This window comes from Pseudomonas subflava (genome assembly GCF_023823685.1).
Lineage (GTDB): Bacteria > Pseudomonadota > Gammaproteobacteria > Pseudomonadales > Pseudomonadaceae > Aquipseudomonas > Aquipseudomonas subflava.
This window is the reverse complement of sequence record NZ_JAMXBF010000001.1, coordinates 1-57671: the sequence shown is the minus strand read 5'-3', so window position 1 is coordinate 57671 and position 57671 is coordinate 1. Positions and strand designations below refer to the sequence as shown.

At 66.1% G+C, this 57671-nt stretch carries 44 protein-coding genes (1 of these 44 running past the window's edge); 20 read left to right on the top strand and 24 right to left on the bottom strand.

Annotation, left to right across the window (positions count from 1 at the left end; all coding sequences use genetic code 11):
- On the top strand, positions 1–449 hold the 3' portion of the coding sequence (locus tag NF616_RS00220; protein ID WP_252270800.1) for an alpha/beta hydrolase. 463 nt of this gene lie to the left of the window's left edge; only the last 449 of its 912 coding nucleotides appear in the window; its start codon lies beyond the left edge, outside the window; its stop codon occupies positions 447–449.
- A 35-nt stretch (positions 450–484) separates the two neighbouring features.
- On the opposite strand, the gene NF616_RS00215 is transcribed toward NF616_RS00220, so the two are convergent.
- Together NF616_RS00215 and NF616_RS00210 are read right to left on the bottom strand one after the other, a co-directional pair.
- Positions 485–1360 (bottom strand): fumarylacetoacetate hydrolase family protein, encoded by an 876-nt coding sequence (locus NF616_RS00215; RefSeq protein ID WP_252270799.1) that lies wholly within the window; start codon positions 1358–1360, stop codon positions 485–487.
- A gap of 616 nt (positions 1361–1976) precedes the next feature.
- A complete protein-coding gene (locus NF616_RS00210) occupies positions 1977–2867 on the bottom strand; it encodes an AraC family transcriptional regulator (RefSeq protein ID WP_252270796.1) in 891 nt (296 codons plus the stop codon).
- Positions 2868–3345: 478 nt separating this feature from the next.
- Between NF616_RS00210 and NF616_RS00205 the strand changes: the two genes are divergently transcribed.
- From NF616_RS00205 to NF616_RS00195, 3 genes are all read left to right on the top strand, one after another.
- A complete protein-coding gene (locus tag NF616_RS00205) occupies positions 3346–3762 on the top strand; it encodes a nuclear transport factor 2 family protein (protein ID WP_252270790.1) in 417 nt (138 codons plus the stop codon).
- A gap of 34 nt (positions 3763–3796) precedes the next feature.
- Positions 3797–4321, top strand: coding sequence for a nuclear transport factor 2 family protein (locus NF616_RS00200; RefSeq protein WP_252270782.1), 525 nt, complete (start codon positions 3797–3799; stop codon positions 4319–4321).
- Between the two features lie 206 nt (positions 4322–4527).
- On the top strand, positions 4528–4767 hold the full coding sequence (locus NF616_RS00195; protein ID WP_252271586.1) for an Atu4866 domain-containing protein: 240 nt from the start codon (positions 4528–4530) through the stop codon (positions 4765–4767).
- Positions 4768–4933: 166 nt separating this feature from the next.
- Here the strand turns inward: NF616_RS00195 and NF616_RS00190 are convergent, their stop codons facing one another.
- Together NF616_RS00190 and NF616_RS00185 are read right to left on the bottom strand one after the other, a co-directional pair.
- Complete coding sequence (locus tag NF616_RS00190) at positions 4934–6268, bottom strand: NTP/NDP exchange transporter (RefSeq protein WP_252270779.1); 1335 nt, start codon at positions 6266–6268, stop codon at positions 4934–4936.
- A 19-nt stretch (positions 6269–6287) separates the two neighbouring features.
- Positions 6288–7235 carry an SDR family oxidoreductase gene (locus tag NF616_RS00185; protein WP_252271585.1) on the bottom strand — a complete coding sequence of 316 codons (948 nt, stop codon included), beginning with the start codon at positions 7233–7235 and terminating at the stop codon, positions 6288–6290.
- A gap of 248 nt (positions 7236–7483) precedes the next feature.
- Between NF616_RS00185 and NF616_RS00180 the strand changes: the two genes are divergently transcribed.
- Positions 7484–8377 (top strand): LysR family transcriptional regulator, encoded by an 894-nt coding sequence (locus NF616_RS00180; protein ID WP_252270777.1) that lies wholly within the window; start codon positions 7484–7486, stop codon positions 8375–8377.
- Positions 8378–8514: 137 nt separating this feature from the next.
- Here the strand turns inward: NF616_RS00180 and NF616_RS00175 are convergent, their stop codons facing one another.
- The 6 genes from NF616_RS00175 to NF616_RS00150 all read right to left on the bottom strand — a co-directional run bounded on the left by NF616_RS00175 (position 8515) and on the right by NF616_RS00150 (position 14322).
- Positions 8515–8964, bottom strand: a complete 450-nt coding sequence (locus NF616_RS00175; RefSeq protein ID WP_252270773.1) for a carboxymuconolactone decarboxylase family protein — start codon at positions 8962–8964, stop codon at positions 8515–8517.
- 448 nt (positions 8965–9412) lie between these two features.
- Positions 9413–9811, bottom strand: a complete 399-nt coding sequence (locus tag NF616_RS00170) for a VOC family protein (protein WP_252270771.1) — start codon at positions 9809–9811, stop codon at positions 9413–9415.
- Positions 9812–10085: 274 nt separating this feature from the next.
- Complete coding sequence (locus NF616_RS00165) at positions 10086–11399, bottom strand: NAD(P)/FAD-dependent oxidoreductase (RefSeq protein ID WP_252270769.1); 1314 nt, start codon at positions 11397–11399, stop codon at positions 10086–10088.
- 103 nt (positions 11400–11502) lie between these two features.
- Complete coding sequence (locus NF616_RS00160; protein WP_252270767.1) at positions 11503–12867, bottom strand: glutamine synthetase family protein; 1365 nt, start codon at positions 12865–12867, stop codon at positions 11503–11505.
- Between the two features lie 378 nt (positions 12868–13245).
- Positions 13246–13659 carry an HPF/RaiA family ribosome-associated protein gene (locus NF616_RS00155; RefSeq protein WP_252270765.1) on the bottom strand — a complete coding sequence of 138 codons (414 nt, stop codon included), beginning with the start codon at positions 13657–13659 and terminating at the stop codon, positions 13246–13248.
- A gap of 246 nt (positions 13660–13905) precedes the next feature.
- Positions 13906–14322, bottom strand: a complete 417-nt coding sequence (locus tag NF616_RS00150; RefSeq protein ID WP_252270763.1) for a MerR family transcriptional regulator — start codon at positions 14320–14322, stop codon at positions 13906–13908.
- Positions 14323–14401: 79 nt separating this feature from the next.
- On the opposite strand from NF616_RS00150, the gene NF616_RS00145 reads away from it, so the two are divergent.
- Positions 14402–15637 (top strand): NADH:flavin oxidoreductase/NADH oxidase family protein, encoded by a 1236-nt coding sequence (locus NF616_RS00145; RefSeq protein ID WP_252270759.1) that lies wholly within the window; start codon positions 14402–14404, stop codon positions 15635–15637.
- On the opposite strand, the gene NF616_RS00140 is transcribed toward NF616_RS00145, so the two are convergent.
- Complete coding sequence (locus NF616_RS00140) at positions 15619–16461, bottom strand: type 1 glutamine amidotransferase domain-containing protein (RefSeq protein ID WP_252270758.1); 843 nt, start codon at positions 16459–16461, stop codon at positions 15619–15621. The genes NF616_RS00145 and NF616_RS00140 overlap by 19 nt on opposite strands.
- Positions 16462–16569: 108 nt before the next feature.
- Here NF616_RS00140 and NF616_RS00135 point away from each other — a divergent pair, with 108 nt between their 5' ends.
- Entirely contained in the window at positions 16570–17493 is a 924-nt protein-coding gene (locus NF616_RS00135; protein ID WP_252270753.1) for a LysR family transcriptional regulator, read from the top strand.
- Here the strand turns inward: NF616_RS00135 and NF616_RS00130 are convergent.
- Complete coding sequence (locus NF616_RS00130; RefSeq protein WP_252270749.1) at positions 17483–18397, bottom strand: LysR family transcriptional regulator; 915 nt, start codon at positions 18395–18397, stop codon at positions 17483–17485. The genes NF616_RS00135 and NF616_RS00130 overlap by 11 nt on opposite strands.
- 112 nt (positions 18398–18509) lie before the next feature.
- On the opposite strand from NF616_RS00130, the gene NF616_RS00125 reads away from it, so the two are divergent.
- The gene (locus tag NF616_RS00125; protein WP_252270747.1) at positions 18510–19109 is read left to right on the top strand and encodes a short chain dehydrogenase; all 600 of its coding nucleotides are present in this window, start codon (positions 18510–18512) and stop codon (positions 19107–19109) included.
- 68 nt (positions 19110–19177) lie between these two features.
- Entirely contained in the window at positions 19178–19480 is a 303-nt protein-coding gene (locus NF616_RS00120) for an I78 family peptidase inhibitor (protein WP_252270743.1), read from the top strand.
- Between the two features lie 116 nt (positions 19481–19596).
- Here NF616_RS00120 and NF616_RS00115 read toward each other — a convergent pair whose 3' ends face one another.
- Complete coding sequence (locus NF616_RS00115) at positions 19597–19890, bottom strand: antibiotic biosynthesis monooxygenase (RefSeq protein ID WP_252270742.1); 294 nt, start codon at positions 19888–19890, stop codon at positions 19597–19599.
- Between the two features lie 70 nt (positions 19891–19960).
- The gene (locus NF616_RS00110; RefSeq protein WP_252270740.1) at positions 19961–20698 is read right to left on the bottom strand and encodes an SDR family oxidoreductase; all 738 of its coding nucleotides are present in this window, start codon (positions 20696–20698) and stop codon (positions 19961–19963) included.
- A gap of 227 nt (positions 20699–20925) precedes the next feature.
- On the opposite strand from NF616_RS00110, the gene NF616_RS00105 reads away from it, so the two are divergent.
- On the top strand, positions 20926–21873 hold the full coding sequence (locus NF616_RS00105) for an AraC family transcriptional regulator (RefSeq protein ID WP_434091836.1): 948 nt from the start codon (positions 20926–20928) through the stop codon (positions 21871–21873).
- Here NF616_RS00105 and NF616_RS00100 read toward each other — a convergent pair whose 3' ends face one another.
- Complete coding sequence (locus NF616_RS00100; RefSeq protein ID WP_434091835.1) at positions 21874–22788, bottom strand: pseudouridine synthase; 915 nt, start codon at positions 22786–22788, stop codon at positions 21874–21876.
- A gap of 129 nt (positions 22789–22917) precedes the next feature.
- Between NF616_RS00100 and NF616_RS00095 the strand changes: the two genes are divergently transcribed.
- Positions 22918–23610, top strand: coding sequence for an aspartate/glutamate racemase family protein (locus tag NF616_RS00095; RefSeq protein ID WP_252270738.1), 693 nt, complete (start codon positions 22918–22920; stop codon positions 23608–23610).
- Positions 23611–23692: 82 nt separating this feature from the next.
- On the opposite strand, the gene NF616_RS00090 is transcribed toward NF616_RS00095, so the two are convergent.
- Both NF616_RS00090 and chrA read right to left on the bottom strand, forming a co-directional pair.
- Complete coding sequence (locus tag NF616_RS00090; protein ID WP_252270732.1) at positions 23693–25198, bottom strand: sensor domain-containing diguanylate cyclase; 1506 nt, start codon at positions 25196–25198, stop codon at positions 23693–23695.
- A gap of 144 nt (positions 25199–25342) precedes the next feature.
- Positions 25343–26680, bottom strand: a complete 1338-nt coding sequence (gene chrA, locus NF616_RS00085) for a chromate efflux transporter (protein ID WP_252270731.1) — start codon at positions 26678–26680, stop codon at positions 25343–25345.
- 137 nt (positions 26681–26817) lie between these two features.
- Between chrA and NF616_RS00080 the strand changes: the two genes are divergently transcribed.
- Complete coding sequence (locus NF616_RS00080) at positions 26818–28074, top strand: NAD(P)/FAD-dependent oxidoreductase (RefSeq protein WP_252270730.1); 1257 nt, start codon at positions 26818–26820, stop codon at positions 28072–28074.
- 240 nt (positions 28075–28314) lie between these two features.
- Here NF616_RS00080 and NF616_RS00075 read toward each other — a convergent pair whose 3' ends face one another.
- From NF616_RS00075 to NF616_RS00050, 6 genes are read right to left on the bottom strand one after another with little or no spacing between them, the layout of a single operon-like run.
- Positions 28315–30852, bottom strand: a complete 2538-nt coding sequence (locus tag NF616_RS00075; protein WP_252270729.1) for an HlyD family secretion protein — start codon at positions 30850–30852, stop codon at positions 28315–28317.
- Positions 30849–33431, bottom strand: coding sequence for an alpha/beta fold hydrolase (locus NF616_RS00070; RefSeq protein ID WP_252270728.1), 2583 nt, complete (start codon positions 33429–33431; stop codon positions 30849–30851). The genes NF616_RS00075 and NF616_RS00070 overlap by 4 nt, the downstream gene beginning before the upstream one ends.
- Positions 33432–33437: 6 nt before the next feature.
- Positions 33438–35048: an alkaline phosphatase family protein gene (locus NF616_RS00065; RefSeq protein ID WP_252270727.1), complete on the bottom strand. Its 1611-nt coding sequence runs from the start codon at positions 35046–35048 to the stop codon at positions 33438–33440.
- Complete coding sequence (locus NF616_RS00060) at positions 35045–35341, bottom strand: hypothetical protein (RefSeq protein WP_252270726.1); 297 nt, start codon at positions 35339–35341, stop codon at positions 35045–35047. Before NF616_RS00060 ends, NF616_RS00065 begins: the two co-directional genes overlap by 4 nt.
- Positions 35334–39926, bottom strand: coding sequence for a type I polyketide synthase (locus NF616_RS00055; RefSeq protein ID WP_252270725.1), 4593 nt, complete (start codon positions 39924–39926; stop codon positions 35334–35336). Before NF616_RS00055 ends, NF616_RS00060 begins: the two co-directional genes overlap by 8 nt.
- The gene (locus NF616_RS00050; RefSeq protein ID WP_252270724.1) at positions 39926–48037 is read right to left on the bottom strand and encodes a type I polyketide synthase; all 8112 of its coding nucleotides are present in this window, start codon (positions 48035–48037) and stop codon (positions 39926–39928) included. Before NF616_RS00050 ends, NF616_RS00055 begins: the two co-directional genes overlap by 1 nt.
- A 687-nt stretch (positions 48038–48724) precedes the next feature.
- Here NF616_RS00050 and NF616_RS00045 point away from each other — a divergent pair.
- The 7 genes from NF616_RS00045 to NF616_RS00015 all read left to right on the top strand — a co-directional run bounded on the left by NF616_RS00045 (position 48725) and on the right by NF616_RS00015 (position 55193).
- Positions 48725–49561, top strand: a complete 837-nt coding sequence (locus NF616_RS00045) for a sulfatase-like hydrolase/transferase (protein WP_252270723.1) — start codon at positions 48725–48727, stop codon at positions 49559–49561.
- Complete coding sequence (locus NF616_RS00040; protein ID WP_252270722.1) at positions 49561–50472, top strand: sulfotransferase family protein; 912 nt, start codon at positions 49561–49563, stop codon at positions 50470–50472. The genes NF616_RS00045 and NF616_RS00040 overlap by 1 nt, the downstream gene beginning before the upstream one ends.
- Positions 50473–50484: 12 nt before the next feature.
- Positions 50485–50871 carry a hypothetical protein gene (locus tag NF616_RS00035; protein WP_252270721.1) on the top strand — a complete coding sequence of 129 codons (387 nt, stop codon included), beginning with the start codon at positions 50485–50487 and terminating at the stop codon, positions 50869–50871.
- A gap of 11 nt (positions 50872–50882) precedes the next feature.
- Positions 50883–51779 carry an extracellular catalytic domain type 1 short-chain-length polyhydroxyalkanoate depolymerase gene (locus tag NF616_RS00030; protein WP_252270720.1) on the top strand — a complete coding sequence of 299 codons (897 nt, stop codon included), beginning with the start codon at positions 50883–50885 and terminating at the stop codon, positions 51777–51779.
- A 126-nt stretch (positions 51780–51905) separates the two neighbouring features.
- Entirely contained in the window at positions 51906–52805 is a 900-nt protein-coding gene (gene cysD / locus NF616_RS00025; RefSeq protein ID WP_252270719.1) for a sulfate adenylyltransferase subunit CysD, read from the top strand.
- A complete protein-coding gene (cysN, locus tag NF616_RS00020) occupies positions 52805–54706 on the top strand; it encodes a sulfate adenylyltransferase subunit CysN (RefSeq protein WP_252270718.1) in 1902 nt (633 codons plus the stop codon). Before cysD ends, cysN begins: the two co-directional genes overlap by 1 nt.
- A gap of 292 nt (positions 54707–54998) precedes the next feature.
- Positions 54999–55193: a hypothetical protein gene (locus tag NF616_RS00015; RefSeq protein WP_252270717.1), complete on the top strand. Its 195-nt coding sequence runs from the start codon at positions 54999–55001 to the stop codon at positions 55191–55193.
- A gap of 8 nt (positions 55194–55201) precedes the next feature.
- Here NF616_RS00015 and NF616_RS00010 read toward each other — a convergent pair whose 3' ends face one another.
- Positions 55202–56698 (bottom strand): helicase HerA-like domain-containing protein, encoded by a 1497-nt coding sequence (locus NF616_RS00010; RefSeq protein WP_252270716.1) that lies wholly within the window; start codon positions 56696–56698, stop codon positions 55202–55204.
- A 127-nt stretch (positions 56699–56825) separates the two neighbouring features.
- Between NF616_RS00010 and NF616_RS00005 the strand changes: the two genes are divergently transcribed.
- Positions 56826–57671: cache domain-containing protein (locus NF616_RS00005; protein WP_252270715.1), on the top strand; the 846-nt coding region annotated here is incomplete at its 3' end.

The window sequence follows — 57671 nt, the reverse complement described above, 5'->3', positions numbered from 1 at the left end:
CAGCGCTGCGTATCCGAGATAGCGGTCAGCCTCTTCCCCGAGCCATCGTGGCACTGAGCCCCTGGACCGACCTGACATGCAGTGGTGAGTCGTTCGGAAGACTAAGCCACAAGGATCCCTTCTTCCCGACAGCCGATCGCCTGCAACAGGCAGCACTGACCTATGCACCCCAGACTCCGCCGAACCATCCGGAGGTCTCGCCCCGGTTTGCAGACCCTCGCGGGCTTCCGGACATCTACATTCAAGTCGGATCGGACGAAGTACTACTGAGCGACTCGGTAGATCTCGCCACTCAGGCGAGCGATGCCAGGGTCAGCGTCAGGCTCGACGTGTGGCCGGGCATGTGGCACGTCTGGCAGGCGTTCTGCGACTGGATGCCGGAGTCCCGAGACGCCATAAGCCGGATTGGCGCGTACATAAACGCTGCTCTTAGGCGCGATGCGTCGTAGACAGTAGAGGCATGAGCTGGCGCGCGCCGATCGCATCAAAGGATCGTGTGCGCCAGCTCGCCAACGCCCTCGATGGACAACCGCAAGGTGTCGCCCCTCTCCAGCAAGCGGCCATTCTCGATTCCGCACCCGCCAGGAAGCGTGCCGGTGCCGATCAGCTCCCCAGGATAGAGCGGTTCGGAACTGGACAGGAACGCCAGTAGCTCTCCCAGCGAATAGCGCATGTCTGCGGTGGAGGTTTCCGAGACCAGCTGGCCGTTCAGGTGCACAGTCGCGGTAAGCGAGCCTATGCGTGGAAGCACCTCATCCGCGGTTGTCAGGGTCTGCGAAATGGAGGACAGGAAGTGTTTGCACTTCTGTGGTCCAAAGCCGGACCGCATCTCCGATCGCTGAATATCCCGCGCGGAAAAGTCATTCAGGACAACGAAACCACCAATGGCAGCCAAGGCCTCATCGGGCGTGGCGTTGAACAGCGGCTTTGCCAGTACGATGCCAAGCTCGAGCTCGTAGTCGAATGCCTGAGTGAGGCTCGGGTACTTCACGGGCGTGTCACCGGGAACGATCGTCAGGTGGTTGCTGAAGTAGTAGATCGGCTGCCGCTTCCAGAGCACCGGGGGGCGGAAGGCCGGAAAAGTTGATCGGCTCAGCTGCTCATAGAGCTGAGTGATCCTGAAGGCGGCAGGCATGAAGCGCCTTGCGAATCCACGTGACGCCTGGATCCAGTGCTGCTCGAACAACATGCAGTCACGGAACGAGCGCGGCTGAAAAGGCAGCACGGCCCCTCCTTCACCTGGGGCCGCTGGTGCGAGCTCTTGCAGCCACTCCGGAATCACTGCGCCGGGAGCTCCCACCACAATTTCAAGCCGCGACCCTCGAGGGGCGTCGGCGTCGCAGATGCGTCGAACCTTCATGGACAAGCCTCATTGGTGTTCGTTTTAGTATCCAACTGGCCGCGAGCAAATCGAGGTTGACCACGCATAGAGACGCTCGAGGTCAGGTTCGTCGCTAGCTGGCCTGGAGCGGACCGCCTGTTCTATAAATAATCCGTCCCCTTTAGCTCATGCCCTCAACTGGATTCATCATTCCTATTTCTGGCATTCATTCGAAGAAAACCAGCCCGCGCAGCCTCCGCGCCGGCGAACTCCGCGATAACCAAGACTGCCAATTCCCAATCGGCTACCGGGGCTTCTGAGCTGAGTAGATAAAGTGTCCCGGGTATCGCGACGGCGAGCGCTCCAGCGAGACAGGCTAATACCTCTCTCTTCTTTGAAATCGACTTAGCACGCATCTTGCCCTCCACCAGAATGCCCAGAAGCTGTGATCCGCAATCTTCAAATGACATTAAATTCAATATTGAATAAATTCTCAATACCTATCGAGTCCAATCGGACAGCACCAACCCCATATCTCTATCTACCGCCAACTTAAACGCCTGCGTGTATCGCCGACTTCGCGTGGCACCTTGAGCCACAGGTCTGCCCTGAAAACAGGGTGTAAACCGTACCGGAAGGAAGATTCTGGTTTTGACTACGCACTGGCACCGCTGCGCAGACGGCCAGCGTCCTTCGCCGGCGTGGCGCCGAACAGGCGCAGATAGTTGCGACTGAACTGCGACGGGCTTTCATAGCCCACCCGGTAGCCGGCTTCTGCTGCGTCAAGCGCTTCGGCGACCATGAGCCGGCGCGCTTCCTGTAACCGCAACTGACTGCGAAATTCCAGCGGGGTCATTGAGGTGACTGCCTTGAAGTGGGCATGAAACGTGGAGCGGCTCATTCCGGCGAGTTCGGCGATGTGATCGATTCGGCAAGGTTCGCGATAGTGGCTCCGCAGCCAGGCAATGGCCTTTGCGATCTGCCTCAGGCGACTGTCGGCGCGGGCCATCTGCCTGACGATGCCGTTACCTGGGCCGGTCAGTAACCGGTAGAGAATCTCTCGAATGATCAGCGGTGTAAGCGCTTCAATATCGCTGGGTTTATCCAGCAGTCTGACCAACCGCATCGCCGCATCCAGCAACTCGGGCGTAGTGTCGTTGAGCTCGATGGCTGCCCCCGCCTTGCCGTTCATCCCGGTCGCAGCGGGATACTGCAGGTCAAGGCCGCTCAAATCGGTCATGTCGAGGTCAAGCATCAGCGATAAATAAGGCGACGCCTCGCTCGCCTCGATGACCGCCCCCATGACCGGAATGTCCACGGACGCGACCAGATACTTCGCCGCGTCATAGACGTAAGAGGTGGTGCCGATCGCCACGTGCTTCCGGCCCTGAACAATAAGGCAGAGGGTCGGCTCGTAGACCACAGGCATCGGCATCGTCGGTGTATTGGAACGAGTCAATCGCAGGCCTGAGATCGGCGTTCCATGTATCCCGTCAGTCGTAGCGTGGCGGCCTATGAGATCCACCAGCGTCTCCAGAGCGCCCATATCGTATTCCTTTCAAGGTTGTAAGCGGCAATCGGTCGATACGAGCCGCCCGGACGATCGTGCAATCACTCGGGACCATCCTGTTACACGCGTGCGTACTTCCAAATGCAGACTCGCCCCTACAAATTGAGCATTGCACTATGAGGGCCGCGACATGGCAATTTACCCACCTCCTGACGACTATAACCGCCTCGGACGATCCAGCAAGCGTTCGCTGCTTTGCCCTTTCGGGGCCATGCGTGTTGAAACTGGGCAGCCGGTGACCAGGGCGACTGCCGTTCCCGTGCGCAGCGACTGCTACATAGGCCAGGCTCCCCTCCACAACCGACCCAGCAGGCGTGGAGGCGGGCCGAAACGTTATCTCGCCGGCCTGTTGGTCGTGGGTGCCATAGCGCTCACGGGCACTGCCGTGGGGGCAGGTGCGTCCGTATGCTCGCCCCGCGAGGAACAAGTCACAGAGCTGCACCGAGAGTGGATCATGGTCGGGTGGGAAAAGCTTCCCGGAGAGGGGGCCTTCGATTTTCGCGCCAAGCTCGGCAAGTTCTACGACTTCACGTCGCCGGATGTCGTGCTCTATGACGATTTCGATCCTCAATATCGTGTTGCGCGTAGCGCCGCCGAGTACGGTACGTTCTGGACCGCTCCGTTCTCCGCAATGAAGTCCGCACGACACCGCATCCTGGACGAACCAGACACTGTGATCCGAGAAGATCTAGCTACTTCCACCCTTGAATTCGCCGCACGCCTCGAAGCCGCAGACGGGGCGATTACCGGCATCAGGACTCGCTCTTCCCTCGTTTGGCAGTGCACGGCGCAGGGCTGGAGAATCCTGCGCGAACACAACTCCACACGCCAGATAGAGCGTGACGAAATCGATTCGCTGATACCGGGCTAACCGAGATCCACCTAAGCCAAGAGGAACTTGCCGCATGTCCATTTCGAGTCTTCGTAATACCCGTTCGGCTGTCGTCACCAGCGCCATGTTCCTTGTCGTGCTGCTGTTCCTGAGCCCGGTCAATGCGGCTTCAGGGAGCGACGTCGAGGCCCGCAACAAGCAAATAGTCACCGAGGCGTTTGATCGCTGGGCCGCAGGTGGCACGACCTTTTTCAGCGACGTGCTGTCGCCGGATGTCGTCTGGACAATTAAAGGCTCTGGCCCCAGCGCAGGCACCTTCCACGGCCGCGACGCATTCGTCGAAAAGGCCGTGCGGCCCTTCGTGTCTCGGTTATCCACCCCAATTAAGCCCATCAGCAAACAGGTATGGGCAGATGGCGATCACGTGATCATTCAGTGGGATGGCGAAGGCGTTGCAAGCGATGGGCAAGCCTACAAGAACAGCTATGCCTGGATCTTCCACATGCGCGATGGCAAGGCTGTCGGGGTCATCGCTTACCTTGATCTAACCCCTTACGACGATGTCTTGCAGCGCATTCCCGCCCCTGCGGCCGGTTGATAATCCGGGCGGGCCAGCCTTGGCATTTCTATTACGCACCAGCACCCGCCAGGAACTGACCAAACAATGGAGATCGACCCATGACCTATCGATCAGCACTCGCAGGCGGGCTGTTGCTCAGCACGATGTATGCAGTTATTCCGCACCTGGCACTCAGCGCAAACGCGGCGTCCCATGCCTCCAGCCCCGATACAACGGGGAATAACATGGACCCGCACCCTTACATCGGCATGTGGGTGACCGACGACGGCCATGTGCGCCACGAGCTCCTATCCAATAACCGTTATGACGAGGCCCGCGGCACCCGGCAGAGCGCATACCAGGGCCGCTATGAAATCACCGGAACCCATATCGAATACTGGGACGACACCGGCTTTACCGCTGACGGCGATTTCGTAGACCCGAACACCTTGCACCATGGCGGCATGATCTTCCGTCGCCGGTGAGCCTGGCCCGGCAATACAAGCGACAAAGGTGTGAGGCGGCTCTTGCCGTATCTGCATCGCCTTCATTCGACGAGCGGTGCGCACCGCCCGCCGAGCACCGAACAAAGATGACACCGTGCCAGTGGACATAACGGAGGTTGCCGATGCTCATCCGATGGATAGCAAACTAGATAACAACTGCCATCTTGGCGCCCTCTCTTCTCCTAAGCTCGGTGCGTCGACTTAGTTCGTCCGCCTGTCTGCCTAAATACCAGCCCAGGGCTCCCCAGACCAGTGCACAGAGTGCGCCGGCCAGGGCAACCGGCACTGCGCCATGGCCGAGCATGTCCAGTCCGCTCTTCAGCCAACCACTGAGCGCATCGCCCCCGCGATAGACGACGGTATCGATGAAGTTCTTGGCCTTGTATTTGCTCTCCGCATCCAGCGGCGCAAAAAGCATCTCCCGACCCGGCCTGACGAAAGCGTATTCACCGATGCGACGGACAATCATCAGCGCGGCAAGCAATGCAAAGCTTGGCGCAAGCGCAAGACAGACGAAGCCGATGCAGACCAGTATCGGCACGATTGCCAACAGCATGCGCACGCCCATATTTTTGGCGATACGTCCTGTGATGAACAGCTGTGACAACAGGGCGCCGGCCTGAACGATGACATCAATGATGCCAAAGACTTTTATCTGAGACTCGCGATCAGGAAACCGCTCTGCAACTAGCCTCGCCTGCTCGAAGTAAAGGAAGGTGGTCACCGCAGCCAGCAGCACGACGAAGCCAGCGATAGCGAGCAGATAGGGAGACAGGATCACCCGCGTAAGGCCGCTGAACGGATTGCCGGCTACCGGTCGGTGGGAGCTCTCAGGCTTGACTGCGCCTGGCCTACCCGCCCCATTGATTTCCCGCCAGCGCATGAGTGGGGTTTTGAGTGTCAGGGCGACGCCCAGCAACACGGCAGCCAGCAGAACCAACCCGGCGGGGCCCACCGCGCCGACCAACATCGAGCTCAACGCCGGGCCGACCAAGCCACCGACGCTAGCCCCGGCAGCAATAAACGCGAACAGCCGCTTGGCCTGCTGACCATCGAACACATCGGCCATCAGGCTCCAGGCAACGGAGACCACGAAGAGGTTGTAGACCGAAATCCAGACGTAGAACACGCGTGCTAACCAGACGCTATCGCTGTCGAACTGAAACAGGCCGGCGAATATGAGCAGGTTGCAACAAAAGAAGCCGTAGACCCAATCAACGAAGTGCAGACGCGGCACCCGAGAGCTGAGCCAGGCGAACAGCGGAACGGCAACGAGCATGACGATGAAGGTCGCGGTGAACAGCCACTGGAGATTCTCTACCCCAGCCGTTATACCCATCGACTCGCGAATCGGCCTCAACATGAAGTATCCACAGAAAAGGCAGAAGAACAGAAAGAACCCCTCGACGGCGGGCTTGATCTCATGATGCTCGGCATTAATGGTGGCGCCGAGGCGCCGCACCAGGTTTTCTGAAGGCATAATCGGCGCTCCGATGAGTTCAGCGGAAACTGACGTTGGTCAGTTGCTCGGTGGTCGACCACAAGCGCGCAGCCGCTTCGGCGTCCTTCGCTGCAGCAGGAACCGTGGCCAGCCCAAGCGGCCCGCGCTTTTCATCCTTGCCTACAGGCCCGTAGTAGGCGCCCGCCTGTGCCTCTTGAGCGGTGGCAGCGTATAGCGTCGGCAATGCACCTTGGGCAGCGGAGTGGTATCGCTCACGATCCTTGGCCCAGTTACGGCCGAACTCGCTGTCCAAGCCTGGTCCTCGAGCGATCAACTCGGTGACGGCCACTCCAGGATGTGCGGCGATGCTCTGAATACCCCAGCCGTGCGCGGTGCTGCGACGATGCAGTTCGAAGGCGAACATAAGCCCGGCCAACTTGGACTGGGCATAGGCAGCGTACGGGTCGTAGGCCTGCTCCGACTGCAGATCGTCGAAGTTGATGCGGCCTCGTGCTGCAGCGATGCTGGCCAACGTGACGACGCGCGGTGAGTCGCTTTTGCGCAGCAACGGAAGCACGTGTGCGGTCAGAGCAAAATGCCCGAGATAATTGGTGGCCAATTGCAGCTCGAAACCTCGAGCCGAAGTGCCTCGCTGCGGCGGTGCCATGATCGCCGCGTTATTGATAAGTCCATCCAGGCGCGGTAGGCGCGAGTTGAGGCGCTTACCCAAATCTTGAACCGACCCCAAGTCGGCTAGATCCACAGCCTCGAATTCCACTCGAGCACCGGCGACCTCCTGCTTGATCCGAGCAATCGCCTCCTTGCCACGCTGCGAATTACGCGCAGCGATTACCACCTGGGCGCCAGCCGCAGCCAATGCCTTGGCGTCTTCGAAACCCATCCCACTGGTGCCTCCGGTAACCAGGAAAACACGCCCGCTCTGCGAAGGCATATCGACGAGGCCCCAATCCGGTTTGGGCTGGCCTTGGGCAACCGCGCCGCCCATTTCCAGTACACAGCTCACCGCCAAGCCTATCGTTGCAAGACCTCTGCGCCATGCCGGTTTGACGGTTCCGACAGCGCTCATCTGAAGGGTATTGCTCATGCCTCGATCCTCTGTTCTGACACACCGCTTCGGTGCAGTGCGTTCACAGAAGGCATTGTTCTCTGGAGGACTAGTCAGGATAAGCCGTGTAAACATGGATGCCGCGTACGGCTGATCGTACAATCAGGCCCTTGCTGAGGGAAAAAGCCATGCGCCAGCCTAACTTGACCGATGTCGCGTTGTTCGCAGCAGTTGTGGATGCCGGAGGGTTTCGCGTAGCTGCTCAGAAGCGTGGTATGTCTGCCTCCTCAGTTAGCGATTGCGTGCGCCGCCTCGAGCGCGATCTGGGCGTTCGCCTGCTCAACCGCACTACGCGCAGCGTCTTTCCCACAGAGGTGGGCGCACGACTGCTGGAAAGGCTACGCCCCGCGCTGGAGGAGATAGGCGCAGCTTTGGGCGACCTGGACGACGTGCTCCAACCGGTAGGAACTCTACGCCTCAATGTGCCGGTACCCGTCGCCCGCTTCGTTTTGCCCCGATTGATCCCAACATTCCTGCAGCGCCATCCGGGCATCAATGTTGAGGTAGCCATGGACAACACCTTCATCGACGTCATCGCTGCCGGTTTCGACGCTGGAGTGCGGTACGAGGAAAGCCTGGCCAAAGACATGATCGCCGTGCCAATCGGCCCACGCCGCCAGCGTTTCGTAGCCGCCGCCGCGCCTTCATACCTGCAAAAGCACGGTGAGCCGCGTCACCCGCGCGACCTGCTGACTCACCGGATGATTGGCCATCGGTTCGAGAGCGGAAAACTCGGTGTGTGGGAGTTCGAGAAGGACGGTGCAATAGTTCGCGTACCGCCTCAAGGTCCGTTGCTTACTTCGTCACAGGATCTAGAAGTGGGCTCGGCTGTGGCCGGCGTGGGGATCATCTACACCTTCGAGGAGTACCTCAGGCCACTGCTCGATCAAGGAGTGCTAGCGCCAGTTCTGCAGGAATGGTGGCAAGCCTTTGATGGGCCTTACTTGTACTATAACGACCGCCGACACATGCCATCGCCGCTTCGAGCCTTTGTTGATTTTCTCAAAGAGAACGAAGACTAGAGCTATCGGTTCAACGACGGCTTCTGGCCGGAAGCAGCCCTTCTTGAGGGGCCGTAATCGGCCAGAAGCAGACCTTAGGCAATGCGATTTAGGTGCCGTCGTTGAAGTATTGCTTTTGCATGTCGGATGTCTTGCCATCAAGCTTTAGCGGCAGGCTTTAGACGGAAGCTGACGCCCATACGATTGAAAGCGTTCATCGCGGCGATGGCCGCTGTCAGGTCAACCAGATCCTTTTCCGTAAACATCGCCGATGCTGCTGCGTAGGCTTCGTCGGATACATGTGTCTCGCTTACCCGCGTGACTTCTTCTGCCCAGGCCAATGCAGAGCGCTCCTGATCCGAAAACAGGTATTGCGCTTCATGCCATACCGGTACTAACAGCACCTTGTCCACTGACATACCTTCTTTGATCAGATCACGCGAATGCAGATCGATGCAGTGGGCGCAGCCGTTGATCTGAGACACTCTGAGAAATATTAGGTGGATCAGCGGGGCTGGCAGATTGGTTCCGGTGGTCACGAAACGATGCAGACCTCCAAGGGACTTGGCTGCACCAGGCGAGGCTTCAAACCAATTGAGGCGGTTCATGAGTTGCTTTTCCTTTCTTTGAAACGATGAAGAAAGCGTGACATGCAGCTTCCGGCTACAGAGTCGATTGAGCGCGTACTGAGCTGAATTCCCGAAACTGGCTGTCTTTAGGGCTGAAAGCCCTTGGCGCTACTGATGTGCGACGGACATACACGCTTAGAATCAATATTGGCGCGAAAGCGGACCTTGGTGCTTATCCACTTTATGCCTAGTGCACTGATCCACTTTTGCTCATGCCATCCAATGCGACCCTTTGGCCGTTAGCGGTTGGTAGGAACAATCACAGTTTCGTAACCTGACATCAGCCACGCATCTGACTTTGGTCAGTTCATCAACCAATGTCCGCTATTGCCCGGAAGGCGACGGTGACAGGCAGCCAATACGAAGCGGGGAATCGCCTTTTCCGCGCTTTTTCTTGCGACGAAGCTACGTCCGAATGCTCTGGACTTCAGCCCGCCTCCGCCTCATGGCAACAGACGCATAACTTATTGCCATCGGGATCGCGGAAATAGGCGCCGTAGAAATCCGCGTGGTACTGCGGCCGCAAGCCCGGTGGGCCCTCGTCAGTGCCGCCATGTGCCAGGGCCACGGCATAGGCGTTGCGTACCCCCTCACGGTCATTGGCCAACAACGCCAACATCTGTCCATTTCCCGTTTGACTGGGTTGGCCATCGAACGGGGCGCCGATGACGAGCAGAGGGCGCGGCGCGGTCGGCAACATCCAGGCAGCCCATGGCTTGTTGGGATCGCAGAATTTCAGAGAAAGGCCCAGCTCGGCGGCAAGGGGCGCGTAGAAGGCGTAGGCGCGTTCGAAGTCGCTAATGCCCAGAAACACGTGGGAGATCATGGCGATTACCGAATTGGCTGCACGGGTTTTGATTCTGCTGGGAAAGCCTCCCAGCTGGCTACTCACAGGTTCGGCTGGCCAATCGCGCGCCGCGAGCGGGCGTTCGGCAGCAGCGTGTGGCTCGAGGGAAAATGTCGCTTCTGGCCAAAAGCGAAACTTTCACTGCCGCTGCCGCGCAACGCCAAGCGCACGCTTCATCTGGCCAACGGCGATGTCTGAGAACGCTCGACAAGCGCTCTCAAACGCAACAACATCGTGCCGCTCGGGCTTCACCTCAGCGCAGCTTCTCCAGCATCTGGTAGTACCACATGCCGGCGGCCAGCATCGGGTTGCCGAACACGTCGCCCAGCGGGACCTTGATGTGTTTGCAGGCAGCGAAGGTGTCGTAGTGGCCGAGGGTGCCGGTCAGGGCGTTGGCCATGATCTCGCCCATGATGTGGGTGGTGGCGATGCCGTGGCCGGAGTAGCCCTGGCAGTACCAGACGTTCTGCGACAGCTTGCCCAGCTGCGGGATGCGGTTCATCACGATGCCCATGGCGCAGCTCCACTCGAAGTCGATGCGCACGCTCTTGAGCTGCGGGAAGGTGCGCTCGATGCACGGGCGCAGCTCGCCGGCGATGTCGCGCGAGTCGCGGCCCGAGTAGTTGGCGCCGCCGCCGAACAGCAGGCGCCCGTCGGCGGTCATGCGGTAGTAGTCGAGCACGAAGCGGCAGTCGTACACCGCCAGGTCCTGCGGGTTGATCGTCTTGGCCAGCTCGCCCAGCGGCTCGGTGGTGACGATGCCGCCCATGGCCGGGAAGATCATGCCCTTGAGCTGTTTGCGCGCCAGCTTGTGGTAGACGTCGCCGGCCAGCAGCACCTGCTTGGCGTCGATGCGGCCCTGGGCGGTGATCACCGCCGGGTTGGCGCCCTGGACGATGTCCAGCACCTCGGAATGCTCGAAGATCAGCGCGCCCAGGCTCTCGGCAGCCTTGGCCTCGCCGATGCACAGGTTGAGCGGATGCAGGTGCATGTTGCGGGTGTTCTTGATCGCGCCCAGGTACAGGTCGCTGGCCAGGTGCTCGCGCACGCCGGCGGCGTCGAGCAGGGTCACCTCGTCACCCATGCCGCGGCGCACCGCCTCGGCGTAGGAGGCGCGCAGCTCGTCCATGTGCGCGGGCTTCATCGCCGCGTGCAGGTGGCCGTGCTTGAGGTCGCAGCGGATGCCGTACTTGGCCACGCGGTTTTTGATGATCTCGTGGCCGCGCCAGCGCAGGTGCCAGATGAAGTCGTCGACTTCCTCGCCCAGGCTGTTGCGCATCTGCGTGCGCATGGCCTCGTCGCCGGACAGGCTGCCGGTGACCTGGCCGCCGTTGCGCCCGGTGGCGCCCCAGCCGATCTTGTGGGTCTCGACGATGGCCACCTTGAGGCCGCGCTCGGCCAGCTCGACTGCGGTGGCGACGCCGGTGAAGCCGCCGCCGATGATGGCGACGTCGACGCTGACCTGGCCCTGCAGGGTCGGGTAGTGGGTCTCCTCGTTCAGCGTGGCGCTGTAGTAGGACTTGGCCCGCTCGGCGGCGGCGATCACGGGTTGGGTTGCTGCGTTCATCTGGATTTCCTTGTCGGCCTAGGGTGGAAATCGACGCCTGGTCTTTTCCACCGTGAAAGTTGTGGTGGAAAGCCCTGACGCGGCTTTCCACCCTACGGAGGGTTCACGCGTTGGTCAGGTACCAGCGCCAGTCCTGCTCGCCCACCTCGCCCATGAACTGGCGGTACTCGGCGCGTTTCACCGCCAGGTACACGCGCAGGAAGTCCGCGCCAAAGGCATCGCGGGCCCACGCGGAGCGCTCCAGCGCGCGCAGCGAGGCCAGCCAGTCGGTCGGCAGATGTTCGCGGGCCTGGGCGTAGCCGTTGCCCTCGACCGGCGCGCCGGGGTCGAGGCGCTCGCGGATGCCACGGTGAATGCCGGCGAGAATCGCGGCGGCGGCCAGATAGGGATTGGCGTCGGCGCCGCAGATGCGGTGTTCCACATGGCGGGTGTGCGCCGGGCCGCCGGGCACGCGCAGGCTCACGGTGCGGTTGTCCACGCCCCAGGTGGGTGCCAGCGGCGCGTAGCTGTTGGCCTGGAAGCGCCGGTAGGAGTTGGCGTTGGGGCAGAACAGCAGCAGCGAATCGAGCAGGCTTGCGAGCATGCCGCCGACCGCCTGGCGTAGCAGCGGACTGCCGGCCTTGTCCTCGCTGGCGAACAGGTTGGCGCCCTGCCCGTCCGCCAGGCTCACATGCATGTGCATGCCGGTGCCGGCCAGGTGGTCGAACGGCTTGGCCATGAAGCACGCCTGCATGCCGTGCTTGTGCGCCACGCCCTTGACCAGGCGCTTGTAGCGCACGGCCTGGTCCATGGCGGCGAGCGCATCGCCGTGCTCCAGGGTGATCTCCACTTGGCCCGGCGCGTATTCGGAAATCGCCGTGCGCGCCGGAATGCCCTGGGCCTTGCAGGCGGCGTAGAGGTCGGCGAGGAACGGCTCGATCTGCTCCAGCTCTCGCAGGCCATACACCTGGGTGCTGCGCGGGCGGCCACCGTCGGCGTCCAGGGCCGGTTGCGGACGGCCCTGGGCATCGCGCTGCTGGTCGAGCAGGTAGAACTCCAGCTCGCAGGCCATCACCGGGTGATAGCCGTCGGCCTTGAGCTGGTCGATCACCCGCACCAGCAGGTGGCGCGGGTCGGCCACCGCGGCCGGCAGGCCCTCGCTCGGGTGCATGGAGACCTGCACGGCGGCGGTGGGAATCTGCCGCCACGGCAGGCGCACCAGGCTGCCGGGCAGCGGGTAGGCGCGGCAGTCGATGTCGCCCACCTCCCAGACCAGGCCGGAGTCCTCGACGTCGTCGCCGTGCAGGGTCAGGCCGAGCAGGGTGCTGGGCAGCGGCCGGCCGCTCTGGTACAGCGCCAGCAGCTCCTCGCGGTGCAGCAGCTTGCCGCGCGGCACGCCGTTGGCGTCCAGCACGAACAGCTCGATCAGTTCGATATCGGGGTTGGCGTCGAGAAACGCCCGGGCTTGCTCGACGGGAGCGAATTGCATGATTCCTCGCTTGCGCCAGCGGCGCACGGTGTCTGAAGGGGCAGACAAGATGAAAGGCGAGCCGCGGGCATGGCGCGGCTGGCGTGTTTCAGGCAGCGAGGAAGGCGTCCGGCGGGCGCGCATGGCGGCAATGCCAGAGCGCCCAGAAGGCGAGGATTTCAGGGAGTAGCGCGTCGGCATCGCCGCGCCGTGTCGGGCACGGGCGGGATAGGAGACTGGATCGACGGCTGGGCACACTCATGATCCGAGACTCGCATGCCGGCGAGCCTGGGTTAAATCGGATTTTTTACACACTCAGTTCAGGGCTGGCTAAACAATCCCTCGCACAAACGACAACCGCCCAAAGCGGGCGGTTGTTCGAGCCAGAGGGAGGGAGGTTCAGCCGCGTTCGAGGTCGTCCTGCTTTTCCAGGAATTCCTCTTCCAGCAGCGCGTCGCTGAGCTGGACGTCGCCGGCATCGGCGATGCGGCCGGTGGAAACGGTCTTGGCCTCCAGGCGGCCGGTCAGGTTCTCCAGGGCGTGGCGCATTTTTTCGGCGGCGCCGTCGACGGCCAGGCCCATGGCATCGGCCTTGTGCGTTACGGAGAGGGGCTGATGGCCCTTGAGCCGGGCCTCGATCTGGCAGCGCTTGTCGTCGCTGCCGGACTTGTGTGCGTTCTCGTCGCTGATGTGTACCACCACGCGGGTCAGCATTTCATCGAAGTGATCGAGCCGATCCATCACCTCCGCACTGACCCATTCCTGAAGCCGAGCACTACCTTCGATCTGGTTCGTGTGAACTTGAACTTGCATAGGGCATCCTCGTTTTCCTGGGGTGTTCCGAGGCATGCGGCTGCGGGTCAGGCGGTGAAGCGTCTCCTCTGGTGTTGCCTGCCAAGCGTGGCGTGCCGCCATCGGCACATCACTCCCCTGCTGGGCCACACGACTCGACGGGACGGCGGCCAGGCCGCGGTCCGAATCTCTGGCTCCAGTCTTACTACAGCCGTCCCTGGTCGGCAAATCCAAGATGTCGCAGGGATGTTTCGTCAGATTGCGGCCCTACTCGCTCTGGCGCCGGCTCTGCAGGCTCGCCAGCATGCGCTCGGCGTTCTCGCCACATTGCATGCCCTCGGGCTTGTTCTCGATGTCGGCGATGGTCGCCAGCAGCTGCGCCTTGTTCTGCGCCAGGCGCGCCTGCATCGCCTCGATCTCCCCGACCTTGCGCCTGAGCGCGGCGAGCAGCTCGTCGTGGGGCCAGCTCTTGGCCACCGGGTCCGGCAGCAGGCGGCGGATCTCCTCCAGGCTGAAGCCGGACTGCTGGGCACGGGTGATCACCAGCAGAGTCTGCTCGGCCTGTGGCGGATATTCGCGGTAGCCGTTGGCCTGGCGCTGGGCGGCGATCAGCCCGCTGGCCTCGTAGAAGCGGATGCGCGACGCCGCCAGGCCGGTGCGTTTGGCCAGTTCGCCGATCTTCATGGAATTGCCTCCGAGGGCTATTGACCTTGAAGTTAACTTTAATCTTAGGCTTCACCCATCGTCCACCGGGAGCCCCTATATGACCGCCTTCCAGCCCCTGCAACTGCCCAACGGCGCCACCATTCCCAACCGCATCGCCAAGGCCGCCATGGAAGAGAACATGGCCGACGCCACGCAGGCCCCTTCGGCCGAACTGTTGCGCCTGTACCAGGCCTGGGCCGAAGGCGGCGCCGGCCTGCTGCTGACCGGCAACGTGATGATCGACGGCCGCGCCATGACCGGCCCGGGCGGCGTGGTGCTGGAAGACGACAGCCAGCTGGACAAATTCCGCGCCTGGGCCCGCGCCGGCCGCGCCCGCGGTGCGCAGTTCTGGATGCAGCTCAATCATCCCGGCCGGCAGATGCAGGCCAACCTCGGCCAGCCGACCGTCGCACCCTCGGCGGTGAGCCTGGAGCTGGGCAGCTTCTCGAAGATGTTCCCGCGGCCCAAGGCGCTCGACGACCAGGAGATCGCCGAGCTGATCCGCCGCTTCGTGCGCGCCGCCGAACTGGCCGAGCAGGCCGGCTTCACCGGCGTGCAGATCCACGCCGCCCACGGTTACCTGCTCAGCCAGTTCCTCTCGCCGATCAGCAACCGTCGCAACGACGCCTGGGGCGGCTCGCTGGAGAATCGCGCGCGATTGCTGCTGGAGGTGGTCAAGGCGGTGCGCGCCAGCGTCTCGCCGGGCTTCTGCGTGGCGGTCAAGCTGAACTCGGCGGACTTCCAGCGCGGCGGCTTCGACGCCGCCGACGCCAGGCGCGTGGTGGAGATGCTGGGCGAGCTGGACGTCGACCTGGTCGAGCTGTCCGGCGGCAGCTACGAGGCCCCGGCCATGCAGGGCGACGCCCGTGACGGCCGCACGCTGGCACGCGAGGCCTACTTCCTCGAGTTCGCCGGCGAGATCGCCGCGGTGGCGCGCATGCCGCTGATGGTCACCGGCGGCATCCGGCGCCTGCCGGTAGTGGAGCAGGTGCTGGCGAGCGGCGTGGCCATGGCCGGCATCGCCACCGCCCTGGCCATCGACCCGGCGCTACCCGAGCACTGGCGCCAGGGCCGCGAACGCAGCGCCGAGCTGCCGCCGATCCACTGGAAGCGCAAGGCCCTGGCCTCGCTGGCCTACATGGCCACGGTGAAGTTCCAGCTGCGCCGGCTCAGCCAGGGCGACCGGACGAAACCGGACGTGTCACCGCTGCGTGCGCTGATCGGCGAGCAGCTGCGCACCGCCCGCCGCGCTCGCCAGTACAAGCGCTGGGTCGCTCAGCGCGCCTCCAGCTGATCGATCAGCGCCTCGGCCAGCGCCTTGTCGGAGAACGGGTTCTGCCCGGTGATCAGCTCGCGGTCGACCACCACATGCGGCTGCCAGGCCTTGGCGTATTGCATGTCGCCACCGGCGGCGGCCATGGCGGGCGCCGGGTAGTAACGGATACGCGCGCCGTTCAGCGAGCCCTCGAAGACCGCCTCTTCCGGGTCCGAAAAGATGGTCATGCGGTAGCCCTGGTAGCTCCAGTCCCGTGCCGCCGGCGTCTCGCCGCGCAGCATCGCCGCCTCGTAGCCGCGCGGGTCGGCCTGGGCCGCGAGCAACGCGATGGGGCCATGGCAGATGGCGGCCGTAGGCTTGCCGGCACCGTGAAAGTAGCGCAGCAGCTCGCCGACCTGCGGGTTGTTGGGCAGGTCGATCAGCGGGGCGTGGCCGCCGGGGATGAACAGCGCCTCGTAGCGGTCCAGACCGCCGGCCAGCACCTCGCTCAGCGACAGGCTGTCGTCGATGCCCGGCAGCCCCGCCACCACCTGGCGGATGCGCTCCATCTCCGCCTGGTCGCCGCCGAAGTACTGCGGGTCCAGGGAGGTGCGATCCACGCTCGGTGCATTGCCCTTGGGCGTCACCAGCACCAGCTCGTAGCCGGCCTTGAGCAGGCGGTCGGCCGGCACACCGAACTCGTTCAGGTAGTAGCCGGTCGGGTAGCTGCGGCCGTCTTTCAGGGCCAGCTGGTTCTCGCTGGAAAGCAGCACCAGCACCTGGCCCTTGGGCCCGGCGGCGAAGGCAGACGCAGCGCTCAGAGCGCCGAACAGGGCCAGAGCGAGGGGATGGAAATGCTTCATGGTCGGACTCCGCAGGGTTGGCCGAGCAACGGCGCTCGAATGCCGCGCATCCTAGCGGCGGGGTTATGATTCGATAATTCGAAAGCTCTTATTCCTGGTATCCAAAAAGTGAATATCGCCAAGAAGGACCTGAACCTGCTGCTGGTCTTCCACGTGCTCTATCAGGAACACAACGCCTCGCTGGCCGCCGCGCGCATGGCGCTGAGCCAGCCCGCGCTGAGCCACAAGCTGAACAAGCTACGCCACGAGTTGGGTGATCCCTTGTTCGTCCGTGCGCCACGCGGCCTCGCGCCGACGCCCCGCGCCCATGAGCTGGCGCCGCAGGTGCAGCGGTTGGTCGCCGAACTGGAAGGCTTCTACGACCGCTGCGAGGGGCGCGATTTTCTGCAGCGCGCCGAACGCATCCACCTGTACACCACCGACTACATCGAGCAGACGCTGCTGCCCGCCCTGCTCCCGCACCTGCGCCGCCAGGCGCCCAACCTGCAGCTGATCACCCACAACACCCGCGGTTTGCTGCCGCGCGAGGAATTGGAGAAAGGCACCTGCGACCTGGCCATCGCCGGCTTCTACGCCAACCTGCCGGACACCTTCCACCAGCAGCGCCTGCTGACCGAGGACTTCGTGGTGCTGGCCGCCCGGCACAATCCACAGCTGAAAGACGGGCTCGACCTGCCCGCCTACCTCGCCTGCGACCATCTGCTGACGACCCTGACCGGCGACCTCAACGGCCTGGTCGACCGCGCCCTGCAGGCCCGCGGCCATGCGCGCCGGGTGGCCGCCGGGCTGTCCAGCTTCATCGCACCGAGCCGGCTGATCCACGGCAGCGAGATGCTGCTCACCTGCCTGCGCTCGGTGGCCGAGGAAGCCGTGGCGCGCGATGCCGAGCTGGCGCTGCATCCGCTGCCGCCGGGGCTCGAGTTGCCGCGGGTCGAGGTCATGCAGATCTGGCACGAGCGCACCGACGCCGATCGCCTGCGCCGCTGGCTGCGCCAGCAGATCCAGCAGGTCGCGGGCACCCTCAGCCGCTAAGGTCGTCCAGCGCCAGCCGGCTGCGCTCGAACCAGCCCAGCAGGTAGTCCGCCAGGGCCTGGGTGCGGCGCGGCAGGCTGCCTTGCCAGGGATGGGCGAGAAACACCGGCGTGCTGCGGGTCTGGTAGTCGCGCAGCAACCACAGCAGGCGACCGTCGGCCAGCTCTTCCTGGACCATGTAGGACGGCAGGCGCGCTACCCCGGCGCCGCTCAATGCCGCCTTCTTCAGCAGGCTGTAGTGGTTGCTGGCCAATTGGCCGGACACCCGCACGCGTTCCAGCTGGTGCTGGCGGTGGTACAGCCATTCCTCGAAGCCGCTGTAGTGGGTATTGAGCAGGCAGCTATGGCCTGCCAGTTCGTCCGGTGTACGTGGCGCCGGGTGACGGGACAGGTAGGCCGGCGCCGCGCAGGTGATCTCCTGCAACGCGAACAACGGCCGCGCGACCAAGCGTTCGTCCGGACGTACGCCGGAGCGGATGGCCAGGTCGAAGCCGTCCGCCACCAGATCTCGATAAACATTGGCCAGATCCAGCTCGACCCGCACCTGCGGGTAGCGGCTGGCAAAGTCCAGCAGCAGCGCATCGAAGAAGGTCTCGCCGAGGGACACCGGCACGGTCAGGCGTACCGTGCCGCTGACCTCCTCCTGCAGGCTGAGCACCACCTGGCGGGCGCGCTGAGCCTGGGTCTGCAGTGCCTGGGCCTCGGGCAGCAGGGCGGCACCGGCGGCGGTCAGATGCAGCCGGCGCGTGGTGCGGTGCAGCAACTGGCTGCCGAGGCTGCGCTCCAGACCGCTGATGCGCTTGGACAGCTGCCCCTTGCTGCAGCCCAGGCGCTCGGCGGCGGCGGTGAAGCTGCCGGCCTCCATCAGCAGGGCGAAGGCGGCCAGGTCTTCCAGTTCGCTCATGGCACGGCGCTCATTGTTTCCTGATGAGAACCAAAGGTTTCACATTGCCTGGATTATTGGCAACAACGTGGCGCCTAAGCTGGCCCGTCACTCACCAATACGGAGCCACTCCATGAAAATCATCCTGATCGGCGCCAGCGGCACCATCGGCCGCGCCATCGATAACGAACTCAAGGACCGCCACCAGATCGTCCGCGTCGGCCGCAACAGCGGCGAGCTGCAGGTGGACATCACCGACCTGGCCTCGATCCGCCGCCTGTTCGAGCAGACCGGCCGCTTCGACGCCCTGATCAGCGCCGCCGGCAATGGCCACTTCGGGCCGCTGGAAGAACTCACCGCCAAGGAATTCGCAGTCGGCCTGGACGACAAGCTGATGGGCCAGGTCAACCTGGTGCTGATCGGCCGCGAGTTCGCCAACGACGGCGCCTCCTTCACCCTCACCTCCGGCGTGCTCAGCGAAGACCCGATCCGCTTCGGCAGCGCCCTGAGCATGGTCAACGCGGCGGTCGACGGCTTCGTCCGTGGCGCCGCCATCGAACTGCCGCGAGGCCTGCGCATCAACAGCGTGAGCCCGACCATCCTCGAGGAATCGTTGCCCGGCTACGGCCCCTACTTCCGCGGCTTCAAGGCGGTACCGGCGGCCACGGTGGCGCTGGCGTACGCCAAGAGCGCGGAAGGCCGGCAGACCGGGCAGGTCTATCGCGTACTGTGATCCCGGCGGTTGCCTGAGCGGGCGGAGGGTGGCACGGTGGCGAGGTGTTTCAGACAAGGATGCAAGCCATGACCCGAACCCTGCCCCTCTCCGCCCTGTTCGCTGCCGCCCTGCTGGCCGGCTGCGCCTCCAGCCCGGAAGAAGAGGCCCCCGCCGCCAAGGGCGACGGCCGCTGTGATGCCGAATCCGTGCAGAACCTGGTAGACCAGCGCCTCACCACCGAGCTGGCCGAGAAGGCCCGCGTGAAGTCCGGCGCCGAGTATCTGCGGGTGACCCACCCGAACCAGGCGGTGACCATGGACTACAACCCGCAGCGGCTGAACATCGACATCGATGACGACGACAGCATCATCCGTGTGAGCTGCGGCTGAGGCCCATCCGGCCCGTTCCCGCGGGCCGCGAATGGCGGCGGGCGACTCGGCGGACGGCTGCGCCCACCGCCCGCCCCGGCCCAGCCGGCCCAGCCGAATTTTCTCCGTTACGACGGCTACTCGGCCGAGCCCTCCTCGACGCTCATCTCCATGCGCCGGATCAGACCACTCTCCACCATCTGCCCGAGCAGTTGCAGGTGCGGCAGGCACAGGTGCGCCTCCAGCGCCTGTTCCGAATCCCAGCGGCCTTGCAGTTGCCAGACATCGGCCTGCTCGTGGCGCAGCTCGCAGTCGCGACAGGCCGGATCGCGGCGGGCCCGCAGCAGCAACTCGCACAGGCGCAGGCGCAGCTCTTCGCCGGCGCCCTCGCGGGCCTGGAAGCGGGCCAGGCTGTTGATTGCTTGATTCATGGCAGTGTCTCCTGCAAGAGCCGCCCCCAGCGGGGACGCGGCTGCGATAGACCGTCTCGGACAGGCGCTCTCAATAGGCGCTGGAGGTGGGGCGGATCACCAGCTCGCTGACATCCACCGCGGCCGGCTGGCCGATGGCGTAGGCGATCGCCTCGGCGATGGCGCTGGCCGGAATCGCGTCGCGGCGGAACTCGCGGATCATCTCCAGGGTGGCGCCATCGGAGATGGTCTCGGCCAGGTCCGACTCGGTGACGCCGGGCGAGACCACGGTGACGCGGATATCGGCGCCCACTTCCTGGCGCAGCGCCTCGGACAGCGACACCACCGCCGCCTTGGTCGCGCAGTACACGGCGCCGGTGGCGATCGGCTTGTAGGCACCTATGGAGGCGACGTTGATGATCTGCCCGGCGCGGCGCTGCTGCATGCTCGGCAGCACGGCGGCGATGCCGTGCAGCACGCCGCGGATGTTGACGTCGATCATGCGATTCCATTCGCCGATCTTCAGCGCCGCCATGGGGGACAGCGGCATCACCCCAGCGTTGTTGACCAGCACATCGACCCGGCCGAAACGCTCCAGGGCCAGGTCTACCAGGGCCTGCACATCCTCCTCGCGGACCACGTCGGTGGCGCGGTACTCGGCCGTGCCGCCCTGGTTGCGGATATCCGCGGCCAGTGCCTCCAGACGCTCGCTGCGGCGAGCGCCGAGTACGACGCGGGCGCCCTGGTTGGCCAGCAGGCGGGCGGTGGCTTCGCCGATGCCACTGCTGGCGCCGGTGATGACGATGACTTTCTCTGCGATCTGCGACATGAGCTGTTCCTCGGCAAGCGGCGCGGAAGTGGCGCCGGGACGAGGCAGAGATTGCGCCTGGGGCTGCGTACATCGTTAGACGGAAACTGTCGAGAACTTGCCTGATTCTGCAAAGCACACCCGATCAGACGCTACGCTTGGCGAACTACGACGAGTCGGCTTGCCCAAACCTGCCGTGCTCTTGCCTGATCCTGCCGATAGCAGCCGAGCCGCCACACGCCGCGGGTATGCTTGCGGCAACCGAGGAGATCCGCGCCATGCTCAACGTCGAGAACGCCGAACAGAACCTGGAAGGCCAGCGCTGCGAGCTGGCCGGGCTGATTGCTCGATACTGTGCCGAGGGCGGCATCGTCGAGACGACGATTCCCGGCCTGGCGCTGTACCGCGCCACCGCACCCTCGCCCATCGTCCACACCCTGTACCGGCCGGCCCTGTGCATCATGGCCCAGGGACAGAAGGTGGTGCGCCTGGAGGGCGAGGTCTACTGCTACGACCCGCTGCATTACCTGGTGGCCTCGGTGACCCTGCCGGTCACCGGCGAAGTCACGCTGGCCGCGGAGGAACAGCCGTACCTGAGCCTGCGCCTGGATATCGACCCGGCCGAGCTGGCCAGCCTCATCGCCAGCGCCGGGCCCATCGGTGTGCCCAACCAGGGCAGCGGCCGCGGCCTGCATGTTGACCGCCTCGACGCCCCGCTGCTGGACGCCGTGCTGCGCCTGGTGCGCCTGCTCGACAACCCGCGCGACATCGCCATGCTCGCGCCGCTGGTGCAGCGCGAGATCCTCTACCGCCTGCTGCACAGCCCCCAGGGCCAGCTGCTGCGCGATATCGCCACGGCGGACAGCCAGGCGCACCGGGTCAACCGCGCCATCGAATGGCTGAACCAGCACTACGACGAGCCGCTGCGCATCGACGAACTGGCCAAGGTGGCCAACCTCAGCACTTCCACCCTGCACCACCGCTTCAAGGCGCTGACCGCCATGAGCCCGCTGCAGTACCAGAAGCAGCTGCGCCTGCAGGAGGCGCGGCGGTTGATGCTGTGCGAGAACCTGGACGTGTCGAGCGCCGGCTACCGGGTCGGCTACGAGAGCCCCTCGCAGTTCAGCCGCGAGTACAGCCGGCTGTTCGGCGAACCGCCGATGCGCGACCTGGCGCGGCTGCGCAGCGCGGGCTGACTACCAGCTCAGCTCGAGGCGGCTCTCGAAGCGGCGCATCTCGCCGCTCAGCGGGTCGACGAACTCCAGGCTGTGGGCCAGCAGCTTGAGCGGGCGGCTGAAATCGTCCACGCCCTTCTCGTCGACGAGTTCGGGATAGAAGGTGTCGTTGAGGATCGGCGCGCCCAACGCCGCCATGTGCACGCGCAGCTGGTGCTGCTTGCCGCTGACCGGGAACAGCCGGTACCGCCACAGGGCATCGCGCTTCTCCAGCACTTCCAGCAGGGTTTCGCTGTTCGCCTCGCCCGCCACCTCGCGCATGCGGAAGAACGGCTCGCCCTTCTCCAGGCGCGAGCGGTGGCGTAGCGGGAATTTGTGCTGCGGCAGCGCCGGGGCGATGGCCTGGTAGCGCTTGTCGATGCGCTTTTCGCGGAACAGCGCCTGGTAGGCACCACGGCTGGCAGGTGTGGTGGAGAACAGCACCAGCCCGGCGGTGTGCCGGTCGATGCGGTGCAGCGGCGCCAGGTGCGGATTGCCGGTCTCGCGCACCAGGCGGGTGAGCAGGGTTTCCTCGGCGTAGTCGCCCGCCGGCATCACCGGCAGGAAGTGCGGCTTGTCCGCCACCAGCAGGTGCGCGTCGAGGTGCAGCACCTGGGCCTGGAAGGGAATCTTGCGCTCGTTCTCGATCTCGCGGAAATACTGCACCCGCAGCGCCTCGCGGTAGGGCGCCTCGGGGCCCAGGGGGCGGTCCTGGTCGTCCAGCACCAGGCCGCGGGCCATGCGCGCCAGCCAGGTATCGCGGGAAATCTGCGGGAAGCGCGCACACAGGCAGTCGAGCACGGTGGGCCAGCTGCCGGCCGGCAGGTGCAGATAACTGGGGCGAACGTTGAGCGGGCGCGAGGACATGGCGGCGGGCGTGGCGGCAGGGCCGGGCATTATTCCTCAGCGCGGCGAAAAACGCCGCCCCGCTCGTCCCCGCATCTGTAGGGGTCGATCCGCATGCCGCTGTAACTGCCGGCGGGCAAGGCGCCGGAGCAGGATAGGCTGCCAACCCGAGGAGCACTCATGAAGACCATAGGCCTGATCGGCGGCATGAGCTGGGAATCCACTCTGCCCTACTACCGTCACGTCAACGAAGCGATCAAGGCGCGCCTGGGCGGCCTGCATTCGGCGCAGCTGGTGCTGTACAGCGTGGATTTCCACGAGATCGAACAGCTGCAGCGCAGCGGGGACTGGCAGCGCGCCGGCGAGCGCCTGGGCGAGGTGGCGGTGGCGCTGCAGCGCGCCGGCGCGGACTTCCTGGTGCTCTGCACCAACACCATGCACAAGGTGGCGGCGGCCATCGAGGAGGCCTCCGGCCTGCCGCTGCTGCACATCGCCGACCCGACCGCCGCGGCCATCCGCGCCGCCGGGCTGCAGCGCGTCGGCCTGCTCGGCACCCGCTTCACCATGGAGCAGCCGTTCTACCGCGAGCGCCTGGAACAACAGCACGGCATCGACGTGCTGGTGCCGGACGAGGCCGACCGCGACCTGGTGCACCGGGTGATCTACGAGGAGCTGTGCCTGGGCGTCGTGCGCGAGGAGTCGCGCCAGGCCTATCGGCAGATCATCGAGCGGCTGGTGGCGCGCGGCGCCCAGGCGGTGATCCTCGGCTGCACCGAGATCGGTCTGCTGGTCGGCGAGGCGGACGCCGCGGTGCCGCTGTTCGACACCACCCTGCTGCATGCGCGGGCGGCGGCCGACGAGGCGCTGAAGTAAACGACGGCTGCCGTTGGCTGTTGGGAGGCTCGGAGGCTCGATTCCCGGCATGGCCGATGTTCCGCGGCACATCGGCCAGCCGCTAGCCGATCAACTGATCGATTCGCTCGTCGTACAGCATCACCCGGTCGCGGCCGGCGGCCTTGGCGGCGTAGAGCGCCTTGTCGGCGCCCTGCACCAGGCCCTCCGGGCCGTTCACCGCCACGCCGAGCGGCTGCGGCAGGCAAACATTGACCCCGGCACTCACACTCAGGCGCCGCCAGGGCGAGCCGGCATGCGTCAGCCCCAGGTTCTCCAGGGCCAGACGGATCTGCTCGGCCACCTGCAGGGCGCCTTGGGCATCGGTTTCCGGCAACAGCAGGCAGAACTCCTCGCCGCCGTAGCGCACGGCCAGGTCGGCGGGGCGCCGCTGACCGGCACGCAACAGCTCTGCCACGGCGCGCAGGCACTCGTCTCCGGCGGAATGGCCGTAGATGTCGTTGTACTGTTTGAAGTAGTCGACGTCGAACATGACCAATGCCAGCGGCCGCTGGGTACGCATGGCACGGGCATATTCGTCGTTGAGCGCATGCACGAAGCGGCGACGGTTGGCCAGGCGGGTCAGCTCGTCTTCCAGCGCCTGCTGCTCCAGGCGCCGGTTGAACGAACGCAGGGCGTCGCGGGTCGCGGTCAGCTCCACTTCGGTCTTCTGCCCCTGCTTGATCAGGTGCAGCAGGTAGAAGCCGAACAGCGCCAGCAGCACGGCCAACGCTCCGACGACCGTCAATTGGCGAATAGTGTCTTCACGCCAGTCGGCGAGGATGTCCTCCTTGGCCAACGCGGTGATCACCACCAGCGGATAGTTCTGTACCTGGCGATAGCTGAACATTCGCTCTACGCCATCGACCACCGACGGCATGATCGTCGTGCCGGCCGGCCCCTCGGGCAGCAGGTCGGTGAAGATATGGCCGCGGGCCAGGCTGGTGCCGATCAGGTCCTCGCGAAACGGGTTGCGAACCAGGATGGTGCCGTTGTTGAGCGACAGGTTGATGCTGCCGTTCCGGCGCACGTCGAAGGTGGCGTAGAACTGGCGGAAGAAGTCGATGGACAGAGTCGCCAGGGCCACACCGGCGAAGTTGCCCTCGGCATCCTCCAGGCGTCGTGACAGGGGAATGATCCAGTCGCCAGAAATGCGACTGCGCACCGGCAGGCCGATGTGGGCGCCGTGGTCGTAGGGATGCTCGCGGTGATAGATGAAATACTCGCGGTCGGCATTGTTCGCGCCCAGCGGCACCTCGCCGAACGAGTTGACCACCCAGTTGCCGTCACGGTCATAGGCGAACAGCCCGTGCAGCTCGGCCTGCTCGTAAACGTGCTGGCGCATCAGCGCCTGCAGGCGCTGCCGCTGGCGCGGCTCGACGCCATCCACCTCCAGCCGCTCGACCAGGTCGAGCAGCACCGTGTCGGCTTTTTTCATCGAGTCGCTGGCCTGGCGCGCCAGGGCCGAGGCCAGGTTGGAGGTCTCGATCTCGGCCTTGCGCAGTTGTACCTCGCGGGCCTTCCAGATCAGCCAGCCGTCGGTCGCCACCAGCGTCAAGCACACCAACACCACGAAAATCCGGGCCAGCGGCACGATCGCCGGCCGCTGCCACCAGCGCGCAAAGCCCTTCCCTGCTTCGGTGCCTTCACTCATCGATTTGCCGCTGTCCGCATTCGGCTGCTTTGCCTCAACTATAGGAAAGCCTGACGCCAATCAGAAGGCGCCACGCAACAGATACACGACCAGACCGACGACGGCACTGGCGAGCAGCACCGGAATGACCCCGCGACGCAGCACGAACAGCGCCACGGCCGCCCCGACGGCGATCAGCGCCGAGGGCCAGTCGAACGCACCCGCGAAGCCTTCAGGCCAGAGCACATGGTAGGCGAAGAACAGTGCCAGGTTGAGAATCACCCCGACCACCGCCGCGGTGATGGCGGTCAGCGGCGCGGTGAATTTCAGCTCGCCGTGGGTCGACTCCACCAGAGGCCCGCCGATGAGGATGAACAGGAATGACGGCAGGAAGGTGAACCAGGTGACCAGGCACGCCGCAAGGGCGCCGCTGACGAAGGCCGAATCGGTGCCGAACACGGGTTGGGCCCAGGCACCGAGGAAGGCGACGAAGGCCACCACCATGATCAGCGGACCCGGCGTGGTTTCGCCCAAAGCCAGGCCGTCGATCATCTGCCGCGGAGTCAGCCAGCCGTAATGGTCCACGGCGCCCTGATAGACATAGGGCAGCACGGCGTAGGCACCGCCGAAGGTGAGCAGCGCGGCCTTGGTGAAGAACCAGCCCATTTGGGTCAGGCTACCCTCCCAGCCGAACGCCAGGATGAGCATGCCCATCGGCAGCAGCCAGAGCGCGGCACCGATCGTCAGCAGAAGCAGTAGGCGCGGCAGGCGGAAGCGGGTGTGCGCCGGCGGCGGTGTGTGATCGTCGATCAGCGCCGGCCCGTAGGAACTGGATACCGCGCCCTGCCCGCCGAGGGCGAAGTGCTGCGGCGCCAGGCGCCCACCGACCACGCCGATCAGCGCGGCGCCGAGCACGATCAGCGGGAACGGCAACTGCAGAACGAAGATCGAGAAGAACGCGGCGACCGCGATGCCCCACAGCCAGCGGTTCTTCAGCGCGCGGGCGCCGATGCGCTGGGCGGCCTGTAGCACGATGGCGGTCACCGCCGGTTTGATGCCGTAGAAGATGCCGGCCACCAGCGCCACGTCGCCGAAGGCGATGTACAGCCACGACAGCAGGATAAGGATCAGCAGCGAGGGCAGCACGAACAGCACGCCGGCGATCACCCCGCCCCAGGTGCGGTGCAGCAGCCAGCCGATGTAGGTGGCCAGCTGCTGGGCCTCGGGCCCGGGCAGCAACATGCAGTAGTTGAGCGCGTGCAGGAAGCGCCGCTCGGAGATCCAGCGGCGTCGCTCCACCAGCTCCTGGTGCATGATGGCGATCTGCCCGGCCGGCCCGCCGAAGCTGATGAAGCCCAGTTTCAGCCAGAACAGCAGCGCCTCGCGCCAGCCCAACGGTTGCGGTCCTTCGGTCTGCATATGGTCCTCCCCCCTGAATTGCCGGCCATGCTGCCACAGGCATGCGACAACGGCATGGCGTTTGGCATCTTCGGCCGGGACTTGGTCGGCGCGGATGCATACACTAGCCGGCAGTTTTCCTGATGCCCGAGGCCACCATGACAGACGCAGCTTCCTCCACCGCCATCATCATCGGCGCCGGCCATGCCGGCGGCGAACTGGCCATCGCCCTGCGCAACGAGGGCTGGGAGGGGCGCATCCTGCTGCTCGGCGAAGAAGCGCACCTGCCCTACCACCGCCCGCCGCTGTCCAAGGCCTATCTGGCCGGCAGCGTGGAAAAGAGCAGCCTGTCGATCCGCCCGCAGGCCGCGTATGACAAGGCCAACGTCGAGTTCCGCGGCGGCGTGCGCGTCACCGCCATCGACCGCCAAAATAAGACGCTGCAGCTCGCCGACGGCCAGCATCTGGCCTACGACAAGCTGGCCATCGCCACCGGCGGTCGGGCTCGCCCCCTGGCCGTGCCCCGCGCGGCGGATGCCGAGCTGTGCGCCAACTTCCACTACCTGCGCACCCTGGACGACGTCGAGCGCATCCGCGAGCAAATGAGCGCGGGCAAGCGCCTGACCATCGTCGGCGGCGGCTACATCGGCTTGGAAGTGGCCGCCTCGGCCATCGCCCAGGGCCTGCAGGTCACCGTGCTGGAAGCCTTGCCGCGGGTGCTGCAGCGCGTCACCGCCGCGGAGCTCTCAGCCTATTACGAGCGCAAGCACCGCGAGGCGGGCGTGGACATCCGCACCCATGTGCAGGTCGCGGACCTGGAGGTGACAGGCGCCGCGGTGAGCGCCGTGCTGTGTGCCGACGGCACGCGTCTGGAAACCGATCTGGTGGTGGTCGGCATCGGCCTGCTCGCCAACACCGAGCTGGCCGCCGAGGCCGGGCTGGACATCGACAACGGCATCCTGGTCGACGAGCATGCCCGCACCAGCGATCCGCATATCTTCGCCGCCGGCGACTGCACCAACCACCCCAACGCCCTGCTCGGCCGCCGCCTGCGCCTGGAGTCGGTACCCAACGCCCTGGAGCAGTCGCGCGTCGCCGCCGCCGGCATGGCCGGCAAGGACAAGCGCTATGCCTCGGTGCCCTGGTTCTGGTCCGACCAGTACGAGCTGAAGCTGAAGATGGTCGGCCTGGCCGAAGGCTTCGAGCGCCTGGTGCTGCGCGGCGACCCGCAGAGCGACAGCTTCAGCGCCTTCTACCTCAAGGACGGCAAGGTGCTCGCCGCCGACACGGTGAACCGCCCGCAGGACTTCATCGCCGCCAAGCGCCTGGTGGCCGAGGGCATCGTGGTGACCGTCGAGCAACTGGCCGACGACAGCAAGCCGCTCAAGGAGCTGCTGCCAGCTCCAACGGCCTGAAGCCAGCCAGGGCGATGGCGGGTGTTTTTGTAGCCCGGATGCAATCCGGGGACGGAGCCGCCTGTTCCCGGATTGCATCCGGGCTACGGCTGAAAGAGCTGCTGCCCATGCCGGCGGTCTGATCGCAGAAATGAAAACACCGGCCGAGGCCGGTGTTTTTCTGTAGCCCGGATGCAATCCGGGAACGGTGTTCACCGGCCTTCCCGGATTGCATCCGGGCTACATCAGCCTTGGCTCAGCTCAGGGAATCCACGACCACAGCTCCACGTCGATGAAGCGGAAGATCGCCCGGGTGAAGGCCTTCCATACCGGCAGGGTTTCGCCGGCGGACTTGGCGTAGCCGGTCATGCCCGATTTCAACTCGCCCGCCGGGTTGTCGATGATGGTCAGCACCTTGACGTACTTGCCGGCGCTCTTCTCCACCACGTTGGCGTCGATCTGCGTCACGGTACCGTCGAACAGCCGGTCGGAATAGGCCAGCGGCTTGACCTTGAGCACCGCGCCCGGCTGCACGTAGCCGATCTCGGTTTCCGGCACCTCGATCTCGGCGAACACCCGCTCGGCCTTCTCCACCACGGCGAAGGGCTCGCCCGGCGGCTGGAACTTGCCGACCTTCTGCTTGAGTAGCAAGGTGATCAACTTGCCGTCCATCGGTGCGCGCAGCTGCGAGCGCTCGATCTTCGCCAGGTACAGGTCGCGCTCGCCGCGCCAGCGCTGCACCTGCGCCTCGGCGGCGGCGATGGAGTCCGGCGTGGCGCCGACCTTGGCCAGCGTCAGGTTGGCCTCGGCGACCTGGACCGCCATCAGGTCCACCTCGTACTGGCGGCGGGCCTGGTCGGCCTGCTGGGCGGAGACACCGCCCTTGGCCAGCAGGGTGAGGTGGCGCTGGTGGTTGGTCTGGCTGAACTGGGTCTGGGTGCGCGCCATGTCCAGGCTGCGCTGGGCCACCTCGACCTCTTCGATCCGCGGCCGCGCCTTCAGCTCGGCGACGATGGCCTGTTCTTCGGCGATGCGCGCCTCCGCGATCTTCACCTGCGCGGCGTAGTCGCCGGTGGCCAGGCGGGCCAGCACCTGACCGGCCTTGACCTGTTCGCCACCTTCCACCAGCACTTCGGTGACGATGCCGCCGATGTCACTGGCGACCTGCTGCTGCTCGGTCGGCAGGATGACGAAAGTGCCGCCCGGCTCATAGGGATAGGGCAGGAACAGGCAGATCAGCAGCGACAGGGCGAAAACCCGCCCGCTATAGCGCGCCAGCTTGTTGGCCGGGCGGGCGCCAACCTTCTGCTCGACGTTGTCCGGCAGGCGGCGGCGCTTCCAGCGCTCGTACTGCACGGCGCGCTCGTACATCTCGTTGGCCGACCTGAACTTGCGGTAGGTCAGCAGGCTCAGGTAGCCGATCAGCACCACCGCGGCCAGCACGCCGGTGCCGCCGAAGTTGAATTTCAACCAGCTGCCAACCAGCAGCAGGGCAATGACGAACAGCAGCACCGAATAAAGGATGGAGGCCAGCCCGTAGGCCATCAGCGCGGTGTCGTTGGCCTCGCGATAGGCATTGCAACGGATCCGCCCGAGCAGCGCCTTGAAGGCCTTGCCACGCAGCTGCGGCTCATCGACCAGCACGGCGATCAGGTGGTAGCCGCTGCTCTTCGACAGCGGGTTGAGGGTCAGCAGCAGCGCCACCGCACTGGTGATCGCCAGGGCCAGGCCGGCGACCGGCAGCAGGCCATTGGAGGCACGGGTCAGGTACCAGGTGAACACACCCAGGCTGAACAGCGCCAGGCGCATCAGCACCGGCCCGCCGTGCAGCCACAGGCGCTCGCGGCGGCTCAGGCCGATCAAGTGGCGGATGCGCGGCGAAAAGCGCGGCAGGAAGCCGAGCATGAAGGCCACGGACAGGCTGTACACCGTGCCGCGGTACTTCTGCGCGGTCAGCGCCAGGGTCAGGGTGCACAGCAGGTTGACGGTGAACAGGCTGAAGAACACATGGCCGAGAGCGCCCATGCCGACCAGCCGGGTGCTGGCGTCCAGGTGCGCCTGGTCGAAGTTGTTGAGCACGATGCCCAGGGCCAGGCCGAACAGCAGCGGCAGCAGGAACACGCCGTACTTCAGCGGCTCGGTCCAGCCCTGCATGGCCTTGAGCAGACGGTGCGGGTTGAACAGGTGCAGCACCGGGATCTGCAGCGTGTCATCCATGCCCGCCGAGTCGCGCACGCCGGCCTGCAGCGGCTCGCCGTCACCGCGCGCCGCCTCATTGGCGGCTCCGCTCGGACGGCTCGGCGCGATGGGCGCGGCCTGTATCGGCGCGGCACCGATCGTTGTCGGTGCCGGCTCCTGACGACGCGCCGGCGGCGTGGCCTTATCGCGGAAGCGCGCGACCTTCTCCTCCAGCAGGCGCTGCAGATCCTCCTGCAGCTGCTCGCGGTACTGCGCCACCAGTGGATGGGCGGCGGCGGCCATGCCGAGCAGGCGCTGGTCGATCAGGCTGACCAGCAGCGCGTCGAGGTCGCCACGGCTGAGCATCTGCGAGAAACGGCGCTCGTAGCTGGCGGCGACGGCGACGAACTCTTCGTCGACCTGCAGCATCTCGAGAATGAAGAACTGCGGCGTCTCCAGCTCCCACTGCAGCTGGCTGGCCGGATCGATGACCACGTACAGCGGCTCCTGCCGGCCGTTGCGCAGGAACACCTGCAGGCCCTTGCGCAGCAGCAGCGGCGTGGCGATCTTGCGGGCGTCGCCGAGGTCGGACTCTTTCTTCGCGGAAATATTGCCGTTCATAGCACGGGGCTTCCTGTGGACCGGTCACGGATACCGGCGCTGGGTGCAGCCGAGGTCATCTGTTTGCGCGGCGCGAAGAACACCTCGCAGCCGCCGCGCGGGTTGTCGATATAGCGATCCCCGCCCAGCGGCCAGACCTTGGGGCCGAAGGGGTTGGCGGCGCCGAGGAACAGGCCGTAGGGCGAGGAAACGATGGTGCGCATGCCGATGTTGTAGGGGTTGCCCATGCCGTCGGTGGTCACCGGCACCCAGTTCTCGCCGTCGTAACTGCGGTACAGGTCGAAGCCCGACTGGCGCTCGAAGATGAATTGCTCGCCCACGCTGTTGATGATGTTAAGGAAGGGCTCCGGCCAACTGTCGCGCCGGGCATAGCCGAGCAGGCCACTCCAGTCGAACGTCGACAGGTAGAGCCAGCCCTCGTGCTCGGCCATGCGCCAGAAGTAGCCGTTGAAGAAGTTGTCGAAGCCGGCCATGTAGCCGGACAGCGGCTCCTTCCATCCCTGCTCGGTCATGCGGGCGTCGCCCACCAGCAGGTCCCAGCTGTTGTCCGGGCGGATGCGGATCAGCTCGGGTGGCGCCGGGCCCACGCCATTCTGCCGGTCGATGCCACCTCCCTGGATGGCACTGCCGACATACAGCGCGCCCTTGAACGGGTACATGCTCAGCACCGACTGGTTGAGCGGGCCGCGGCCGGCACCGTCGGCGATCACCTGCTCCCAGTGGTAGGGCTTGGTCTCGCAGGTACTGCGCCAGACCTGGTAGCCCTTGAGATTGAAGGTACCGATATAGAGATGGTCGCCGAACGGGCACATCTCGAAGATGGTCTTGTTGCCGTCGTCACCGAAGCCAAAGTCGCTGACCGCCTCCCAGCCGCCCTCCTCCGGCGCCGCGCTCTCGTAGACGATGGAGTGCGAGGAGACATTGGGGTTGCCGCCGCGCGAACCGGCCGGGGTGGTGTACATGCGCCCCTTGAAGCTGACCATGGTGCGGATGGTGGTCACCGGCAGGCCCATCAGGCCGGGCTCGCAGGTGGGGGTGAAGTTCAGCCCGTCCTCGCTGCGCAGCAGCAGCGGCCCCGGGCCCTTGGCCGGCGACCAGGTGCTGACGAACAGCGATGGCTTGCGCCCGGCGCTGCCGGGGTACACGCACATGCCGCGGAAGCCCAGCTCGCGGGGAATCTTCGAGCCGTCGCTGCCGATGATGGTCGGCGCCTTGAACACCCGCTTCCATTCGTCCTTGCGCGGGTTGTAGCGCCAGATCTCGGCGTGCAGGTCCAGGTCGAACGGGTTGGCCGGGCACTCCACCGGCCAAGGGTCCATGCTGATCGGCAGGCGCGCCTTCATCAGCGGGAAGTTGCCGCGGGTGGTGCCGACGTACAGGTGATCGTTGAACCACGCCATGGCATGGGCATAGGCGTTGATGCCGTCGCCGAAGCCGTTGCGGGCGATCAACTGGAAGTCGTCCTCGCTGAGCCCGGCCGGTACCCGCACCTTGCTTGGCAGGTTGAACATCGAGCCGGCGCGGGTCTTGCGCGCCAGCACCTCGGCGATGAAGGCGTTGAGGTGGTCGAGGGCATCGTCGAAGGCGCCGAACGGCCCCTGCTCCCTGCCCTCGCGGGTGGCGTAGAACCACTGCTCGGCGCGGCTGTAGATGCGGTCGCTGCGGAAGAACGGCTTGGCCTCGGTATCGTCGGCACGGCCCTGGCGCTGGGTGCTGGCACGACGCAGGAAGAACTCGAAGGAGCGGATCAGCTTCTGCGGCCGCGAGGCCGGGAAGAAATGCCCGGCGCCGCGCACCAGGCGGAAGTCCGCCCGTGGCCAGACGGTGAGCAGCAGCTCGCCGGTGGTCACCGCCTGGGAGCGTTCGCCGTAGATCGCCAGCAGCGGGAAGTGCAGCTGGCGCAGGCGCTCCACCACCAGACCGTCGTCGCCCATCAACTCTTCCTGGGCGGCGGTGGTCTCCAGCAGTTTCACCCACTGGTCGGCGGTGCGTTTGCCGGAGCTGCCCATCAGCGGGTTGATCAGCTCGCGCAACGCATCCGGCAGCTCGCGCTGGTTGAGTTGCAGGGTCGCCGCCTCCTTGAGCAGGCGGTAACCGAAATAGGGTTCGCGGGTGTTCAGCGGAATGCCGTTGTCATCCAGGATGCGCTGGATATGGTCGGCATAGCGCCAGTCGGCACCCACGTTGCGAATGGCGGCGATGTGCGTGTCGGCAAGGGTCAGGCTGCGAAAGCGCTGCGGCTGCTCGCAGGCCAGGTTCAGCGCGATGGTGCCGCCGAAGCTGTGGGCGATGAAATGCGCACGGCCGATACCCAGCCAGTCGAGCAGCTGGCGCAGGTCCTCGGCCTGTTCGGCCGGGGTATAGCCCTGCAGCGGCATGCTCGAGCGACCATGGCCGCGCAGGTCGTACATGGTCACCCGATAATGCTTGGCCAGGGCATGGCCGATCTGCATGTACCAGAACGCCAGGTTGGCGGCGAGGCCGTGGATCAGTACCACGTCCTCGATCTCGCTTTCCGTGCGCTCGCAGGACAGCTGTTGATAGTGCAGCCGGACTCCGTTGACCTCGGCCATCGCCATCGCGCGTTACTCCATGTAGCCGAGCATCTGCAGCTGGGCCATCAGCTTGTCCTTCTCGTCGTCGGCCATGCCCTCGGCATTGGCGTCCTTGTTCACCCCGCGGGTGGCTTCGCCGATGCGGATCGGGTTTTGGATCAGCCACGGCTTGATGAACATGTCGCCAGCCACCTTGCCCTCGAAGTCGCCGGGCACTTCCAGGCCCTGGCTGTAAAGCAGGGTCGCGCCGACATCGCAGATGTGCCGGCGCTCGATCTGCACGCCCTTGCGCACGCCCGGGCCGCAGGCGATGAAGATGCCGTCCGGGTGGTGGGTACCAGCCGGCTCCTCGCGCGGCTCGACGATCGGCAGCTTGTTCTTGATCGAGACGAAGCCGAAGTCGCGCAGCACCAGCAGCAGGTCCGGCGCGTCCATCATCGCCGGGCCGGCGAAGACTTCCTCGCGCAGGTGGATCTCGCTGACGATGCTCTCGCCGGTCACCGGGTCCTTCAGCGCCTTGATGTCGAGGATCAGTTGCTCGCGGAAGGCCTCGTAGTCTTCCGGCTTGATCCCGGTCTCGCCCGGATTGCGCGCGACGCGGATGTTGATGCCGTTGCTCGACGGGGTGCGGCAGTATGCGGTGGTCTTGGTCCAGTCGAGGTTGGCGAACATGCTTTCCTCGCGGCGCTTGGCGGCCTCGGAGCCCGGATCGAGCACCTCCTTCCAGTGCAGGTAACCCTTCTCGTGCAGCCAGGCGTTGATCCGTACCACCTCGGTGGTGGCGGTGAAGCCGTGGTCGGATGCCATGAACACCTGGCAGTCCGGACCGGCCATGGTCACCAGCTCCTCGATGAAGCCGTCGAGCTGGCGGAAGTAATCCAGGCACAGCGTGCGCATGCGCTTGTGGTAGTCGCTGACGCCGTCGTGCTGCAGGGCCGGGTCGAGGAACAGCCAGGCCTGGTGCTGCAGCTTGTCGACGCCGTCGAACATCACCGCCATCAGCTCCGGCGCCTCTTCCTTGAGCAGGTATTTGGCGATCTCGAACCACTGCTTCTCGCGCGGCAGGTGGTAGCGCACCCAGTTCTCGCGGTCCTCGTCGGTGAGGTCGTCGACCGCCTGCTTCTCCTGCTCGAAGTCCCAGGCCAGTTCTTTCGGATCGAACCCCGGCAGGTCCTGCTTGAGGCGGTCGTAGAAATCGCCCGGCACGGTGTTGCGGCGCAGATGCCGCCAAGGGATGAAGCCCGGCACCATGAAACCGTTGAGGTCCTTGGGCGGCGGCGCGGTGAACGGCAGGTTGAGTACGGCGACGCGGCGCTCCTGGCGGCTGGCAATGGACCAGATGGTCTCGGCCAGGTTGTCGCGCGAGTCGTAGAGGGTGAAGAACACGTCCTCGCCACGCTCCTCGGCGCGGATGAAATCGAGCAGGCCGTGGTTGCCCGGGGTGCGCCCGGTCATCAGCGAGACCCAGGCCGGCGGGGTCAGCGGATTGGGCGTCGAGCGCAGCTTGGCGCGGGTGCCGCGGGCCATGATGCTGCCGAGGAAGGGCATCACGGCCGGCTGGCCGTCCTTCTCCACGCAGAGGTCGTCGAGGATGGTGAAGGTGCAGCCATCCATGCCGATGAAGAGGGTACGAGTGGTCATGCCGGCACTCCTGTGAGTTTCTCGTGAACGAAGTCGATCAGCTGCCCGATGGAGAGATCGTCGACGTAACTGCCGTCGTTCATCAGCAGATCCTGGAAGCCCATTTTCGGGCGGTTGTAGTGCTCTTCGATGGCGACGATCAGCTGGATGATGTCGACAGAGGCGAACTCCATGTCCGCCACCAGCCGGGTCTCGGCGCTCAGCGGCTGGTCCAGCTCGATGCCCCAGTCCTGGGTCAGGTCGGCAGCGATGTGGATCAGGGTTTGCTCGATTGCGCTCTTGCTCTCAGCCATTGGCCACTCCGTATTCCGTTACTTCCCATTCGGCCCCGGCCAGCGCGATCAGCCGATCGCCCTGCACCTCGAAGGCCACGTTCACGCAGGCCGGCGCCAGGCTGGCGTCGCCGGCGAAAATCACTTCGGCCAGGTCGCCGGTTTCGAGGAAACGCACCTCGAAATCCTGTGGCGCACCGCGCAGGCCGCAGCCCAGGTACTTGGCGGCGGCCTCCTTGGCGCACCAGGTGCGCAGGGTCAGCTCGCCCTGCCAGACCGGATCGACCGCGGCCAGCACATGCTGCTCATGGGCGGTGAACGAACCGGCCACCAGCTCCGGACGTTGCAGACGATCCAGGCGCTCGGCATCCACACCCACGGCGCCGGCGGGCACCAGGGCGGCCACGCAGCCATCGCGGTCGTGGCTCAGCGACACGGCCGGCGCGGCCAGCCAATGGCCGTTCCACCAGCCGTCGACGAAGGGCGCGCCCAGCGCATCGTGCTGCACGCTCACATCTGCCGGGCAGAGCAGCTCGCCGGTCTGCTGGTAGATGAAGTAGCGGGTCGCTTCCTTCAGGCACAGGCGGCCATGCAGCCACTCGCGGGCACGGCGGGTCTGGCGAACGGCCTCCCATTCCTCGCGCTCGTCCGCGGCCAGTACGGCGTGGGCGAGAATGCGCAGGAAGATCGCCGCCGACTGCTTGCAGAAGTCCTCGGGCAACTGCTCCAACTGCCACAGCAACACCTCCGGCAAGGCCGTGGCCAACGGCGCTCCGAGCCAGCCGTTCAGCGGTTCGCGGCGCAGCTGGTAGAAGGCGTTGGGCACCGGGAAGAACAGGTTGGCGAAGCCGCTGGCGTGCAGCAGCAGGCGGCCCTCATGCAGGCAGTCGAAGGTCCAGGTGCGTGGTGCATCCAGGCCGGAGTTGGCCGCATCGACCGGGCGCTGGCGGCCACGCAGCCAGGCGCCGGACAGATCGGCCGGGGCCGGCGCATGCAGCTCGATGCGGGCGATATGCGAGGGGAAGCTATTGAAATCGGTGCCGACCTGCTGCGCCAGCCAATAAGCGGCCAGCTGGCCGAGAGCGTCCAGCAGCACCGGGTTGAGCACCAGGGCGTAGGACTCGCCGTCATGCACGAATCCATCCAGCGAGCAGCTGGCGAGCTGGGCATCGATGCCCTCCTCCGCCCAGGTTTGGATGCTGGCGATGCTCTGGAACAGCGGGCCGTGGAACATGCCGGTGCTGTACAGCTCGTGGTCCGGCCAGCGGTAACCGATGCCGCCCTGCAGCTCGGCCAGCGGCGCGCCGGCAAGCTGCGCGGCGAAGCGGAATTCGGCGCTCATCACCAGGCTGCCGGCGTTGTGCAGCTCGGCCCGGTAGTGGTTGTCGGCGACGCGCTCGGCCTGCACCCGCAAGGTCAGCTCGCCGCGATCCAGGGCAACCCAGTCGAAGGCGCGGACGTTCTCGATCAGGTTGATCGCCACGCTTCCGGCCAGCAGCGCGCAGGCCTCGGCCATGATTTCCAGGCTGGCCATCATCGCCACGCAGGCCAGGCCTTGCAGCTCGGGCTGATGGTAGGAGCTGGGGCCGGACAACACGTGATCGGCGAGGAAGCGGTCGGTGGACCACAGCGGGCACTGGGCGCTGAGCCGCTCGCCCTGGCGCTGGATATCCACCAGCAGCGGCGCCGTCGGGCTCGCTGCCAGCGGCTGCGCGGCTACGGCCGCGACCGGCTGGAACAGTTCGCGCAGCAGCTCGCCGAGCGATTCGTTCACATGCACCACCGGCATGGTGTTCTTCACCAGCATGCCGCGCTTGGGCTGTGGCAACGGCTGATCGAGGTCGAGCACGCGGCAGGCGATGCCGCGGTAGAGCTTGCCGAGGTCCACCGTCTTGCCGTTGGCGAACAGGCTGCCGAGCAGGTTGAACAACTGCTCCACGCCGCTGCGCTTGCGCGCGTTGGAGGCGATGGCCAGGTACTCCTCGCCACCGAGGATGTCGTTGACGAAGCCGGTCAGGTTGCCGGAAGGGCCGACCTCGACGAAGTAGCGCACGCCATCGCGGTGCATGTGGGCGATGGTTTCGCGAAAGCGCACGGTGCTCGACCACTGCGCCGCGGCCAGCTCGCACGCCGCCTCAGGCTCGGTCGGGAACAGGTCGGCACTGGCGCAGGAATACAGCGGCGTCTTCGGCGCCTGCAGGCCGACATCGCGGTAGTACTGGTGGAAGGCGCCGGTGACCGCGGCGAACAGCGGCGTGTGGTAGGCACGGTCGAATGGTAGGATCGAACAGATGCCGCCCTCTTCGCCGAGCAGCCGCAGCAGGGCCTCGATGGTGGCGCGGTCGGAGAACAGCACCAGCTGGTTCTGACAGTTGTCCATGGCCACCACCACCGGCTCGGTGCGGGCGGCGATATGGCGATCCACCACCTCGCGCTTGAGCGCGCCAACGGTGAGCAGTGCGCCGGTGGCGATGCCACCGCCGTCCAGCACGCCGCGGTAGACCTTGTTCAGCTCGCGGATAAAGTCGGCCAGCTGGTCGCGGTCGCCGAAGGCCATCGCGCCGCTGGCTGCCAGGGCTGAGGACTCGCCGGTGCTGTGGCCGAGCATGGCATCCGGCTCCACACCCAAGGCGCCCAGCAGGCTGAACAGGGCCTGGCTGGCGACGAACACCGCCTCGGAGCCCACGTCCATGTCGAACAGGCGCGCTTCCAGGCGCTGGCGCTGCTCGTCATCCAGCTCGCTGGCCGGAGGGAACAGGATATCGGTGCGGGTCGAGCCAGGCTGTTCGTCGTACAGGCCCTGCCAGAAGTCGAACCACTCGCGCACTTCGGGGAACTGCTGGGCTAGGTCGACCAGCATGTTCAAGTATTGCGAGCCTTCGCCGGGGAACAGGAAGGCCAGCTTGCCCTGCAGTGGCTGGCTGCTGAATACCAGCCCGGTGCGGGTCATCCAGCGCGGGCTCTTGGCCTCGCCGATCTTCTTCGCCGCCTGCTGCAGCTTCTTCGCCAGTTCGGCCACATCGCCGGCCAGCACGGCCAGGCGCGCCGGTTTGTCGGCACTGTCGTGGGTGGCCAGGGTGGCGGCCAGGTCCAGCAGCGCCACGCCGGGGTTGCTCTCTATATAAGCCTGTACCTGCTGCAGCTGCGCCAGCAGTGCAGCCTCGTCGGCTGCGGCGAACACGCACAGTTCGCACTCGCGGCGGGCGAAGCTCAACGGCCGCTGGGCGGCGGCCGGCGCCTCCTCCAGCACCGCATGGGTATTGATGCCGCCAAAGCCGAACGAGTTGATACCGGCGCGGCGCGGGTTCTGCGGCTTGGCGATCCAGGGCTTGCTGGCGGTGTTGACGTACAGCGGCGTGGCGCCGATACCCAGTGCCGGGTTGACCGTGCCGCACAGGGTCGGCGGCAACACCTTGTGGTGCAGGGCCAGACTGGTCTTGATCAGGCCGGCGATGCCGGCGGCAGGGATGCAGTGACTAATCATCGACTTCACCGAGCCGATGGCCACGCTGCCGAGCAGGCCCTGGCGCTCGCCGAGCACGCTGCGCAGGGCGGCAATCTCGGTCTTGTCGCCGAGCGGAATGCCGGTGCCGTGGGCCTCGACCAGGGAGATGCTGGCCGGATCGACGCCGCTGCTCTCATAGGCGCGGCGGATCGACAGGGCCTCGCCCTCCTCGCTCGGCGCCAGCAGGCCGGTGCCGCGGCCATCGCTGGCCTGGCCGATACCACGCAGCACGGCATAGATGCGGTCGCCGTCGGCCAGGGCGTCGTCCAGGCGCTTGAGCACCACCATGCCCAGGCCTTCGCCGAGCAGGGTGCCATCGCTGCCCTGCTCGAACGGGCGAACCTTGCCGCGCCCGCTGAGGGCGCCGAGCTGAGTGAAGATCACCGAGACCTCGGCCGGCAACGAGGCATTGACCCCACCGGCGATCATCAGGCGGCTACGCCCGCTGCGCAGCTCGTCCATGGCGGCGTTGACCGCCAGCAGCGAGGACGAACAGGCGGCGTCGACTATGTAGTTGGGGCCTCTGAGGTTGAGGCGATTGGCGATGCGCCCGGTCATCACGTTGGGCACCAGGCCCGGGGCGATGTCGGTGTTGGACGGCGGCAGCTGCTTCTGCAGCGCCGTGCGCAGGCGCGCCAGGTCGTCCTCGCTCAGGCTCGGCTGGGCGGCCTTGAGCAGCTCCAGGGTCTGGTCGAGGACGATGTGGTTCTGGATATGGCTGACCTGGCCGCGGTGCAGGTAGGTGCTGTGGCCGAGGATGATGCCGGTGTCGCGATGGTCGACGCCGTCGCCCGCGTAGCCGGCATCCTGCAGGGCATCGAAGGCCACCTTGAGGGCGAGGAACTGGTCCGGCTCACCGCCATCCACCGAGCTGGGCATGATGCCGAACTCGCGCGGATCGAAGCGGTACAGGTCGTTCAGGTAGCCGCCGTGCTGGGTGTTGATGCGCCCGGAGTTCAGATAGCGCTGCGCCTCCCACTCGTCCTGTGGCTCGCCGACGGCGTCGGTGCCGGCCAGGATGTTGCGCCAGAAGGCCGCCAGGTCCGGGGCCTGCGGGAAGATGCAGGCCATGCCGATGATGGCGATAGGCGCGTTGCTCATCACTCGGTTTCCTTGCGCAGGTGGGTGCCGCCCAGGCGATTGAGGCGCGCATCGACGATGCACTGCAGGTCTTCGATCAGCAGCAGCAGGCGGCCTTCGTCGTCGCTGAAGAACACGTTCGCGCGCACCTGCTGGGCCTCGCCGGGCAGGCACTGGAAGTCCATGTGGAAGCGCTCGGGCAGTTGCTCGACGTAACGGATCACCCGGCCGAACTGGGCCGGCAACGCCGAGCCGTCGTGGAAGGTGCGCGCCCAGAGCAGGGCCATCTGCGGCGCGGCATCGAGCACCGCCGGGTCGATGATCCACTGTTGTTCGACACGTCCGCCGGCCAGCCACTGTTGCGGCGAGCTCGGGCACATCAGCGCCGCGGCGCCCTGGCTGGACAGGCCGCGGATGCCACGAATCACCTGGAAGCGCGGGCCGTGGAACAGCCACTCCTGATAGGCCTTGGCCACCGGCAGCTCACGACCGTGGTACTCGCTGGGCACATGGCGCGGCGCCTCGGGGAGCTGCTGGGCCATTTTCACCGCGGCGCGGTAGTGCATACGTTGCTGCTTGCCACTGCCGGAACGGATGCTGATGCTGGCGTCGAAGCCTTCGCTGCTGGCATAGGTCGGCGGATTGGTCAGCAACGACAGGGCCTGGGTCGGCTCGCTCAGCTGCACGCCCTTGAGCAGGCGCAGATCGGCCACCTCGGCGACGATCCAGCCCGGCCACATCAGGGTGGCGGCCTCGGCGATGATCTCCAGGGCCACGGCCGCCGGCAGCACCGGGACGCCGTCGATGCAGTGTTCCTGCAGGTAGCCGTGGCTGGCGTCGAGAATGAAGTGCAGGATCTGGGTACCCTTTTCGCCGTCCTCGATGCGGCACTGGGTCAGCAGTGGCTGGCGGGCGGTCGGCGGCGCGGCGCCGGTCTCTTCCTGCCAGCGACCTACCTGCTCCTCGTGACGTTCCCAGGGGCCGTCGCCGGCCACCACTTCGACCGCGTGGCCAGCCTTCAGGCGCAGGGCCTCGTCGAACAGGCGGCGGCCCTGAGCGGCACCGACCAGGGCCACGCCCTTGTCGGCGAATTTCTTCTCGGTCTCGGCGGTGACCATGCCGGCGCCGAACAGGGTCGGCCCCCAGGGGCCCCAGTTCAGCGACAGCAGCTTGGTCTTGTCGCCCCACAGCCGCTGCAACTGGCAGCACAGGCGGCTCATCAGCTCGTTGGCGGTGGCGTAGTCGAGCTGGCCGCTGTTGCCGTAGCGCCCGGCCACCGAGCTGAACACGGCGAAGAACTCCAGCTCCTCGACGCGCACCAGCTTGTGCAACAACAGCATGCCCAGCACCTTGGTGCCGACCACGCGCATCCAGCTGTCCGGTGTCTTGTCTTCCAGCAGCTTGTCCTCGATCACCCCGGCGCCGTGCACCACGCCGCTGAGCTTGCCGTGGCGCTGGCGGATGCCGTCGATGGCGGCAGCCAGGGCCGCCTCGTCGGTGGTATCCACCGCCAGGTATTCGACCGTCGCGCCGCGGGCGCGCAGGTCGGCGATGTTGCCGTGCATTTCGCGCAGGCCGATCAGCGCGGCGGTGCGCTTCTGCATTTCGGCCGGGGTCATGGCGAGACGGCCGGCGCGCACCTCGCCGATGAAGTGCTGGCGCAGCTGCCGCTCGTCCCGCAGGCCGGCTGTAGCGACGTCCTCATCGGCCAGCGGGCTGCGCCCGGTCAGCACCAGCACATTGCCGGGTCGGGCGATCTCGCGCAGCACCTCGGCGGTGATGCCGCGGGCGCCGCCGGTGGCCAGCACCACGGCGTTATCCACCGGCGGCAGCAGGTCTTCGGCGACGACCTCGTCGGCCTGGGTGCGGAACACCGTGCGACGCCCGGCCGGGTAGCCGACCTCCTGGCGCCCGCCGACCACCTGCAGCTCGGTGGTGATGATGGCCAGTTGCTCGGCGTCGCTCAGCGCCGGGTCCAGATCGATGGCGCGGGTACGCAGGGCCGGTCGTTCCTCGCGGATCGACTTGATCAGGCCGCTGCTGCCGCCCTGCAGGCTCAGGGCATGGCGTTGCTCGTCGACGCCGCGGGCGAACAAACCACCGAGGCCGCTGAGCGCGACCACATGGGCATCGCCGCGCAGCTGCGCGGCCAGCGCATGGAGAATCAGGTACAGCGATTTTTCGTTGACCAGCAGCTCGCGTTGCCAGGCCTCCAGCGCCGCATCCGCCGACAGCGCCTGGGCGCCCAGCGCGGCCAGGTGGATGACGCCGGCGACCTGTTTGCCCGGGTTGGCTGCCGTCTCGCGGCACCAGGCATCGAGCGCCGTCTCGTCGGCCAGCAGCCCACGGCTCAGCAGCGACACGCTGCAGCCGCGCTGCTCCAGCCACTCCTGCAGGCGCAGCGCCAGACCGTGGTCGTCGGCGGTGAGGATGAAGTAGCCCGGCTCGAACCGGCGCGCGGCCTGCTCGGGAATGGCCTCCTCCTCGGGCACCACGATATGCCGGGGCGAGTGGCTGGCCGCGACCGGCACAGTCTTCGGGCTCGCCCCGGCGGACTCAAAAGGGACGGCTACCTCGCCGACTTCCAGCCCTTCGAGCATCTTCAGCATGTCCGCCAGGGTCGCGCGGGTATTGAGCTGGCTGCGCGCCTCGCCCAGGGCGCTGCCGTAGGCCGGCGGCAGGGTCTGCAGCAGAGCACCGACGATTTCCACGCGCTTGATCGAGTCGATGCCGAGGTCGGCCTCCAGGTTCTGCTCGAGGCCGACCATGTCGCTCGGGTAGCCGGTGCGCTCTTCTACGATGGACAGCAGCAGGTCCTTGATCTTCGGCTTCCCGGCTTTGGCTTCCGGCGCGACGGCAGGAGCCGGCGTGGCCACGGGCGCAGCGGCGACCGGAGCCGCCACGGTTGCAGGTACCGGTGCGGGAGCTGCCACCGGCACGGCGGCCGGAGCCACACGTGCGACCGGCGCGGCAGCCACGGGACGGCGCGGCGCCGGTGCGGCGGGCAGACTGCGTGGCATGGCCGCCGGCTGGGCGCCGCCGGCCATGAAGGCGTTGAGCACACGCTCCTGGGTCTCCAGGAACTGGCGCATGGTGGCGAAGTATTCCGCCATCACCGATGACATCTCGTCACCGTGGATTGCCGTGGGTTCGGACATGACCAGCCTCTCCTTGTGTCGCACTGCGCTGTGGGTCGGGGTTGCGGGATTGCGATTCAGCGGCACCACCACCGGGTGTGCGGCGATTGCGGGCTCTACGGCGGACAGCACCTCGCCCTGTCGCACGCCGATCTGTCGCGGCGCCTCGCTGGCACGGCGGGCGCCGCTACCATTGAGCAGCCAGGCCTGCTTGGGCAGGCTGGCGTCGCGCCACAGGCCGTCGAGACGGCCGTTGGTACTGGCTTGGCAGGCGCGCCCGGCGAACAGGCGTTGCGGCTGGAAGGCCACGCCCAGAACATGCAGGCGCGCCAGCGCCAGCAGCAGGCTGACGAGACCGCCGCCGCGCTCATCCAGCGCCACCGCCTGGTGCGGCTTGCCGTCGAGAATGCGGCCAACCAGGCGACTGAGCACCGCTTTGGGTCCGACCTCGATGAAGACCCGGGCGCCGGCGGCGTACATGGCCTCGATCTGGGCGACGAACTCCACCGGCTTGACCAGATGCTCGGCCATCGCCTGCTGGACCGCGGCCGGCTCGCCGGCATGCAGGGCCGCACTGGCGTTGGAGTACACCGGCAGGTGCCCGGCCTGCCAGGGGGTGGCGGCGATGGCGGCGGCCAGCAAACCTTGGGCGGGCGCGACGAAGGGCGAATGGAAGGCGGCGGCTACCGGAATCGGGCTGGCGTTGATGCCGGCCTGCTGCAGTACGTCCAGCGCCTGGGCGATGCCGGCGCTGGAGCCGCTGATGATGCTCTGCTCCGGGGCATTGTGGTTGGCCACCAGCAGCTGCGGAATGGCGGCGATGGCCTGCTCCACCCGGGCGCGCGGCGCCTGCACCATGGCCATGCTGCCCAGTTCGCTGCCGGCGCTGGCGGCGGCCTCGACGATGAAGCGACCGCGGGCCTCCGACAGGCCCATCAGGCCGGCGAAGTCGATCTGCCCGGCGGCGAACAGCGCGACGAACTCGCCGTAGCTGTGGCCGGCGAGCATATCGCCGTCGATGCCCAGCTCGCGCAGCAGGCGCAGCAGGCCGGCCTCCACCGCACCGAGGGCAGGCTGGGCCACGTCGGTGCTGGTCAGAGCCGCGCTCGCCGCTTGACGGGAAGCTTCGTCATAGCAGGCGCGCGGGTGGATGAACTGGCTCAGCGGCTTGCTGGCGAAACGCTCGGTGCCGCCGGCCAGCAGTGCATCGGCCTCGGCCAGGGTGTCGGCGACGGAGGGGAACAGCACCGCCAGTTCACGCAACATATAAATGTTCTGCGAGCCCTGGCCGGGGAACAGCAGGGCGACCTGGCCGGGCTCGACGCGGCTGTCGCCGAGAACGATGGACGGATCGATCATCTCGTCGCCGGCTAGGCGCCGCTGGGCCTTGGCCAGCTTGTCGGCCAGCTCGTCCAGGCTGCCGACCACCAACGCCAGGCTGTGCTCGCCCTGGCCTAGGTTGTCGCTCAGGTAACAGGCGATATCGCGCAACGCCACCTTGCCCGGCGCCGCCAGCTGCGCCTGCAGCTGGGACAGCTGGTCCTGCAACTGTTCGCGGGTGCCGGCGCGCCACAGCAGCAGCTCGGCGCTCCAGGCATCGCTGACGCTCTGTTCGAGCCAGGGCCGGTACTCGCCGGCATATTCCTCGAGCACCGCGTGGAAATTGGTGCCGCCGAAACCGAAGGCACTGACGGCGGCGCGGCGCGGTTGCTGCGCTGCAGCCAGCCAGGGCTGCGCCTCATCGAGCACGCAGAGCGGGCTGTCGTCCTTCTTCAATACGGGGTTGGGCGACTGCACGCCCAGATGCGGCGGCAGCACTTTGTGGTGCAGGGCCAGGGCCGCCTTGATCATGCCGGCCACGCCGGCGGTGGCCTTGGTGTGACCGATCATGGTCTTCACCGAGCCGACCACCGCCTGGGCCGGACGGCTGCCCACCTCGCGCAGCAGCGAGGTGGTGCTGTCCAGCTCGGCGGTGTCGCCGGCCACGGTGCCGGTGCCGTGGGCCTCGAACAGGCCGACGCTGTCCGGACCGAAGCCGGCCTGTTGGTAGGCGCGGCGCATGGCGCGCAGCTGACCGGCGGGCAGCGGCGCGGTGAGGCCCTTGGCCTTGCCGTCGCTGCTGCCGGCCATGCCCTTGATCACCGCGTAGACGCGGTCGCCATCACGCTCGGCATCGCTGAGGCGCTTCAGCGCGACCATGGCGATGCCCTCGGAAATCACGATGCCGTCGGCCGATGCGTCGAAGGTGCGGCAGCGGCCGCGTGGCGACAGGGCCTGGGTCTTGCTGAAGCAGAGGTAGCCGAACGGACCCTGCACGGTGTCCACGCCACCGGCGATGACCAGGTCGCTGCGCCCGGAGAGCAGTTCGTTGATGCCCTGGTAGACGGCCGCCAGGGACGAGGCGCAGGCCGCGTCGGTGGCGAAATTGACGCCGCCGAAGTCCAGGCGGTTGGCGATGCGCCCGGCCATCACGTTGATCAGGATGCCGGCGAAGGTGTCCTCGGTCCATTGCGGCAGGCGCCCGGCGATCTCGCCCGGCAGATCACCCTTGAAGCGCGGCAGCTCGGAACGCAGGCCGTACTGCATGCCGACGTCGCCGGCGCCGCCGCTGGCGCCGATGATCACCGAGGCCTTCTCGCGGTTGAAGCCACGCTGCTCGTAGCCGGCATCGGCCAGGGTCTGGCGGGCGATATCCAGGGCCATCAGCTGCATCGGGTCGACCGACTCGATGGACTTGGGCGGCATGCCGTAGCGCGTCGGGTCGAACACCAGGTCGTCGAGGAAACCACCCCAGCGCGAGTAGATCTTGTCCGGCGTGGTGCGATCTTCGTCGAAGTACAGGCGCCAGTCCCAGCGGTGCGCGGGGATCTCGGTGATGGCGTCGACCTTGGCCAGGATGTTCTGCCAGTATTCGCGGGTGGTGTTGGAACCGGGCAGGATCGAGCCCATGCCGATGATCGCGATGTCGGCGGGCTGGCCCGGCTCGACAGCTGTCTCGAGCTGCGTCTGCTGGTATTCCTCCAGCAGAACTAGCGAATCCTCGGTCACCGCCCGGTGCAGGCCGGCGATATCGGTGACGGCGTCGCGCAGGGTGGCGACCTGGCCGATCATGTACATGCCGTCGGCCACCTGCTCGGAGGCGCCGAATTCCCTGATCGCGCCCTCCTCGCCCACCCGCATACTGCCCTTGGAGGCCAGACGCAGGCGACCGAGGATCAGGTCGTCGAGCTGCTCGCGGGCCTCGTCGGCCGGCACCGCCTGCTGCCTGAGTTCGTTGCGGCGGGCGAAGAAGGCAGCGGCGAACGGCGTGTAGGCGCAGCGACTGGCATGACCGGTGCCGGACTCCAGGTTGACCGTGCGCGCGCAATCGATGGCTTGCTGCTGGAAGGTCTCGACGATGGCGCCGGCCTCGACGATTTCGCGGGTGAACAGATAGGCGCTGCCCATCAGCAGGCCGACCTTGACGCCCTTGGCCAGCAGCGGCGCGGCCATGGCCTGGACCATGGCCGAGGAGCGGGCATCGTGAATGCCGCCAGCGAACAGCACCTGGATCTCGTCTGCCGGCACGCCCAGGGCGATCTCCTCCAGCAGGCGATCGATCATGCTGCTCCACAGCACGAAGCTGCTCAGCGGACCGACGTGGCCACCACACTCGCGCCCCTCGAAGATGAAGCGTCGCGCGCCTTCCTTCAGGAACATCGGAATCAGGTTGGACGACGGCACGTGGAGGAAGGACGGGATGCCCGACTGCTCAAGGCGCACCGCCTGGTCCGGGCGGCCGCCGGCAATGATCGCGTAGCTGGGCCGGTGCGGCTTGGCCGCGGCGATCTGCTCGTCCAGCAGCGTCTGCGGGGCGAAGCCGAGCAGGCCGATCCCCCAGGGGCGACCGGCCAGCAGCTCGGCGGTCTTCGCCAGCAGGGCGGCCAGCGGCTTGCCCTTGAGCAGCGCCAGGGCCAGCATCGGCAGCGCACCGCCTTCTGCCACGGCGGCAGCGAATTCGGCCTTGTCCGAGACCCGGCTCATCGGCCCCTGCACCAGCGGCAGGTTCAGGCCCAAGGCCTCGGCGAACGGCGCCCTTTCGCCGCGCAGGGCACGGGCGCTCAGGGCGATCTGCGGATTGTGCTGCACCGCCGCGTCGATCGCCTGGAACAGCTGGGCAACGCTGCCGAACTGCTTCTGCCAGGTGGCAGCGAAAGCTACGTCCTGGCCCAGCGGCAGCAGGCCGGCGGGCGGGTTGCGCCACTCCACCTCGGCCAGCAGGCGCTCGCGCATCTGCGTCGGGGTCAGTGCTTCGGCATCGGCGACAAAGGTCCGGGCGCGGGCGAAACCCGGGCGCACCAGGATGCGGCAATAGCGGCCGTGCTCGCCGTTGCCCGCGGCCAGTGTCTCGCTGCCAGACAAACTACGCAGATGCGGCTGCAGCTCCGCCACCACCGGCGATTCCTGCAGCAGCAGCACCTGGCTGTCCAGCGCCACCCCGGCGCAGCCGGCCAGAGCGGCGGCCGCGGCGGTGTGCGGAGTGATGCCGCCGCGAAGATACAGCGGCAGTTCACAGGTCGCGCGCCAATGCTGGGCGAGGATGAAGCTGCTGCTCTCGCCGACAAAGCCGGCGGCCTCATGCCCCTTGAGCAGCAGGCCGTCCAGGCGCCCGGCGATGGCGGAATCGAGAGGCTCATTGTCGCTGAGCTCGAGCAGCAGGGTCGCCGCGTCCATGCGAGTGTCGGCCAGCCAGTGCTGCCATTCGGGCCATTGCTCGCGGCCGAGGATCAGCAGGTTCAGACCCGCATCGAGGAGCTCGCCGAGTCGGTCGGCCAGTTCGGCATCGAAGGCGCCGAGACGTACGCCGAAGCCCTGCTCGCCAGCATGGCGGGCCAGCAGTTGCAACTGAGTGAAGGCCGGAGCGGCACTCAATTCCAGGTCCAGCACCCCAATGCCGCCGGCACGGGAGGCGGCGATCGCCAGTGCGGGATGACCGAGACCAAGGGGCGAAAGCAACAGCGTGCGAAGACCGGGTCGATCAGGAGTGCCTAGCATGGTTCGTAGCTCTTTCCGGGCCAAACAAACCCCGTGCGGCGGTTGCTCCGCTCACGCTCGGGGGCCAGTTAGCTAGCAGCGACTACGGTTGAGCGCAGATGCGAAAGCGGGCGAACCCTGAAAACGCAGTACGACTCGATCGTCCCCACCACAAAAACCTCGTGTGCGCCGCTTTGCGAGGCGCCGCTCAAGCGGCGATCCGCGTCAAAAGGCAAACATCAGAGGCAGAGTACAAATTTCTAATTATTTGATTTTCAAGCCATCTGAACCGGCACAGCAGATCAAATACCGACTCAAATCAAAAACTATCCTGATGGCTATTTACTATTTACCACCAAATACTGTCAAAATTACATCCGAAAGCGCAACGGCAAAATGAATTCGTCAAAAATCCATCACAAAATGAAATCAGTACCGACGCGCTTTCGCCCCCACCGCAAGGAGGGGGTGCTGCGAAATGCCAGCGAGGACACTCGGCCGCCGAGTCAGTGATCGCCGGACAGCGAGTTTTCGATCAGAAGGAGCCAAGGAATGGACACCCAGCCGAACCGCAGCAGCCTGCAGGCCCGCCAGATAGCGGGGCTTGGCCGATGCCTTCCCAGCGCCCTTCGCTGAGCCGACCCGCCCCTATCCCCAGAGAGGACAACCATGAGCGCGCCCATCAACCACATCGTTTTCATCATCATGGACAGCTGCCGCTACGACTCCTGCGTGGCAGCCAGGACGCCGAACATCGAGCGCGTCGGCCAGGTGGAGAAGCGCTATTCCTACGCCTCCTGGACGGCGCCTTCGCACTACGCCTTCACCATGGGCATGCTGCCGCACAGCACGCCGCGCGAGGTGTACGCCTCCGAGGTGTACAAGGAAGAATTCGTCCAGTGGGTAGAGCGCACCGGCATTGCCGACGTGTCGTTCCGCGACTTCATCCCCGAGCTGTCGCTGCCCAAGGTGCTTGGCCAGCTCGGCTACCGCACGGTGGCGCGGGTGTCGATGCCGGTGCTGAACCAGCAGACCGCGATCAATCAGCACTTCGATGACTACAAGCTGATGGGCAACCACAACGACTTCGCCGGCATGGTCGAGGAAATGACCTTCCCCGAGGACGAGCCGCACTACTACTTCCTCAACCTCGGCGAAACCCACTACCCCTACATGCTCAAGGACGAGAACCTGCCGCGCATTTCCGGCGTGCACGGGGTGTTCAAGAGCCTGGGCGGCGAGGCCCAGCACAATGCTGCGGACAGCGAGGCGTTCTTCGATCAGGAGCAGATGGAGATGCTGCGCCAGCAGCAGGTTCGCTGCGTGGAATACGTCGACGGGCTGATTGGCAAGCTGATGGAGAAGGCGCCGGCGAACACCTGGTTCATCATCACCGCCGATCACGGCGAGCTGTTCGGCGAGGACGGCTACTTCGGCCACGGCCCGATCATGCACGAGAAGTGCTTCGAGGTGCCCTTCGTCGAAGGCTTCGCGGGCAAGGTCTGATGCGCCAGCCGCTGTTCATCCTGGCCCTGCCGCGGTCGTACACCTCGCTGATCGCCGGCATGCTCGGCCAGCATCCGCAGGCCTACGGGCTGCCGGAGCTGAACCTGTTCACCGTCGATCGGCTGATCGAGATGTGGCAGGACGGCCCGGACAAGACCGGCATGTCGCGCTTTCAGCGCCACGGCATCCTGCGCGCGGTGGCGCAAATCTATGCCGGCGAACAGAGCAGCGCCGCCGTGGTGATGGCCAACCACTGGGTGGCGGCGCGGCAGAGCCGCAGCGGCATGCAGGTGTTCCGCGAGATCGCCGACGCGGTATCGCCGCTGATGGCCATCGACAAGAGTCCGGCCCACGTGGTCAGCCCGGTGTTCCTGCAGCGCATCTACGACGCCTATCCGGACGCCTTCTACCTGCATCTGACGCGGCATCCGACCAACCAGGGCCACTCGGTGATGAAGATCCAGGACGGCGGCTACGCCCTGTCGGTGAACTCCATCGACTACTGCGAAGGCGAGGCCGTCATCGATCCGCAGATCGCCTGGCACGACATCAACCTGAACATCCTGGAACTCCTGGAGAAGGTCCCGCCCCGGCAGAAGATGCACGTGCGCGGCGAGGACGTGATGGCCGAGCCGCTGCAGTGCCTGCCGCGCATCTGCCGCTGGCTGGGCCTGCGCGACGACCTCGAGGCGCTGGAGGACATGCTGCATCCCGAGCTGTCGCCCTTCGCCACGGTTGGGCCGATCAATGCGCTGTTCGGCAACGACCCGAACTACATGCGCGACCCGGTGTTCGAGTCGCACCTGCCGAAACATCCGCCGCTGCGCGCACCGTTGCCCTGGCGCATGGACGGCGCTTGCCTGAAACCCGAGGTCCAGCGCATGGCGCTGGAGTTCGGCTACTCCCACTGAGCGAGACGAGACATGCCGACACGCAACCGCCTGGGCAACATCAGCGCACCGAGCGACATGCTCCCGGAACTACCGCCGCATCTGCAGGTGCTGCGCGACGACCTGCAGAAGCGCGTGCAGGCCAGCCGCGTGCGCCATTACCTGGACCGCGAACTGTCACACCTCAGCGGCAACCGCGAGATCGCCGCCAGCGTGCGCCTGCTGTTCGACGGCCAGGGGCGCCCCTCGGAAAACCTCAGCCTCAAGGAAATCGTCAGGTTCCGGCAGAAGATCGAGACCGACATCCAGTGGCTGGAGGCAGTGCTGACCGAGCTGCGCAGCGACCTGGCCGTGATCCGCGAGCTGGAAGACGCGGCCCTGGACGTGGCGGACATCCAGCGAACCGAAGAGAACTGCTAGGGAGACGCACCATGCGCCTGATCACTCTGCTCGCCCCCTGCCTCGCGCTGATCGCGGCCCATGCACTCGCCGCAGAAGGCCGCTTACATCAGCTCGAGGCCGGCGGCGAGGAGCGCAGCTACAAGCTGTATGTCCCCGAGGGCGCGCCCAAGGGCCCGCTGCCGCTGATGATCGTCATGCACGGAGGCCTGGGCAACGCCGACGAGACCGAGCGCACCACCGGCATGAACCGCGTCGCCCAGGCCAACGGTTTTCTGGTGGCCTACCCCAATGGCACCGGCGCGCGGATGATGCCTAACCGGCGTACCTGGAATGCCGGCAAGTGCTGCGGCAGAGCGGCGGAACTCAACGTAAACGACGTAAGCTTCATCCACGCCATGCTGGCCGACATCGGCAGCCATCATCCCGTAGACCGTTCGCGGGTCTACGCCACCGGCATCTCCAACGGCGCCATGATGGCCTATCGTCTGGCCTGCGAGCTGCCCGACGACATCGCCGCCATCGTGCCGGTTTCTGGCACCCTGGCGGTGAACAGCTGTCCCGGGGCGAGAAACATCCCGGTACTGCACATCCACGGCGGCAAGGACAGCAACGTCCCCTACCAGGGCGGCATGGGCGAGAACGCGATTTCCGGCGTGGCCCACCGCTCGGTGCCCGAGACCCTGAAGATGATTGCCAGCGCCCACGGCTGCGGCGCCGGTCCGAACGAAAAGGATCTGGCCGATGGCTCGGAGCTCACCAGCTGGAACTGCCAGGGCAAGGCGCCGCTGCAGCTGCGCCTGATCCCCAACGGCGAGCACGTCTGGCCGGGCGGCGACAGCCCACGCAACCGTAAGCTGTTCGGCGGCGACTTCTCCGCCAGCCAGGCCGCCTGGGACTTCGTCAAGCAGTTCAAGAAGAACAACTGAACCTGCCAGGGCGGCGAAGACCGCCCACTCAACTGCCCACACGCCGCAAGCCCTGTCGCCCCCACGGGACGGCCGGTAAACTGCACTCATCAGCCAGCAGCACCCGTCATCACGAGGCGAACCGAAATGCCCCTCACCCATCTAGAGCGCCTGGAAGCGGAGAGCATCGATATTTTCCGCGAAGCGGTTTCCGAGGCGGAAAACCCGGTGATGCTCTACTCCATCGGCAAGGACAGCGCGGTGATGCTGCATCTGGCGCGCAAGGCCTTCTTCCCCTCGCGTCCGCCCTTCCCGCTGCTGCACGTGGACACCACCTGGAAATTCCGCGCCATGTACGAGATGCGCGAGCGCATGGCGCGCGAGTCCGGCATGGAGCTGCTGATCCACCGCAACCAGGATGCGCTGGAGCGCGGCATCAATCCCTTCACCCACGGCTCGGCACTGCACACCGACCTGTGGAAGACCGTCGGCCTGAAGCAGGCCCTGGACCAGCGCGGCTTCGACCTGGCCTTCGGCGGCGCGCGCCGCGACGAGGAAAAATCGCGCGCCAAGGAGCGCGTGTTCTCCTTCCGCAGCGCCCAGCACCGCTGGGAACCCAAGGCTCAGCGCCCGGAGCTGTGGCGCCTGTACAACGCACGCAAGCTGCCCGGCGAGAGCATCCGCGCCTTCCCCCTGTCGAACTGGACCGAGCTGGACATCTGGCAGTACATCCACCTCGAGAACATCCCCATCGTGCCGCTGTACCTCGCCGAGAAGCGCCCGGTGGTGGAGCGCGACGGCGTGCTGATCATGGTCGACGACGAACGCATGCCGCTGCGCCCCGGCGAGCAGCCGCAGCTGAAGAGCGTGCGCTTCCGCACCCTGGGCTGCTATCCGCTGACCGGCGCGGTGGAGTCCGAGGCCGACAGCCTGCCGGCGATCATCCGCGAGATGCTGCTGGCCACCACCAGCGAACGCCAGGGCCGAATCATCGACCACGACAGCGCCGGCTCCATGGAAAAGAAGAAAGTCGAGGGGTACTTCTGATGAACGCCCACACCCATCTCATCGAAGACGATATCGAACAGTACCTCGAGGTGCACCGGCACAAGACGCTGCTGCGTTTCATCACCTGTGGCAGCGTCGACGACGGCAAGAGCACGCTGATCGGCCGCCTGCTCTATGAGTCCAAGGCACTGCTGGAAGATCAGCTCAGCGCTCTGGAGAGCGACTCGAAGAAGCACGGCACCCAGGGCGGCGAGCTGGACTTCGCCCTCCTGGTGGACGGTCTGTCCGCCGAGCGCGAACAGGGCATCACCATCGATGTGGCCTACCGCTTCTTCGCCACCGAGAAACGCAAGTTCATCGTCGCCGACACTCCCGGCCACGAGCAGTACACACGCAACATGATCACCGGTGCCTCGACCGCCGACGTCGCGGTGATTCTGATCGACGCGCGCAAGGGCGTACTGACCCAGACCCGCCGGCACAGCTACCTGGTGTCGCTGATCGGCATTCGTCGTGTGGTACTGGCCATCAACAAGCTGGACATGGTCGGCTACTCGCAGGAGGTGTTCGAGCAAATCGACGCCGACTACCGCGCCTTCGCCGGCCGGCTGGGCATCGAGCACATCCAGAGCATTCCTCTGTCGGCCCTGCGCGGCGACAACATCACCGAGCCCAGCCCGAACACGCCCTGGTACCAGGGCCCGAGCCTGATGCAGTTCCTCGAGACGGTGGAGCTGGAGCAAGCTCGCGAGGACGCGCCGCTGCGCATGCCGATACAGTGGGTGAATCGCCCCAACCTGGATTTCCGCGGTTTCTCCGGACGCATTCTCGGTGGCAGCGTGCGGCCGGGCGACGCCATCCGCGTGCTGCCCTCTGGCAAGACCAGCAAGGTCGAGCGCATCGTCACAATGGCTGGAGACTTGCCGCAGGCGGTCACCGGCCAGTCAGTGACCCTGACCCTCAGCGACGAGATCGACATCAGCCGCGGCGACGTGATCGCCGCCGCCGACGCTCCGCCGGCGGTGGCCGACCAGTTCGAGGCCACCGTGGTATGGATGAGTGAGGAGGCGATGCTGCCGGGCCGCCCCTACCTGATCAAGCTCGGCGCCAGCAGCATCGGCGGTGCCCTCGGTCAACCCAAGTACCAGGTCGACGTCAACAGCCTCGACCAGCTGCCGGCCAAAACCCTAGGGCTCAACGAGATCGGCGTCTGCACCCTGAGCCTGGATCGCGCCGCCCCCTTCGATCCCTACGCGGAAAACCGCGACATGGGCAGCTTCATCGTCATCGACCGCTACACCCACCAGACGGTCGGCGCCGGCATGCTGCACTTCGCCCTGCGCCGCTCGCAGAACATCCACTGGCAGGCCGTGGAGGTCGACAAGGCGTCACGCACCCGGTTGAACGGCCACAAGCCCTGCGTGATCTGGCTGACCGGCCTATCCGGCGCCGGCAAATCGACCATCGCCAACCTGCTGGAACGCCGCCTGCACGCGCTCGGCGTGCACACCTATCTGCTCGACGGCGACAACGTGCGCCACGGCCTGAACAAGGACCTGGGTTTCACCGCCGCCGACCGGGTGGAGAACATCCGCCGCATCGGCGAAGTGGCCAGGCTGATGGTGGACGCCGGGATGATGGTGGTCACCGCCTTCATCTCGCCTTTCCGCTCGGAACGCCAGCTGGCCCGTGATTTGGTGGCCGAGGGCGAGTTCATCGAGGTATTCGTCGACACACCCCTGGCAGAAGTGGAGAAGCGCGACCCCAAAGGCCTGTACAAGAAGGCGCGGCGCGGCGAACTGAAGAACTTCACCGGCATCGACTCACCCTACGAGGCGCCCGAGCAACCGGAGATCCGCATCGAGACGCTCAAGCACAGCGCCGAAGACGCCGCCGATCTGATCGTGCGGCAACTGCGGGAGCTGGGTCTGCTGGTCTGAAGATCGGGGACCCGCGCCCCCAGGCTGGCGGTCACATGAAATCCCTCGAGCGCGCGAGCGCTCGTTGTTTGCAGCGCCGCCGCGCTTTCTTCTTCCCCCCCCTTGCCTACGAAGCGGCCGAAATGGGCTGAACTCGGCGTGCGACGCGGATTCCAATACTCGACGTGAGTACTTCCAGGCGATGGAAACTCCAAAGAACCAATCGCTATAATCGTGCCACCCCTCATACGATCAGCCGAAGCTGATGTCCGCGGTGGCCGCTGGCGGCCCACCCACTCAATCTGGTGAATATGTGACGAAAGACGAACTGCGCGCCGAACTGGAGCGTCAGGCGCAACGTTACAAGGATGTATACGGCGGCGAAGTGATCACCTACGCCGCTCAGCCCGACCCCGAGCGCAAACCCTGGCGCAAGAAGCCCAGCCTGCTGGACCAGGCGTTCCAGCAGGAACTGAACAAGATCGAACAGGCCCGCGAGGCGGAGTGACCGGCGCCTCAGCGGCGCCGACCACCTCCCAGCAGCGACCCCATCAGCCCACGCACCAGCTGTCGACCGATCTGGTTGGCGGCCTGGCGTACGGCCGTCTTCATGACCTGACTGGCCAGGCTGCCGAGCAGCTCGCCGGCCATGCCGCCAAGACCACCCTGCTCCGCCGGTGCGCTCGCCCCCTTGCCGGCCGGCGCCGCTTCTACAGGTGCCTGAGCGGCGCGGGCCATGAGCATTTCGTAGGCGGATTCGCGATCCACAGGCCTGTCGTAGCGACCGGCCTGGGGCGATGTGCGCAGCAGTGCTGCTCGCTCCGCCTCGCTCAGCGGGCCGATACGCGACTGCGGCGGAGCGATGGCGACGCGCTGGACCATCGCCGGCGTGCCCTTCTCTTCCAGGGTGCCGACCAGCGCCTCGCCGATGCCCAGCTCGGTGAGCACACTCAGGCTGTCGAACGCCGGGTTCGGGCGGAAGCCATCGGCCACCGCACGCAGCGACTTCTGCTCCTTGGCGGTGAAGGCACGCAGGCCGTGCTGGATGCGCAGGCCGAGTTGTGCCAGCACCTCATCCGGCAGGTCACCCGGCGACTGGGTGACGAAGTAGACGCCGACTCCCTTGGAGCGGATCAGCCGTACCACCTGCTCCAGACGCTCCTGCAGCGCCTTGGGAGTGTCGGCGAAAAGCAGGTGCGCCTCGTCGAAGAACAGCGCCAGCACGGGCTTGTCGGCATCGCCACGCTCGGGCAGCTGCTCGAACAGCTCGGCCAGCAGCCACAGCAGGAAGGTCGCATAGACCTTGGGCGCCTCGTGGATCAGGCGACTGGCATCCATCAGATGAATGCGTCCGCGGCCGTCACGATCGGGGTGAAGAATGTCCTCCAGCTGCAGGGCCGGCTCGCCGAACAGCATCTCGGCGCCCTGCTGCTCCAGGGTCGCCAGACGCCGCAACAGCGCCTGGGCCGAGGCGCCGGCGAACAGCGCGCGGTCCTCGCCGAGCAACTCGGGGTGATCCTTGAGGTGGTTGAGCAGCGCCTTGAGGTCCTTCAGGTCGAGCAGCAGCAAACTTTCGCGGTCGGCCACCTGGAAGGCGGCATAGAGCGCGGCCTGCTGACTGTCGGTGAGCTCAAGCAGGTTGCCCAGCAGCAGTGGGCCCATCTCGCTGAGCGTGGTGCGCAACGGATGCCCGCTTTTGCCGGCCACGTCCCACAGCGTCACGGGGTAGCCCTGGGGCGTGTGATGCAACCAGGGCATGCTGGCGATCCGCTCGGCGACCTTGCCTTGGGGATTACCGACCGCGCCCAGACCGCAGAAGTCGCCCTTGATGTCGGCGGCGAACACCGCCACACCGGCATCGCTGAACGCCTCGGCCAGGCGTTGCAGCGTCACCGTCTTGCCGGTGCCGGTGGCGCCGGCCACCAGGCCGTGGCGGTTGGCCAGGCGCAGGGCCTGGGCGACGGGCTGACCCTGGGTGTCGGCACCCAGAATTAGAGAATCGGCTACGGGCATCTTGCCATCCCTCTGGCTAAAGCTTTACTGCAGTTATGTCGCTATAGAGGTGTCACTCGAAAGATCCGCGCGTCACCGCTCCGTTGATAACAAGACTGCTGCCAGACACTACCGGACGCAAGTAGCCATGACTCAGAACCTGAAGTTCAGCCACAAGATCCTGCTCGCGGCCTCGCTGGTAGTGATCGCCGCTTTCACTCTGTTCACCCTGTACAACGATTACTTGCAACGGAATGCGATCCGCGCGGACCTGGAAAGCGAACTGCGCAGCCTCGGGGACGTCACCGCGAGCAATATCCAGAACTGGCTCTCGGGGCGCATCCTGCTGGTGGAGAACATCGCGCAGAGCGTGCAGGACGACACGCCCGATACCCTGGCCCGCACGTTGGAGAGCAAGGCGCCGGCGTCGACCTTCGACTTCACCTATCTCGGCTCGGCGGACGGCAGCTTCACCATGCGCCCCGAGAGCCCCATGCCCGACGGTTACGACCCGCGAACCCGCCCCTGGTACAAGGACGCCATGGCCGCGGGCGGCTCGACGCTGACCGAGCCGTATGTGGATGCCGCCACCAGCAAGCTGATCATGACCATCGCCACTCCGGCCGGCAGCACCGGCGTGGTCGGTGGCGACCTCAGCCTGGATACCCTGGTGCAGATCATCAACTCGCTGGATTTCGACGGCCTGGGCTACGCCTTCCTGGTCAGCGCCGACGGCAGAATTCTGGTCCACCCGAAGCAGGACCTGGTGATGAAAACACTCAAGGAGGTCTATCCGCAGAACACGCCGCAGATCAGCACCGAGCTCTCGGAGGCAGAGCTGGACGGCACCGATCGTCTGCTGACCTTCACCCAGGTCAAGGGGCTGCCATCGGTCACCTGGTACGTCGGCCTGTCCATCGACAAGGACAAGGCCTACGCCACGCTGCATGAGTTCCGCGCCTCCGCCGTGGTCGCCACCCTCGTCGCGGTGATC

Coding starts and splice junctions, on each gene's coding strand:
- cysD (WP_252270719.1), top strand. CDS start 51,906: ATGCCCCTCACCCATCTAGAGCGCCTGGAAGCGGAGAGCATCGATATT.
- cysN (WP_252270718.1), top strand. CDS start 52,805: ATGAACGCCCACACCCATCTCATCGAAGACGATATCGAACAGTACCTC.
- NF616_RS00110 (WP_252270740.1), bottom strand. CDS start 20,698: ATGTCGCAGATCGCAGAGAAAGTCATCGTCATCACCGGCGCCAGCAGT.
- NF616_RS00175 (WP_252270773.1), bottom strand. CDS start 8,964: ATGAACCGCCTCAATTGGTTTGAAGCCTCGCCTGGTGCAGCCAAGTCC.
- NF616_RS00045 (WP_252270723.1), top strand. CDS start 48,725: ATGAGCGCGCCCATCAACCACATCGTTTTCATCATCATGGACAGCTGC.
- NF616_RS00065 (WP_252270727.1), bottom strand. CDS start 35,048: ATGACCACTCGTACCCTCTTCATCGGCATGGATGGCTGCACCTTCACC.
- NF616_RS00180 (WP_252270777.1), top strand. CDS start 7,484: ATGCGCCAGCCTAACTTGACCGATGTCGCGTTGTTCGCAGCAGTTGTG.
- NF616_RS00080 (WP_252270730.1), top strand. CDS start 26,818: ATGACAGACGCAGCTTCCTCCACCGCCATCATCATCGGCGCCGGCCAT.
- NF616_RS00100 (WP_434091835.1), bottom strand. CDS start 22,788: ATGCCCGGCCCTGCCGCCACGCCCGCCGCCATGTCCTCGCGCCCGCTC.
- NF616_RS00185 (WP_252271585.1), bottom strand. CDS start 7,235: ATGGGCGGCGCGGTTGCCCAAGGCCAGCCCAAACCGGATTGGGGCCTC.
- NF616_RS00170 (WP_252270771.1), bottom strand. CDS start 9,811: ATGATCTCCCACGTGTTTCTGGGCATTAGCGACTTCGAACGCGCCTAC.
- NF616_RS00140 (WP_252270758.1), bottom strand. CDS start 16,461: ATGAAGCATTTCCATCCCCTCGCTCTGGCCCTGTTCGGCGCTCTGAGC.
- chrA (WP_252270731.1), bottom strand. CDS start 26,680: ATGCAGACCGAAGGACCGCAACCGTTGGGCTGGCGCGAGGCGCTGCTG.
- NF616_RS00205 (WP_252270790.1), top strand. CDS start 3,346: ATGGTCGGGTGGGAAAAGCTTCCCGGAGAGGGGGCCTTCGATTTTCGC.
- NF616_RS00035 (WP_252270721.1), top strand. CDS start 50,485: ATGCCGACACGCAACCGCCTGGGCAACATCAGCGCACCGAGCGACATG.
- NF616_RS00125 (WP_252270747.1), top strand. CDS start 18,510: ATGAAAATCATCCTGATCGGCGCCAGCGGCACCATCGGCCGCGCCATC.
- NF616_RS00030 (WP_252270720.1), top strand. CDS start 50,883: ATGCGCCTGATCACTCTGCTCGCCCCCTGCCTCGCGCTGATCGCGGCC.
- NF616_RS00150 (WP_252270763.1), bottom strand. CDS start 14,322: ATGAAGATCGGCGAACTGGCCAAACGCACCGGCCTGGCGGCGTCGCGC.
- NF616_RS00115 (WP_252270742.1), bottom strand. CDS start 19,890: ATGAATCAAGCAATCAACAGCCTGGCCCGCTTCCAGGCCCGCGAGGGC.
- NF616_RS00010 (WP_252270716.1), bottom strand. CDS start 56,698: ATGCCCGTAGCCGATTCTCTAATTCTGGGTGCCGACACCCAGGGTCAG.
- NF616_RS00160 (WP_252270767.1), bottom strand. CDS start 12,867: ATGCAATTCGCTCCCGTCGAGCAAGCCCGGGCGTTTCTCGACGCCAAC.
- NF616_RS00210 (WP_252270796.1), bottom strand. CDS start 2,867: ATGGGCGCTCTGGAGACGCTGGTGGATCTCATAGGCCGCCACGCTACG.
- NF616_RS00130 (WP_252270749.1), bottom strand. CDS start 18,397: ATGAGCGAACTGGAAGACCTGGCCGCCTTCGCCCTGCTGATGGAGGCC.
- NF616_RS00155 (WP_252270765.1), bottom strand. CDS start 13,659: ATGCAAGTTCAAGTTCACACGAACCAGATCGAAGGTAGTGCTCGGCTT.
- NF616_RS00195 (WP_252271586.1), top strand. CDS start 4,528: ATGGACCCGCACCCTTACATCGGCATGTGGGTGACCGACGACGGCCAT.
- NF616_RS00105 (WP_434091836.1), top strand. CDS start 20,926: ATGCTTGCGGCAACCGAGGAGATCCGCGCCATGCTCAACGTCGAGAAC.
- NF616_RS00165 (WP_252270769.1), bottom strand. CDS start 11,399: ATGAACGCAGCAACCCAACCCGTGATCGCCGCCGCCGAGCGGGCCAAG.
- NF616_RS00060 (WP_252270726.1), bottom strand. CDS start 35,341: ATGGCTGAGAGCAAGAGCGCAATCGAGCAAACCCTGATCCACATCGCT.
- NF616_RS00215 (WP_252270799.1), bottom strand. CDS start 1,360: ATGAAGGTTCGACGCATCTGCGACGCCGACGCCCCTCGAGGGTCGCGG.
- NF616_RS00200 (WP_252270782.1), top strand. CDS start 3,797: ATGTCCATTTCGAGTCTTCGTAATACCCGTTCGGCTGTCGTCACCAGC.
- NF616_RS00070 (WP_252270728.1), bottom strand. CDS start 33,431: ATGGCGATGGCCGAGGTCAACGGAGTCCGGCTGCACTATCAACAGCTG.
- NF616_RS00190 (WP_252270779.1), bottom strand. CDS start 6,268: ATGCCTTCAGAAAACCTGGTGCGGCGCCTCGGCGCCACCATTAATGCC.
- NF616_RS00075 (WP_252270729.1), bottom strand. CDS start 30,852: ATGAACGGCAATATTTCCGCGAAGAAAGAGTCCGACCTCGGCGACGCC.
- NF616_RS00145 (WP_252270759.1), top strand. CDS start 14,402: ATGACCGCCTTCCAGCCCCTGCAACTGCCCAACGGCGCCACCATTCCC.
- NF616_RS00120 (WP_252270743.1), top strand. CDS start 19,178: ATGACCCGAACCCTGCCCCTCTCCGCCCTGTTCGCTGCCGCCCTGCTG.
- NF616_RS00055 (WP_252270725.1), bottom strand. CDS start 39,926: ATGAGCAACGCGCCTATCGCCATCATCGGCATGGCCTGCATCTTCCCG.
- NF616_RS00095 (WP_252270738.1), top strand. CDS start 22,918: ATGAAGACCATAGGCCTGATCGGCGGCATGAGCTGGGAATCCACTCTG.
- NF616_RS00040 (WP_252270722.1), top strand. CDS start 49,561: ATGCGCCAGCCGCTGTTCATCCTGGCCCTGCCGCGGTCGTACACCTCG.